This window comes from Micromonospora sp. WMMD882 (assembly GCF_027497255.1).
Classification (GTDB): domain Bacteria; phylum Actinomycetota; class Actinomycetes; order Mycobacteriales; family Micromonosporaceae; genus Micromonospora.
On sequence record NZ_CP114903.1, the window covers coordinates 4,888,314 to 4,945,984 of the forward strand.

Consider the following 57,671-nt stretch of genomic DNA (forward strand, 5'->3'; position numbering starts at 1 on the left):
GCGGCAGACCCAGGCCGAGCTGAAGGAGCTCGCCGAGCGGCTCGCCGCCCGGGATGCGGCGCTGGCCGTCGAACGGGAGAAGTCCGCCACCCTCGACGCCGAGCTGACGAAGCTGCGTACCGAGATCGCCGCCGCGAAGGCCGCCAACGAGGCGCGCGCCGACGACCACGACTACGACGAGGCGCAGACCCGGAAGCTGCTGATCGATCTGCTGCTCGCCGAGGCCGGTTGGCGGCTCGACGGGCCGGACGACCGCGAGCGCAGGGTGACCGGCATGCCCAACCGCAGCGGCGCCGGGTTCGCCGACTACGTGCTGTGGGGTGACGACGGCAAGCCGCTCGCCGTGGTCGAGGCCAAGGCCGCCCGCAACGACCCGACCGTCGGCCAGCAGCAGGTCAAGCTGTACGCCGACCGGCTGGAGCACGAGTACGGCCAGCGGCCGGTGATCTTCTTCACCAACGGCTACGAGACGTGGCTGTGGGACGACACCACCTACCCGCCGCGCCAGGTGCAGGGCTTCTACACCAGGGGCGAGCTGGCGCTGCTGGTGCAGCGGCGCACCATCCGCCGGCCGCTCGCGGACGTACCGATCAGGCAGGAGATCGTCGAGCGGCCGTACCAGCACCGGGCCATCCGCAAGATCAGCGAGGCGTTCGAGCGGGACCGGCAGCGGCAGGCGCTCGTGGTGATGGCCACCGGGGCCGGCAAGACCCGGACCGTGATCGCCCTGGTCGACGTGCTGATGCGGGCCAACTGGGTCAAGAACGTGCTCTTCCTCGCCGACCGGAACGCGCTGGTCAACCAGGCCGTCAACGCGTTCAAGGAGCACCTGCCGCACGTCGCCACGGTCAACCTGGTCGAGGAGCGCGCCGCCGAGGGGCGGGTGTACGTCTCGACGTACCCGACCATGATGGGCCTGATCAACCAGACCGCAAGTGGCGGACGGCGCTTCGGGCCCGGCTTCTTCGACCTGGTCGTCATCGACGAGGCGCACCGGTCGGTGTACCAGAAGTACCGGGCGATCTTCTCCTGGTTCGACAGCCTGCTGGTCGGGCTCACCGCGACCCCGCGCAACGACATCGACCGCAACACCTACAGCCTGTTCCAGCTTGAGGACGGCGTCCCCACCGACAACTACGACCTCGCCGACGCCGTCCGGGAGGGCTACCTCGTGCCGCACCGGGCGGTCGCCGTGCAGACCGTGTTCCAGCGGGACGGCGTCCGCTACGACGACCTCACCGAGGAGGAGAAGGACGAGTGGGACAGCATCGACTGGGGTGACGACGGGCCGCCCGACGGCGTCGACGCGCACACCTTCAACCGGCTGTTCTTCAACAAGGACACCGTGGACAAGGTCCTGGAGACGCTGATGACCCAGGGCCGCCGGGTGGCCGGCGGCGACCGGATCGGCAAGACGATCATCTTCGCCAGGAACTACGAGCACGCCAGGTTCATCTGGGAACGGTTCGACCAGTCCTACCAGATGTACGGCGGGCACCACGCGCAGATCATCACCCACCGGACAAAGTACGCGCAGAGCCTCATCGACGACTTCTCCCAGCCGGAGAAGGACCCGCACATCGCCATCTCGGTGGACATGCTCGACACCGGCGTCGACGTTCCCGAGGTCGTCAACCTGGTCTTCTTCAAGGTCGTACGGTCGAAGTCGAAGTTCCTCCAGATGATCGGCCGGGGCACCCGGCTCCGCAGGGACCTCTACGGCCCGGGTCGGGACAAGCAGGACTTCCTGATCTTCGACTGGTGCCAGAATTTCGAGTTCTTCAACGAGAACCCGGAACGGGCCAGCGGAAAGGTCGGCGAGTCGCTGACCGAGCGGCTGTTCAAGGCCAAGCTCGACCTGATCCTCCGCCTCGACCAGCGCCTCCCCGCCGACGCCGGCCCGGAGACCACCGTCGACGGCACCCGGAGCGAAGCCGGCCTGCGCTGGGACCTCGCCCGCGAGCTGCACGGCCGCGTCGAGGGCATCCAGCTCGACAACTTCGTCGTACGCCCCCGGCGGAGACTGGTCGAGGACTACCGCGACTTCACCCGCTGGCACCGGCTCACCCCGGACGCCGTCGACCAGATCGGCGGCAGCCTCGCCAATTTGCCCACCGCCGTACGCGACGACGACGAGGCCGCCAAACGGTTCGACCTGATGGTGCTCCGCCTCCAGCTCGGCCAGCTCCAGGTGGTGCCCGACTACCAGCGCCTGCGCGGGAACGTCCAGCAGATCGCCGCGACCCTGCTCGGCCAGACCAGCATCCCCGCCGTACGCGCGCAGCAGCAGCTCCTCGACCAGGTGGCCGGGGACGAATGGTGGCAGGACGTCACCCTGCCGATGCTGGAGTCGATGCGTCGCCGGCTGCGCGGGCTGGTCCGGCTGATCGAACGGGCCAGACAGGCCATCGTCTACACCGACTTCAGCGACGAGCTGGGCGAGGTCTCCGTCGTCTCGCTCAGGGACCTCAGCATCGGTACGGACACCGAACGCTTCGCGGCCAAGGCCCGCCGGTACCTGGACGAGCACCGGGACCACCTGGCGTTGCAGAAGCTCCGCCGCAACAAGCAGCTCACCGCCGCCGACCTCGCCGACCTGGAACGGATGCTGGTCGCCAGCGGCGGCGGCCCCGAGGACATCGCGCGGGCCAGCGAGTCGGCCGACGGGCTCGGGCTGTTCGTCCGGTCACTGGTCGGGCTGGACCGGGACGCGGTCAACGAGGCGTTCAGCGAGTTCCTCGACGGTCGTACCCTCACCGCCGACCAGATCAGCTTCCTCGGCCTGATCATCGAGCACCTGACCCGCAACGGCGTGATGGCGCCCGAACGGATCTACGAGTCCCCGTTCAACGACATCGCCCCCGCCCCGGAGGAGATCTTCCCGGACGCCGACGTGGCCCGCCTGATCGCCATCATCAACTCCGTCCGCGACACCGCCGACCCCACCCAGGCGGCGGCCTAGCGGTGTGGTTGGTTGGCGACCACCGGCGGTCTGCGCCGCGTCTGCTAGGCCAAGCCCGCTTGGCCTAGCGTGACAGGCCTAACGTCGTGCCCGAGACCCTTGCCGCGCTGAAGGGCCCGACCACGGGAGTCGTCAAGCTGCCGCACCATCTCGACTGGTCCGGTCACGCCGAGTACGACCTGAGCCGACCGGCACGCCTCGCGAGCATGTACAGGACGGTACTCAACGAGGCGAGCAGCACCGCCGACCTGAACACCTGGCTCGACGCCGGCCTCCTCCGGAAGCTCTGGCCCACCCTCTGGCTGCCACCTCAGCTACGACGGCGCTGGGAGGAAGCCTTCCCCGCGCTCGTCGAGACCAGCAGGGACGCGGCGTAACGGTGCATCCCTTTCACGAACGGCTCGCCCGAGTCGGGCTCGGGGCCTCCCATGGGTACGGTTCGTGGAGTGGCGTCGTGAGCTGGCCCAGCCGTAGCTACGAATGCCCGTGGGCCAGTTGATCAGCACGGCCCAAGGGCCCGGCCGGCATCGATGGATCGGTGCCGGTGAGGGTGGGGTAGTCAGCGCCTTTGGAGCTGCCCCAAATCTGGGGCATGCGGGTGGCGGGTGCCGCTCAGGACTTCCGCTCGGTGACGTACGTCCCGCGCCCCGCGAACGTCGCCACCAGTCCTCGATCCCGGAGCATCCTGATCGCCTCCCGGACGGTCCCACCAGTTCGTGTTCGACCACCCTGCTTCAGTGACGTGGGGGCGGGGTGGCGCAGCAGCCGGCGCTCGGTCCGCTGGTCGGGGTGTCGAGGCTGACCAGGGGCAGTGGGGCGGGCGGCATGCTGGTGGCGGGGCTGTCGACGGGCGGCCCGGTCGGGGTCGGTCCGCAGCAGCTCCCGGCTCCGGTGGAGTCGGCCGGGTCGCTCGTGCAGACGCCCGTCTCGGGCAGGTCGAGCTGGACGTCGCGGGCGGCGGCCCAGTCGCCGGCGAGAGCGGCGACGACGGAGCGGACCTGCTCGTAGCCGGTGGCCATGAGGAACGTGGGCGCGCGGCCGTAGCTTTTCATGCCGACGGCGTAGTAACCGACCTCCGGGTGGGCGAGCTCGTCGACGCCGTGCGGCGGGACGGTGCCGCAGGAGTGCTCGTTCGGGTCGATCAGCGGGGCGAGGGCGCGGGTGGCGCCCATGATCGGGTCGAGGTCCAGGCGCAGCTCGGCGGCGATGGAGTGGTCGGGGCGGAAGCCGGTGGCGGCGACGATCCGGTCCACCGTGACGGATTCCGTACCGCCGTCGGAACGCCGGAAGGAGACGGCGACCCGGCCGCCGCCCGGCGCGGACCCGGTGGAGGTCGGCGTGGGCGTGGGTCCGGCGGAGGTCGGGGCGGGCGCGGACCCGGCGGAGGTCGGGGTGGGCGTGGGTCCGGGGGAGGTCGGGGTGAGGGCGTGCACGGAGCAGCCGGTGAGCAGGCGGATCCGGCCGGCGTCGACGTGTTCGCGTAGCCGGGAGCCGAGCGCGCCCCGGGCGGGCAGCTCGTCGGCGTCGCCGCCGCCGTAGGCGCGGGCCGGGCTGGTGGAGCGGATCGCCCAGGTCACCTCGGTGCCGGGCGCGGCGGCGGCCAGCTCGGCCAGGGAGAGCAGCGTGTTGGCGGCGGAGTGGCCGGCGCCGACGACGAGGGTGTGCCGGCCGGCGAAGCGGCCCCGGTCGGCGCCGAGCACGTCGGGCAGGGCGTGCTCCAGGTACGCGGCCACGTCCGTCTCGCCGTGGGCCGGCAGGCCGGACGCGCCGAGCACGTTGGGCGTGCCCCAGGTGCCGGACGCGTCGATGACGGCACGGGCCAGCAACTCCTCGCCGTCGGCGAGGCGGATCAGGAACGGCGTCCGGTCGCGGCCGGGGGTGCGCAGCCGGTCCAGGCCGAGGCGGCTGATCGCGGTCACCCGCGCGCCGTAGCGCAGGCGCGGCTTGAGCTGCGGCAGCTCCGCGAGGGGCTGGAGGTGGTCGGCGACCAGCTCCGCGCCGGTGGGCAGGGCGTCCTCGGCGGGGGCGACCCAGCCGGCGTCGTCGAGCAGCCGGCGGGCGGCCGGGTCGACGTCGTACCGCCAGGGGGAGAACAGCCGCACGTGGCCCCACCGCCGCACCGCCGCGCCGGCGGTGTCGCCGGCCTCCAGGACGAGGAAGGGCAGCTCGCGTTCGTGCAGGTGGGCGGCGGCGGCCAGCCCCACCGGGCCCGCGCCGACCACGACGACGGGCAGCTCCTCCAGGACGCTCATCACAGGCTCTCCTCGGGTGTGGTGAAGGGGCGGACGCGCGGGACGGCGGACCGGCCCGGCGGCGTCTGTCTCGACGTCTGTCTAAGCAGACACTTGCACGCTGATTAGAGGGATGTCAACCTAGACGAATGTCGAAACAAGCCGCGCCGCCGACCGTGGTCGACCTGGCCGCCGACGCGCCCTGCTGCCCCCCGTTGACGCAGGTCCGGGTGCCGGTCGAGACGGCCACGCTGCTCGCGCCCGCGTTCAAGGCGCTCGGTGATCCGGTGCGGCTGCAACTGATGTCGATGATCGCCTCCGCCGAGGGCGGCGAGGTGTGCGTGTGCGACCTGACCCCGGCGTTCGACCTGACCGGACCGACGATCTCGCACCACCTCCGGACGCTGCGCGAGGCGGGCCTGGTGGACGCGGAGCGGCGCGGCACCTGGGTCTACTACCGGGCCCGGCCGGGCGTCCTGCGCCAGTTGGCGGCCCTGCTCACCGTCGAGCCCCCCGCCGGCTTGACTCGACGAGATTAGTCAGCAACCATTGAGTCAATGGACGCTGACTCTTCTTCCTTGTTGGGCCGGGCCCGGATCCACGCCGCCCTCGGCGACCCGGCGCGCCTGGCGATCGTGGACGCGCTGACCCTGGGCGACGCGTCCCCCGGGGAGATCGCCCACACCCTCGACCTGCCCACCAACCTCGTCGCCCACCACGTCAAGGTCCTCACCGAAGCCGGTCTGGTCGTCAAGGGCCGCTCCGAGGGCGACAAGCGCCGCACCTACCTGCGGCTGCGGCCGGAGGCCCTGGCCGCGCTGACCCCGCCGCCCCTGACCGGCGTCGGCCGGGTGGTGTTCGTCTGCACCCGCAACTCCGCGCGCTCCCAGCTCGCCGCCGCGCTCTGGCACGACCGCGCCCACACCCCGGCCGCGTCCGCCGGCACGCGCCCGGCCCCCCGGGTGCACCCCCGCGCCGTCGCCGTCGCCGACCGGCACGGGCTGCGTCTGGACCCCACCGCCACCGCCCACGTCACCGACGTGGTCCGCGACGACGACCTGCTCATCGCCGTGTGCGACAACGCCCACGAAGACCTCACCGGGCCGACCCGTCCCCGCCTGCACTGGTCGGTGCCCGACCCGGTCCGGGTCGACACCGACGAGGCGTTCGAGGCCGCGTTCGCCGACCTCGCCGCCCGCGTCGACCGGGTCGCCCCCGCCGTCACCACTGCTCCCGGAGACCGTCATGACTGACCTCACCCCCCGCCTCCGCCAGGCGTTGTCCATCGACCAGCAGATCGCCCTGGGCACGGCGGCGACCCGGCTCGCCGAGGAGTTCACCGGCGTCTACGGCCCGGAGACCATCGAGCGGTTCCTGCGCTCCGGCTACGACCAGTTCGCCACCGCCAGCACCGTCCCCCACTATCTGCCGCTGCTCGCCGAACGCTTCGCCCGCCAGCGCCTTCAGGCCCTCGCCCGCGTCGAGGGCCACCACCGCGACGGCCGCCCCGTGGTGCTGTTCCTGTGCACCCACAACGCCGGCCGCTCCCAGATGGCGCTCGGCTTCTTCACCCACCTCGCCGGCGACCGGGCCGTCGCCTGGTCCGGCGGCAGCGAACCCGGCACGGAGCTCAACCCCGCCGCCGTCACCGCCATGGCCGAACGCGGCATCGACATCTCGCAGGAGTTCCCCAAGCCGTGGACCGACGAGGTCGTCCGCGCCGCCGACGTCGTGGTCACCATGGGCTGCGGCGACGCCTGCCCGGTCTTCCCCGGCACCCGCTACGAGAACTGGGACCTCGACGACCCCGCCGGCCTCGACACGGCCCACGTGCGACCCATCCGCGACGACGTCGAACGCCGGGTCCGGCGCCTGTTGGACCAGATCGGCGTCCCGGTTTCGTGACCCGACCCACCCGATCCCACCAGTCCGACGTCTCCGACCACCTGCCCGACCTCGCTCGACGCGGGCGCGCCAGCGCCGACTACTTACGGGAGTGTCCATGAGTACCGCCACCAGAGCCGACCACGCCGCGCCGGTGGTGGCACGCCTGTCACGCCTCGACCGGCTCCTGCCGGTGTGGATCGGCCTGGCCATGGTCGCCGGCCTGCTGCTCGGCCGGGTCGTTCCCGGGCTGGACGCCGCCCTCGACGCCGTCAAGATCGGCGGCATCTCCCTGCCCATCGCCCTCGGCCTGCTGGTCATGATGTATCCGGTGCTGGCCAAGGTCCGCTACGACCGCCTCGACACCGTCACCGGCGACCGACGGCTGCTGGTCTCGTCGCTGGTCCTCAACTGGATCATCGGCCCCGCCCTGATGTTCGCCCTGGCCTGGGTGTTCCTGGCCGACCAGCCGGAGTACCGTACCGGCCTGATCATCGTCGGCCTGGCCCGCTGCATCGCCATGGTGATCATCTGGAACGATCTCGCCTGCGGTGACCGGGAGGCCGCCGCCGTCCTCGTCGCGCTCAACTCCGTGTTCCAGGTCCTCGCGTTCGGCGTGCTCGGCTGGTTCTACCTGTCGGTGCTGCCCGGCTGGCTGGGCCTGGACGGCGCCGCGCTGGCCGTCTCCGGCTGGGACATCGCCGGCAACGTGCTCGTCTTCCTCGGCGTCCCGTTGCTCGCCGGGTACCTCTCCCGCCGCCTCGGCGAGCGGACCAGGGGCCGCGACTGGTACGAGCAGCGGTTCCTGCCCAGGATCGGACCCGTCGCCCTGTACGGGCTGCTGTTCACCATCGTCGTCCTCTTCGCCCTACAGGGTGAGGCCATCACCGACCGACCGGTCGACGTGGTCCGCATCGCCCTGCCGCTGCTGGCCTACTTCGCCCTCATGTGGGCCGGGTCCTACCTGCTCGGACGGGCCATCGGCCTGAACTACGAACGCACCACCACCCTGGCGTTCACCGCGGCGGGCAACAACTTCGAGCTGGCCATCGCGGTCGCGATCGGCACGTTCGGCATCGCCTCCGGCCAGGCCCTCGCCGGTGTCGTCGGCCCCCTGATCGAGGTGCCCGTCCTCGTCGGCCTGGTCTACGTGTCGCTGTGGGCCCGCCACCGCCTGTTCCCCACCCCGACCCCCCGGCCGTGAGGCGCGTCGACCCCGGTCCGGGGCACTCGTCCGCGCGCCGCCCGGCAACCAACCGACCATGGAGAACGTCATGAGCGACAAGCCCAGCGTCCTGTTCGTCTGCGTGCACAACGCCGGCCGCTCCCAGATGGCCGCCGGCTGGCTGCGTCACCTCGCCGGGGACGCCGTCGAGGTCCGCTCCGCCGGCTCGGCCCCCGCCGACACCGTCAACCCGGCCGCCGTCGAGGTCATGCGGGAGGTCGGCATCGACATCACCGACCAGACCCCCACCCTCCTGGCGTACGAGACCGCCGAGTCCTCCGACGTCATCGTCACCATGGGCTGCGGCGATGCCTGCCCCGTCTTCCCCGGCAAACGGTACGAGGACTGGCAGCTCCCGGACCCCGCCGGCCGGGGCGTCGACGCCGTCCGGCCGATCCGCGACGAGATCCGCGCCCGGGTGGAGAAGCTGCTCACCGAGCTGCGTGGGTAGCCCCACGGGCCGGCGAAAATTCGGACGAAACCCCGGTGATCCACCCCTCGTTTCACCGCCGACCGGCGATGTTGCTGCGACTATGAGGAACGTGGCAACTCTGGATATGAACACACCGGTCGTCTCGCCCCTCACCGGGGAGCCGATCAAACGCGCCGACGCCGAACGCCTGGCCGGGGTGCTGAAGGCGTTCGCCGACCCGGCGCGGCTGCGGCTGCTCAGCCTGATCCAGGCGTCCCCCGACGGGGAGGCGTCGGTGACGGACCTGACCGCGCCGCTCGGGCTCTCCCAGCCGACCGTGAGCCACCACCTGCGGATCCTCACCGAGGCCGGGCTGCTCGAACGCGACAAGCGCGGCGTCTGGGCGTACTACCGCCTGGTGCCGTCCACGATCGCCGCGATCGCCGACGTGCTGACCCCACCCCGCAAGCGGGCGACGAAGAAGACCCGCTGACCGTCGCCCGCTCGCGGTGGCCGGGCCGTCAGGCGCGTCCGCGCTGCTGCCGGTACCGGCGGATCAGGGCGGCCGTGGACGAGTCGATGCCGGACAGGTCCGGCTCGTCGCCGCTGAGCAGCGGCGCGAGCTGGTTGGCCAGCACCTTGCCCAGCTCGACGCCCCACTGGTCGAACGGGTTGATCCCCCAGATCGCGCCCTGCACCAGCACGACGTGCTCGTAGAGGGCCACCAGCTGCCCGAACGTGGCGGGCGTCAGCCGGGGGGCGACGATCGAGGTGGTGGGATGGTTGCCGACCATCACCCGGTGCGGCACCAGCTCCGCCGGGGTGCCCTCGGCCGCCACCTGCTCGGCGGTGCGCCCGAAGGCCAGCGCGGCCGTCTGGGCGAAGAAGTTCGACATGAACAGGTCGTGCATGTCGCCGAAGTCGTGCGCCGGCTCGCTGAACGCGACGAAGTCCGCCGGCACCAGCCGGGTGCCCTGGTGGATCAACTGGTAGAACGCGTGCTGGCCGTTGGTGCCGGGCTCACCCCAGAAGATCTCCCCGGTGTCGTACGACACCGGACGGCCGTCGACGGTCACCGACTTGCCGTTGCTCTCCATCGTCAGTTGTTGCAGGTACGCCGGCAGCCGGTGCAGGTGCTGCGCGTACGGCAGCACGGCGTGGGTCTGCGCGCCGAGGAAGTTCGTGTACCAGACGTTGAGCAGCCCCAACAGCACCGGCACGTTATCGGCCAGCGGCGCGGTGCGGAAGTGCTCGTCGACGGCGTGGTAGCCGGCCAGCATCTCCCGGAAACGTTCCGGCCCGATCGACAGCATCACCGACAGGCCCACCGCCGACGGCAGCGAGTACCGCCCGCCCACCCAGTCCCAGAAGCCGAACATGTTCGCCGGGTCGATGCCGAAGTCCCGTACCCGCTGCTCGTTGGTGCTGACCGCGACGAAGTGCCGGGCCACCGCCGTGTCGTCGTCGCCGAACGCGGCCAGCAGCCAGCGGCGCGCCTGGTGCGCGTTGGCCAGCGTCTCCTGCGTGGAGAACGTCTTGGAGGCCACCACGAACAGGGTCGTCGCCGGATCCAGGTCGGCGGTCGTGTCGTGGATGTCGCTGGGGTCGATGTTCGACACGAACCGGCAGGTCAGACCCGCGTCACGGTACGCCCGCAACGCCTCGTACGCCATCACCGGCCCGAGGTCGGAGCCGCCGATGCCGATGTTGACCACGGTGCGGATCCGTTCCCCGGTGTGCCCGCGCCACCGGCCGGAGCGCACCTCGTCGGCGAACGCCGCCATCCGGTCCAGCACGGCGTGCACGTCGGCGACCACGTCCCGGCCGTCCACGGTCAGCGTGGCGTCGCGCGGCAGGCGCAGCGCGGTGTGCAGCACGGCCCGGCCCTCGGTGGCGTTGATCCGCTCCCCGGCGAACATCGCGGCGATCCGGTCGGCCAGCCCGACCTGCTCGGCCAGCGCGACCAGCAGCTCAAGGGTGGTGTCGGTGACCAGGTTCTTGCTGTAGTCCACGTGGTAGTCGGCCAGGCCGAGGGCCAGCCGCTCGCCGCGGCCCGGGTCGGCGGCGAAGAGGTCGCGCAGGTGCGTGCCGCGGATCTCCTCGGCGTGCCCGCGCAGGGCCTGCCAGGCGGCGGTGCTGGTGACGTCCACGGCCATCGGGTCGATCGTCTCCCTCGGTAGCGTCGGCGACCCGTCGGCGTCCGTCGACGGGCACGGCGTCCCCAGCCTGCCATCGGGAAGATCGTCGTGCGAGCCGGACACGGCCACTCCCGGATGCTGATCCGCCCCGCCCCGCCCCGTCCCGCTGTTGTCGCGCCGACCGCCCGGCCCCAGCCTGGCCGCCCGGCCCCAGCCTGGCCGCCCGGCCCCAGCCTGGCCGCCCGGCCCCAGCCTGGCCGCTACCTGGCCGCGCCCGGCTGGTGGCTGCTGTTGTCGCGTCGGCCGCCCGGGGCGTTGTCGGCCTGTCGCCGTGGGACCGTGGTCGGTAGGGTCGTCCGGGTGGATGTGGAGGTCGTCGCGGCCCGGCTCGGGGTGCCCGTCGAGGAGGTCGACCGGGTTCGTCGGCTCGCCGGTGACCTGCCGTCGGCTCCGCTGCCCGACCGGGCCGACGCGCCCGCGATCCTCGACCGGTTGGCGGTATGCCCGGACGACGCCGCCGAGATCATGGCGGGCTGGCCCGACCCGGGGTCACCGCTGTGGACGCCGGAGCTGAGCTGGCTGCTGGACCGGTCCATCGCCCTGGTGCGCGCCGATCTCGGCGGCTACGACTGGCTGCCGCCCGGTCCGGCGCTGCCCCGTGACCGTGGCCCCGCCTGGCGGCACCTCTACGTGTACGCGTACCTGGCGCTCGTCGACGTGGTCCGGGGGTACCACCGCGACCACGGCGTCCCCGACGCGGTGTCCTGGGCGACCCTCGCCGACCTGGGCCGCAACCTCGCGATCGACCGGCGGATGAGCCGCGAGGGCTGGCCGGTCATGCAGAGCTGGCTGACCCTGCACGCCCGGGGCGGCCTCTACGAGCTGGGCCGGCTGCAGCACCAGCGCAGCGGCGACGACGCGATCGGGCTGCACATCACCGAGGCGGGGCCGCTGAGCCCGGCGGCGGTGACCGCGTCGCTCGACGAGGCCCGCGCGTTCTTCCCACGGCACTTCCCGGACGAGCGGTACACCGCGTTCTCCTGCGGCTCGTGGCTGCTCGATCCGCAACTGCGGGAGTACCTTCCCGAGGGCTCCAACATCGTCCGGTTCCAGCGGATGTTCGAGCTGGAGCCGTACGAGGCGCCGGAGGGGCTGGACGCCGACGTCGAGGTGCTGCGGTTCGTGTTCCGGAGCCTGAGCACGCCGCTGGAGCGACTGCCCCGCCGCACCGCGCTCCAGCGCGCGGTCGTCGACCACCTGACCGCCGGTCGCCACTGGCAGTGGCGGCGGGGCCGGTTCCCGATCTGACCGGGGCGAGTTGGTCGGACCCACCGGCGGCGTGGTCGGTGGCGGGCTTGATCGACTCCAGATCACTGATCCGGGGGTGTCCCCCCGACTCGACGCCCCCGTATCCCCGATATGGCGACCGTCCCGGGGCGGCGACCGTCCCGGGGCGGCGACCGTCCCGGGGCGGCGACCGTCCCGGGGCCGACCCCCTCCGGGGCGGTCGCCGGCGTGGGGTGACGGATTGGCGTGGGGGTCGATGTTAACGCCATCATTGTGCTCTGCCCCCCGGGTGGGGCTGTCGGGCGGAGGCCCGGGGGGCCGACGTGCCCGCAGGGGTGCCGGCACGGGCGACCAGAGGAGCGGCGCTGCCCAGCGCCAACCCGGTGACCCGGGAAATTACGTCTTGACGAACGGCATGTTATCGCCCAGAGTCGATGGTCAAGGGCGACGACTCCTGTGGCTTACCGGGCAAGCCTGATTCGTCGGGTCTTGGATCAGGCGTGCGCCAGGGCATGCGGACGTCTTTGTTAACGCTAACAACAGCGACGCGTGCGCCCGGCCCGCGTCGCGGTGCGCCCACTCTCGGGCGGACCGTTCCGGTCTTGGTCATTGGAGGAGGATCATGTCTGCCTTTGGTAGGTCACCGTCGATCGCGCCGCCGGCGCGACGGCGCAGGTGGTTGCCGCGAGCCGTCGCGGTCGGCATGGCCACGGTGGTGGCCGGCAGCGTCGCCGCCGCGGTGGTGCAGACGCCCGCCGCCGCCGCGACCGTCGACACGAACGCCTGGTACGTGCTGGTCAACCGCAACAGCGGCAAGGCGTTGGACGTGTACAACCTGGCCACCAACGACGGCGCGCGGATCACCCAGTGGGCCCGCAACAACGGCAACCAGCAGCAGTGGCAGTTCGTCGACTCCGGCGGCGGCTACTACCGGGTCAAGTCGCGGCTGTCCGGCAAGGTCCTCGACGTCTACAACTGGTCGACCGCCAACGGCGCGGCCGTCAACCAGTGGTCCGACCACAACGGGGCCAACCAGCAGTGGCGGTTGGCCGACTCCGACGGCGGCCACGTCCGCCTGATCAACCGCAACAGCAACAAGGCCCTGGAGGTGCAGGGCGCGTCGACCGCCGACGGGGCGAACGTCGTCCAGTACGACGACTGGGGCGGCGCGAACCAGCAGTGGCAGTTCGTCCGGGTCGACGGGGGCGGCACCCCGCCGCCGACCACCCCGCCGCCCTCGGGGGTCTGTGACCTGCCGTCGTCGTACCGGTGGTCCTCCTCGGGCGTGCTGGCGCAGCCGAAGTCGGGTTGGGTGTCGCTGAAGGACTTCACGCACGCGCCGTACAACGGCCGGCAGTTGGTCTACGCGACGACGCACGACACCGGCACGTCGTGGGGTTCGATGAACTTCGGGACGTTCGGTAACTGGAACGAGATGGGTTCGGCCAGTCAGAACACCATGCCGTTCTCGGCGGTCGCGCCGTCGTTGTTCTACTTCGCGCCGAAGAACATCTGGGTGCTGGCCTACCAGTGGGGTGGCCCGGCGTTCTCCTACCGGACCTCGACCGACCCGACGAACGTGAACAGTTGGTCGGCGCACCAGACGCTGTTCACCGGCAGCATCTCCAACTCCGGCACCGGCCCGATCGACCAGGCGCTGATCGGTGACAGCCAGAACATGTACCTGTTCTTCGCCGGGGACAACGGTCGGATCTACCGGGCGAGCATGCCGATCGGGAACTTCCCGGGCAGCTTCGGCTCGAACTACACGACGATCATGACCGACACCACGAACAACCTGTTCGAGGCGGTGCAGGTCTACAAGCTCCAGGGGCTGAACAAGTACCTGATGATCGTCGAGGCGATCGGCTCGCAGGGCCGCTACTTCCGGTCGTTCACCGCGACCAGCCTGGGCGGCAGCTGGACCCCGCAGGCCACCAGCGAGAGCAACCCGTTCGCCGGCAAGGCCAACAGCGGCGCCACCTGGACCAACGACATCAGCCACGGCGAGCTGATCCGCACCAACGCCGACCAGACCATGACCGTCAACGCCTGCAACCTGCAACTGCTGTACCAGGGCCGTGACCCGAACTCGGGCGGCGACTACGGTCGTCTGCCGTACCGGCCGGGCCTGCTCACCCTGCGCCGCTGACCCCGTACCACCACCGTCCGACGCGGCGGGCCCGGCCTCCGGCCGAGCCCGCCGCGTCGCGCATTCCCCGCCCGCCCGGAGCGCGGTCCGACCCCCTGAGGGCGGACCGGCCGGCTGAGTACCCGTACGGATTGGTCGGACGCGGTCGCGGCGGCGAGAATCCCGTCATGCGTACCCGAATCATGATCGCCCTCGCCTCGGTCGGCCTGGCGGCGTTGATGACGACCACCGGCTGTTCCTTCGAGGAGGCCATCTGTGGCGACGGCGAGTACCCGGCCATCGCGGTCGGCGGGCAGGGTGGCAGCGCCTGCTTCCCGGAGGGGCAGGAGCCGACCCCGCCGTACGTCCGCTACCCGGAGGGCAAGGTGCCCGAGCACGTCGACGACGAGTGGGACGTCTACTGGCGCAGCCACGGCATCGACGCGAACGGGAAGATCATTGACCGCTGACGATGCCTCTGATCAGGGCGTAAGTCGCCGGCGGTGGTTGAAGCACCCCTTGCGAACCCACTTGGCCGCACCGGTACCCAAATACGATCATTGAACTATTTATAGACGATCATTGAACTTTTGTGCCCCGGGTGTAATGCTGATGGAAGCGCTCCCACCAAGGTTTTGAGTGCCGGAGAAGGAGGATCTGCAGTGCGTCCCCACCAGCTTGATCAGTCCAACCGGCGATCCCGGTCAACCCTCCGCAAGCCCGTCGGAGCACTCCTCATGGTGCTCACCACGCTGCTCGCCACGTTGACCTGGACCGGCCCCGCGCAAGCCCACGGCACCATCGTGAACCCCGCGAGCCGCGCCTACCAGTGCTGGCAGACCTGGGGCAGCAGGCACATGGACCCGACCATGCAGCAGCAGGACCCCATGTGCTACCAGGCCTGGCAGGCCAACCCGGACACCATGTGGAACTGGATGAGCGCCCTGCGGGACGGTCTCGGCGGGCAGTTCCAGGCCCGTACCCCCGACGGCCAGCTCTGCAGCAACGGCCTCAGCCGGAACGACAGCCTGAACCGGCCCGGGGCGTGGAAGCGGACCAACGTCAGCCGTAACTTCACCGTCCAGCTCTACGACCAGGCGAGCCACGGCGCGGACTACTTCCGGGTCTACGTCAGCAAGCAGGGGTTCAACCCGGCCAGCCAGAGCCTCGGCTGGGGGAACCTCGACTTCATCACGCAGACCGGGCGCTACGCTCCGGCGCAGAACATCTCGTTCAACATCTCCACCAACGGCTACACCGGGCACCACCTGCTGTTCGTCATCTGGCAGGCGTCGCACACCGACCAGGCCTACATGTGGTGCAGTGACGTGAACTTCGTCTGACCCGTACCACCGCGACACCGCACGTCAGCCGCGGCCCAGGACACCCGTCCCGGGCCGCGGTCGCGTGACCGGGCCGGGATCAGCGCGCCGGCGCCCACAGGTCGGGATCAGCGCGCCGGCGCGCCCGGGCCGGGATCAGCGGGCGAGCGCGGCGCGGCGGGCGGCGAGGAAATCCCGTTCGGCCGGGTTGTCGGCCAACGCCATCGCGGACCCGTACGCCTCGGCCGCCTCGACCGGGCGGCCCAGCCGCCGCAGCAGGTCGGCGCGGGTCGCGTGCCACGCGTGATAGGGGACCAGGTCGAGCGAGTCGACCACCGCAAGCGCCACGGCCGGGCCCTCGACCTCGGCGAGCGCCACCGCCCGGTTGAGCGCCACGACCGGCGACGGCGCGACCACCAGCAACTGGTCGTACAGGGCGAGCACCTGCCGCCAGTCGGTGGCCGACCCGTCGGTGTGCACGGCGTTGACCGCCGCGAGGATCTGGTAGAAGCCCGGCCGCTGCCGTCGCAGACACTCGCGGACCAGCCCGTGCCCCTCCGCGATCAGCGGCCGGACCCACCGGTCGCGGTCCTGCTCGGGCAGCGGCACCAGCCGCCCGTCGGCGAACCGGGCCGGGCGGCGCGCGTCGGTCAGCAGCAACAGCGCGAGCAGACCGGTGACCTCGGGCTCGTCCGGAAGCTGCCGGCGGAGTTGCCGGACGAGCCGGATCGCCTCGGCGCACAGCTCCTCGCGGACCGGCGCGTCGCCGGTGGTGGCCAGGTAGCCCTGGTTGAACACCAGGTAGATCACGGCCGCCACCGAGCCGACCCGGGCCGGAAGGTCGTGGGCGAACGGCACCCCGAACGGGATGCGGGCCGCCTTGATCTTCCGCTTGGCCCGGGTCAGCCGCTGGGCCATCGTCGTCTCCGGCACCAGGAACGCCTGCCCGATCTCGGCCATCGACAGGCCGACGACCAGCCGTAACGTGAGCGCCACCCGGGCCTCGACGGCCAGCGCGGGATGACAGCACATGAAGATCAGTCGCAGCCGGTCGTCGTCGACGGCCCCGATCGGCGCCGGTGGCTCCTGCGGTGCCAGCACCAGGGCCTCCTTCTGGCGGGCGGCACGGACGGACTCCCGCCGGAGCCGGTCGATCGCGCGGTTGCCGGCGGTGGTGACGAGCCAACCGCCGGGATTCGGCGGCAACCCGTCCCGCCGCCAGGCGCGTACCGCGACGAGCAGCGCCTCGCCGGTCGCCTCCTCGGCGAGGTCGACGTCACCGAACCGCCGGACGAGGGTGGCGACGACCCGGGCGTACTCGTCCCGCACGATCCGCTCGACGTCGGCGTCGACGCCGACGTCGGCGTCCCGGACGGCCGGCCGGTCGGTCACTCTTCCGGCTGGAAGGGACGCACCTCGATCAGCTCCGCGCACGCCCTCGACGCCCTAGTCGCCCAGGCCAACGCCTCGTCGAGGTTGTCCGCCGTGATCACCCAGAAGCCGCCCAGGAACTCCTTCGTCTCGGCGAACGGCCCGTCGGTCAGCGCCGCCCCGGCGCCCCGCCCGTCGACCAGGGTCGCGGTGTCCGGCGGCATCAGACCACCCCCGAACACCCAGTTGCCGGCCTCGGTCAATTCGTGGTTGAACGCGTCGACGGCCGCGAACCGGGCCTGCATCTCCTCCGGCGGGACCGCCGGGTAGCCACCCCGGTGGTGCACCGAGAGCATGTACTGCTGGGTCATGACAGCGCGCCTTCCTTGACGTGGATCTCTTCCCGGCCGTCCACCACGGCCACCCCGCCGGCGGTGAACGGTACCGGCTCGAACACCAGGGACGTGACCCCCGTGGACGTGGTCTCCGCGCTCACCGTACGGAAACCGGTCGCCGGGGCCTGGGCGTCGAAGAGCCGCTTGCCGTCACCGACGGTGACCGGGAAGACCAGCAGCCGGTAGACGTCGACCAGGCCGGCGGCGTGCAGGGTCCGGGCGAGCCGGGCGCTGCCGTGCACCTGGAGCTCGTCGCCGGGCAGCCGCTTCAGCTCGCGTACGGCCGCCAGCAGGTCACCACGGAGCACGGTGCTGCCCGCCCAGCCCGCGTCGGCGTCGGCGAGGGTGCCGGAGACCACGTACTTGGGGCGGGTGTTCAGCCGCGCCGCGACCTGGTCGTCCGGGTCGGTGACGTGCGGCCAGAAAGCCGCCATGAGCTGGTAGGTGAACCGGCCGAAGAGCAGCGCGTCGGTCCGGTCGAACCAGCCGCCGACGACGCGTCCCCAGTCGTCGCCGATGTGCGGGATCGCCCAGCCGCCACGGGTGAAACCGCCGGACGGGTCCTCCTCGGCCCCGCCGGGGCCCTGCACGACACCGTCGAGGGTCATGAACATGTTGACGCTGAGCTTCACGTCGGCTCCGTCGGGTCGGGGTGCGGCGGCCCGTCCGGCCGCCTCTCACCCCTCCAACGAAACCCCCGACCGCCCTACGACAGCCGCCGCCGGGATTTTTTCCGCCGCCCGCGCCCGCCGGGGCCCGGGTCCCGCGCCCGCCCGGGAGCGGCGGCCGTCAGGGCAGGTAGGGGCTGGCTCGGCCCGGCAGGTCGACCCCGGTGAGCGCGACGGACCGGGCCCACAGCCGGGCCGCCAGCCCCGGGTCGGTGGCCGCTCCGGTGAGCGTCTCGAAGGTGGGCCGGGCGGCACGCGGTGGCCGGCCCGGGCCGATGTGCCGGCCGGTGGGGGCGGCCGGCTCGGTGGCGGCGTAGAGGATCGGAGTCACGGCCTCGTCGACCGGTCGACGCAGCACGAGCCCCAGCGTCGAGGCGACCAGGCGGGCCAGGGGCGGCGCGTTCCGGTCCAGGTCGGTCTTTGTCATGCCGGGGTGGGCGACCAGGCTGCGCACCGGTGATCCGGCGGCGCGCAGCCGGCGGTCGAGCTCCAGGGCGAAGAGCACGTTGGCGAGCTTGGAGGTGGCGTACGCGCGGCCGGGGGAGTAGCCGCGTTCGGCGGCGAGGTCGGCCGGGTCGAGGCGGCCCAGCCGGTAGAGGCCGGACGCGACGGTGACCACGGCGGGGTCGTGCCCGGCGGCGAGCCGGTCGAGGAGCCGGCCGGTGAGCGCGAAGTGGCCGAGGTGGTTGGTGGCGAGTTGGCTCTCCACGCCCTGCGGGCTGAGCCGGTGCGGGACGGCGCCGATGCCTCCGTTGTTGACCAGCACGTCGACGCCGGTCCCGTCGGCGCGCAGCCCGTCGGCGAGCCGACGGGTGGTGTCGAGGTCGAGCAGGTCGAGGTGGCGGACGTCGAGGTCGGCCTTGGGGTGGTCGGCGCGGATCCGGGCGCGGACGAGGTCGCCCTTGGCGGTGTCCCGGACCGCCATGACCACCCGGCCGCCGCGGGCGGCGAGGTGGCGGGTGATCGAGACGCCGAGGCCGCTGCTGGCGCCGGTGACGACGAAGGTACGGCCGGTCTGGTCGCCGAGGTCGGCGACGCTCCACGGTACGGACTCGGGCACGGGCTCCTCCAAAAGTGGATTACCTATCCGATTGAAGCGCGTGGCCAACCGGATTGTCAATCCGCTTCGCTAGACTGTCGGGGTGCCCACGCCACCGCCCACCCCACTGCGCGCCGACGCCGTCCGCAACCGTGACCGGGTGCTGGCGACCGCCCGCGCCGTGCTGGCCGCCGGTGACCCGTCGTTGCCGCTCAACGACATCGCCCGCCGCGCCGGCGTCGGCGTCGGCACGGTCTACCGGCACTTCCCCAACCGCCGGGCGCTGCTCGAAGCCCTCGCCGACGACGCCTTCACCGCGCTGCTCGACGACGCCCGGGCCGCCGGCCGGCACGACGACGCCTGGGCCGGGGTCGAGCTGCTGCTGCGGGCATTGCTCGGCCGGCAACTGGGCGACCCGGCGTTCGCCGAGGTGATCTCCACCGGGCCGGAGCTGGACGAGTCCCCGCGCACCACCGAGCTGCGCGGCGAGCTGGTCGACCGGGCCCGGGCGGTGCTCGGGCACGCCCGGCGGGCCGGCGTGCTGCGCGCCGACCTCACCGAGGACGACCTGCGCCACCTGGTCTGCGGCATCGTGTTCGCGCTACGCCTCGGCGACGTGTCGGACGGCCGGGTCGACCGCTACCTGCGCGTCCTCCTCGACGGCATCCGCGCCTGACGGCGTGCCCGCGTTACGGCCACAGTGGACGGCCGGGCGATGGTGGGCGGCCGTGCCGGGCGGTAGGCATGGGTCGTGGAAAAAGATCGAGCAGCGGACGCGGCGATGCCGCGATGACCGGGTACGGGCGCAGTGACGACGAGTGGGACCTGCTGACCGAGGCGGGCCTGGAGCTCCTGATCGAGCAGGCCCGACTGGGAGCGCCCACGACGTACACGGACTTCGACGCCGCGTTGCGTCGACGGACCGGCCTGCGCGGCTTCGACTTCGACCAGGAGAGCGAGCGGGCCGCCATCGGGCGTCTGCTCGGGTTGATCGTGGAGCGCGACTACGAGACGACCGGGCTGCTGATCTCGGCGCTGGTGCGGTATCTGAACGCCAACGACGCCGGGCCGGGCTTCTACGCGCTGGCGGTACAGCGCGGCCTGCTGCCGCCGAAGCCGTCAGCACTGGCGAAGGAGAAGTTCTGGATCGACCAGGTCAACGCCCTGCATGCCTACTACGGGTCCAGCCGCGGCAACGGTTGAGGCGCTGAGGCGGCGTCCCGCCCGACCCGGGTGGGTCGGGCGGGACGCCGGTCCGGCGGGGACGGTCGCCGGGGAGGAGAGCCGGGTGGCGTCAGTTGCGCAGGAGCCGCCAGCGGTTGTCGGGGGTGCCGTTGTCGGAGTCCTGGACGGCCTGGGCGCCCCACTCGGTGGAGGCGTTCTGGATGCCCAGCAGCTTCCCGCTGTGCACGTTACGGATCTTGTAGGTGCCGTCGCCCTGGTCCAGCAGCGTCCAGAGGTGGTCGGCGGTGCCGTTGTCCGCCCACTGGAGGACGCGGGCCCCGTCGGCGGTGGACATGTTCTCCACGCCGAGCACCTTGTTGCTGTTGACGTTACGGAACAGCACCGAGCTGCCCGAGGTCACGATGACCCAGTCGTGGTCGGCGGTGCCGGTGTCACCCCACTGCAGGGCCAGCCCGCCGTCGGCGGTCGACATGTTCTGGATGCCGAGCACCAGGCCGCTGCCGACGTTCTGGAGGCGGTGGCTGGTGGTGGGGGTGCTGCCGCCGCTGGTGCTCCAGTACACCGTGTAGTTGTGGCCGTGGGCGTCGTAGAACGGGCCGAGGTTGACCGTGCTGCCGTTGGCCGTGGCGGTGAACGCCAGCGAGGTGGTGCTGGTCCGGGTGATCGTCGAGGTGGCGAGCGACGGCAGGGCGCTCAGCGCGGTGTTGCCGTAGTTGCCGGAGAGCACGGCGGGGCCGTAGCTGACCGCGGCGACGTTGGCGTTGTCGTTGGCGGGCAGCAGGACGACCCGCATCGGCAGCCGTACCGTGATGGTGTCCCCGGCGGCCCAGGTGCGGGTGACCGTGGCGTAGCTGCCCGGGGTGACGCTGACGTTCTGGGCCACGCCGTTGACGCTGATCGTCGCGCCGTTGGTCCACGAGGGGATCCGGATCCGGATCGACCACGAGCCGCTCATCGAGCCGGACAGGGTCAACGTGCTGGTGTCGCCGACCGGGATGTTGGTGGCCTGGGTGACGGTGATCCCGCGCTGGGTCCAGTTCAGCACCGACGGCATGAACAGGTTCACCGTCAGCGTGGTGCCGCTGTGGAAGTAGATCGCCTCCATCAGCCGGGTGTTCACCTCGATGCCGGTGCCCTGGCAGCACCAGAACGAGTTGTAGTCGGTGCTCCAGGTGCCACCGCCCCACGCCGGCCCCACGCCACGCCGCCCACCCGGCCGCAACGGGGTGAAGTAGGTGATGTGGCCGTTGCTGCTGGCCGGGTCCTGCGCGCCGATGATGTGGTTGATCAGCGCGCGCTCGTAGTAGTCGAAGTACGCCGCCCGGTTCGGGTCGAGCAGCCACAGCTCGCGGGTCAACTTCAGCATGTTGACCGTGTTGCAGTGCTCGCAGGTGTCGTTGGCCAGGTAGCCGGCGATCGCGTTGGGCGGACGGAAGTGCTCGGCCTGGCTGTTGCCGCCGATGGCGTAGGTGTGCGCGTTGACCGTCATGTTCCACGCGTTGGTGGCGATGTCCCGGTAGCGGGTGGTGCCGGTCGCCTTGAACTCCCGGGCCGCGCCGATCCACTTGGGCACCTGGGTGTTCGCGTGCTTGCCGTTGAGCTGGTCCTGGTTGGCCGCGAGCGGGTCGAAGATGGCGGCGTGGTCGAACCGCCGCGCCGCGTTGAGCCAGCGCACGTCGTTGGTGTACTGGTAGATGTCGGTCAGCACCTCGTTCATGCCGCCGAACTCGGTGCCCAGCATGTTCTGCATCTGGCTGTAGCTCAGCCGGGCCGTACGGGTGTCGACCCAGCCGGCCAGCGCCAGCAGCACCGTACGGGCCTGGGTGTTGCCGATGTAGCGCCAGACGTCGAGCAGCCCGACCAGGGTCTTGTGGATGACGTAGTAGGGCACGTTGCCGTTGGACAGCGTCCGGGCCTCGAGGGCGTTGAAGTCCGACTCCGGGAAGCCGCACAGGTAACCGGCGGCGAATCCGGCCGCCCCGTTGTTCGCCTGGCACCTGGCCAGCTCGGCCACCATGTAGTTCGCCTTGTCCCGGCAGGTGGTGTCGCCGAGCACGGCGTACGCCTGGGACCAGGCGGTCAGGAAGTGCCCCTGCATGTGGGTACGGAAGGGGAAGTTCGGGGCGTCCCAGCCGCCGTTGGACGCGGCGCCGTTGGTGGACAGCCGGTGGTTGGCCCGGAAGTTGTAGAGCAACCGGTCGACGTTGACGGCCCGCAGGTAGTTCAGCGTGCGGTTCTGGTTGTCCATCCACCGGCTGGTGGTCAGGCGCACCTGGCCGAACTGGAACTGGGCGGCGGAAACGCCGGTGTCCGGCCGGGCCGGGAGCACCGCGTCGGCGGCGGCCGGGGCGGCCCCGGTGAACGTGGCGCCGGTGGCGGAGAGCACGGCGGTGGCACCGGCCGCCTGCAACACGCGACGCCGGCTGATCGGTACGGATGACATGTGGGCCCTCCGGGGAAAGCGGTGGTGCGGGGGACGGGGGACGACCGAGCGCCCGGCTGGCCGCCCTACCGGTCTGTTAGCGTTAACAAACCTGCCCAAGCAGTAGGGTGGCCACAGCGGTCCGCCCGGACCGGCCGGTCGGGCGGCCGAGCTGCGGAGGTCGCTGGATCGGCGTACGTAGCAGGTTGCCAGAGTGTTTCGGCGTATTCAAGAGTTTCAAACAAACTTGTCGCCTGCGAGTTGCCCGACCGGGCTCGGCCAACGGTCGATGTTAGCGATAACAAGCATGGCTGCCGGGCGGGTGCGGTGACCCCGCCCGCCGACGGTCGTCGACGCCCACCGGCTCCGGACGTGGCGGGCGGCGTCGCCGTGCGCGCGCCGCTCGCAGCGGCCCGACTGGCCGGGATCGGTCCGACCCCCCGGGGCTCCGCCGTCGGAGGCGCGCCTGCTCTCTCCAGTCTCTGGAAACGGGCCTCACCTCGACGCGGAACACCCCCTTCTCGGGGAAACGGAGTCGATCATGGGGCGCGCGGAAACGGAGTCGATCATGGGGGCGGCGCGCTGTCGGATCGGCCCACGGATTGCGGTCAGGTGTCCGTCGTGTGAACGGCGGTTTGCTCTCGTCACGAGGCGGAATCGGGACCCGAATCACGCCGGCCTCTGTAGCGCTATAGCCAGAATGCCCGTATTCAGATGACGGCAGGCATGTTTGAACCGGGAAAGTGCCCTCTGCCAGGCACTTCACACCGGCCCGAACATCACCTCCCCAAGATCTGTTGCGACTGTTCCGTCCGCGTGTTGTATTGGGTTCGCCGCTGATCGACAGACCCCGATCGGCTCCCATCGCGGGCATTCCCCAATTGCTTGAGAAAGGCTTCACGAATGGCGTCCGTCTACCTCGACTCGGGTGACCCCGAGGACGTTCGGGTGGCCCTGGAAAGCGGCCTCGTCCACGGGGTCACCACCAATCCCACGCTGCTGCGACGGGTCACCGACGACCCGCTGCGACACTGCTCGGAGCTGCTGTCCAAGATGGACGGGCTGGCGGTCTTCTACCAGCCCACCGGCGCGTACGGCGACCCGGAGGCCGAGGCGTGGGCGGCCTGGCGGCTGGACCCGGCCCGGGTCACGCTGAAGCTGATGTCCACCCCCGCCGGCGTCGCCCTGGCCCGCCGGCTCGTCGACGGGGGAGCGCGCGTCGCGCTCACCGCCGCGCAGAGCCCCACCGCGATGATCGTCGCCGAGGCGATCGGCTGCGTGGCCGTCATCCCGTACGTCGACCGGGCCTGGCGCGACCCGCGCACCGAGACCCACCTGGTGCGGTCGCTGGCCGAGCTGCGCCGCGGCGACACCCGGATCATCGCCGCCTCGGTGAAGAACCCCGGCCAGTTCGTCCAGGCCTACCGGGACGGCGCGGACGCGGTCACCGCGCCGCTCGACGTGCTCCGCACCGTGCTCCAGGACCCGGCCGCCCGGGAGGCGGAGGACGCCTTCGGCGCCGAGTACGCCGGCACGGTGCTCCCCTTGCCCTGACCATCTCTTCCACGTACGGGGGTAACGAGAAATGACCCAGGAGACGTACGAGGCGGTGCTGTTCGACATGGACGGCGTCGTCGTCGACACCGAACGCACGGTCGCTGCGTTCTGGCAGGCACTCGCCGCCGACCACGGATTCGTCATCAGCGACGACGACCTGGACGAGCACGTGTTCGGCCGACACGCCGAGCACACCCTGCGCGCCCTCTTTCCCGCGGTCGCCGACACCGGACACCCGCAGATCTACGAGCGGCTGCGCATCAACGACCAGACCCTGCGCTACGCGGAGATCCCCGGCGCGACCCGACTGATCGGCGAGCTGCGCGCCGCCGGGGTGCCGGTCGCCCTGGTCACCGGCGCGCAGGAGTGGAAGGCCGTCGCCGTCCTCGACCAGCTCGGCCTCACCGACTCGTTCGACGTGCAGATCCGCGCCGACGACATCCCGGTCGGCAAGCCGGACCCGGCCTGCTACCGGCTGGCCGCCGAGAAGCTCGGCGTCGACATCGGACGCTGCCTGGTCTTCGAGGACGCGTTCAGCGGCGTCACCGCGGCGGTGTCGGCCGGCGCCACCTGCGTCGCGATCGGCCCACGGCGGCGGGAGGCCCGACTGGTGGCCACCGGCGCGCTGACCGTGGTGTCGAGCTTCCACCAGACCAGGTACGAGCCGGAACACGATCGGCTGCGCGTCGACCAGCACGCCACCCTGCCCTTCACCCCGGTCGGCGCGCGCGCCCGGTGACCCGTCGACCCAACCCGTAACGACAGCTCAGACCCCTGCCCGGCGGGCGACGTCCCGCCGGCGATCCAGCCTGCCCTGGAAGCGGTGACATGTCTGACCTGCTCAATCCCCGCACGGCGCCCGACACGCTCCCACCCGGCGCCGACCCCGACGACACCCATCCACGAGACCAGGTCCTCCGCCGGTCCCATCTGGTCGGCACGGACCCCACCCTGACCCGCGCCGGCGGCGGGAACTTCTCCGCCAAGGGCCTGATCGGCGACCGGCCGGTGCTGTGGATGAGCTCCTGGGGCTGCGACGGCGCGGCCACCACCGAGGACGACTTCCCGGCGCTGTACCTGGACCGGCTGCTGGAGCTGCGCCACCTGCCGCCGCTGGACGACCGGACGATGCTGGACCGGATCGCCGCGGCGGCCGTCACCGGCGACCAGTTGCCACCCGGCATCGAGACGCTCACCCACGCCTTCATCCCGGCGGCGCACGTCGACCACTGCCACCCCGACGCGGTCATCGCCCTGACCTGCGTCCCCGACGGCCGGGAACGGGCCGCCGCCGAGTTCGGCGACGAGGCGGTCTGGTTCGACTACCGGCAGTTCGACATGGGCGTGGCGCAGGAGCTGGCCGACCGGATCGCGGCGCGACCCCGCTGCCGTTTCGTCCTGCTGGCCAACCACGGCATCTTCACCTGGGCCGACACCAGCGAGCAGTGCCACCGCAACTCGCTGGAGGCGGTGGCCCGGGCCAACCGGGCGCTGGCCGCCGCCCGCCACGACCGCCGCGCCGACCTCGGCGGCCCGGCCGTCACCCCGGCCACCCCGGAACAGGCCGACGAGCTGCTCGCCGAGCTGCTGCCCACCCTCCGGGGCACGCTGCGCGACGACGGGCAGGGCCTCGTCCTGCACACCGACACCGGCCCCGACGCCGTCCGGTTCGTCTCCTCGCGGCGCGGGCCGCAGCTCAGCCAGGCCGGCCCCGGCTGCCCGGACTCGCTGGTGACGGTCGGGTACCGTCCGCTCGCGCTGACCCCGGACGAGCTGACCCCCGACGGGGCGCGCGCGGCGGTGGAACGGTTCCGCCACCGGTACGCGGAGACGTTCGACAGGTACGCCGACGCCGAAGCCCGCCGGCACGGCCCCCGCCGGGACCTGCCCCGGGTGGTCCTGCTGCCCGGCGTCGGGGTGGTGGCCAGCGGCGCCGACGCCGTACAGGCGGCGATCTGCGCCGAGCACTTCGGCCAGACCCGGTCGGTGATCGAGGCCGCCGACCCGGCCGGCGGCTACGCCACCCTCACCGAACAACAGGGCATCGCCGACGAGTACTGGCCGATGATGCGGCTCAAGCCGCTGCTGCGTACCGTGCCGGGCCGGCTCGCCGACGCGGTGGTCCTGGTGGCCGGCGGGGCCGGACCGACCACCGCCCGCATCGTGGCCGACCTGGCCGCGGCCGGCGCGCACGTCCTGGTCGCCCGGTCCGGCGCCGACGAGCCCACGCCCGTCCCGGACGACCTGCCGGAGCCGCCGGGCGGCTCACCGGCCACCGGCGGGCCACCGGTGGTCGCCGACGAGCTGCCGGCGATCGCCCACGAGTCACCGGTGGACGGCACCGGGGGCCGGGTCGTGGCGCTGGACGCGCCCGCGTCCGAGCCCCGGCGGGTGGTCACCGAGGCCGTCCGCCGGCTCGGCGGCTTCGACGTCGTCGTCGACCGCACCCGGGACGCCGAGCTCCTCGCCGCCGCCACCCCGGTCTTCGCCCGACAGCGGCGGCGCGGCCTGGTCTGCCTGGTGGGCGAGGCCCCCACCGACGTCTTCCCGGTGGGGGAGGCCCCCACCGACGTGTTCCCGGTCGGGACGCCCACCGACCCGTACGACGACGCGCACACCGACGTGCTCGTCGAGGACGACCCCACCCTGGTCGCCGAGCGGATCATCGCGACTCGGCAGCCGCTCCCCGCCGACCCGGCAGCTAAGGAGACCGCATCATGACCGGACACCCGTACGAGTCGTGGTCCGGAGCGCGCGAGACGCTACCGACCGGGCACGTCCTGCTGGCCTCGTGTTTCGACGCCCACCACACCATCGGCGGCGGCCTGTTCGCGGTCGGCGACGGGGTGGAGGCGGTCGACCACGTCTCCAGCACGGGCATGTGCACAGACGGCTCGCTGCTGTACCGCTGCCTGTGGAGCGCCGACGGCAGCCCCGCCGAGCTGATCGCCTACGACACCGCGGGCGTGCGCCGCTACCAGCGGCTCGACGACGTCTCCACCCCGCACGACATCCTCTGCGTCAACGGGCAGGTGCTGGTCGTCGCCACCACCCAGAACGAGGTGCAGTCCATCGGGCGCGACGGCGAGGTCGTGTGGCGCTGGCGGGCGCCCGGCGAACCGGACAGTTGGCACCTGAACAGCCTGGCGAAGTACGGCGACCGGATCGTGGTGTCCGGCTTCGGGCCGTTCCTGCGCCGGCGCGGCTGGGACGAGAACGGCAAGCCGCCCACCGGCCGGGTGGTCGCCCTGGACACCGGCGAGCCGCTGCTGACCGGCTTCCGCGCGCCGCACCACCCGTACTTCGACGACGGCGTCTGGCTGGTCTGCGACTCGGCCGCCGGGGAGCTCGTCGAGCTGCCCGACGCGACCCGCCGGCCCTCCCGCCGGTTGCCGCTGCCGGGCTGGCCGCGCGGCTTCGCCCGCACCGACGACCACATCTTCGTCGGCCTCAGCCCGCACCGGTACGCGGCGTCGTCGGTGGAGAGCGCCGCGGTCGCCGTCGTGGACCGGGCCCAGTGGCGGGTGCTCGGCGTGATCGAGCTGCCGGCCCGGGAGATCTACTCGCTGGCGATCGTCCCGCAGGAGCTGGCCGACGGCGCCCGGCACGGCTTCCAGGCCAACCACACCCGCACCCACGAGCAGGGCCAGCGGCAGCTCTTCGACCAGCTCGGCAAGCAGCCCCGGCAGCTCTGGGCGGTCGGCGACCGGCTCTCCGAGGAGGAGTGCCGGGTCACCATCACCCCGGAGGAGCCGATCTACGAGGAGATCGAGGCGAACAGCCTGCTCACCGTCGCCTGCCGGGTGCAGAACGTCGGCACCGGCCTGCTCACCCCGGCCCCGCCGATGCCGGTCCGCCCCGTCTACCGGTGGTACGACGCCGACGGTGAGCCGGTCTCCACCCAGGCCATCAGGTCCGCGCTGCCGCGTTCGCTGCCGCCGGAGTCGGCCGCCCGGGTGCTCGTCCGGGCCCGGGTGCCGGAGCGGCCGGGCCGCTACCGGCTGCGGATCACCCTCGCCCAGGACGACGGCCCGGTCTTCGACGACCTGCACGCCGACAGCGCCACCGACATCGACTTCGACGTGGTCGCCCAGGGCGCGCGGGACGAAGCCCTCGTCGAGTTCGGCCTGTACCCGTCGGAGGTGCGCGCGGCCCGGTCCGCCACCACCGTCGAGGACTTCCTCCGTCACCTGCTGCGCCACCAGGACGGCACGCCGCGCGGCCTGACCGTGGGCCTGATCTCCGACCGGGGGGTCGACGCGTTCGGGGCGGCGGTCGCCGACGTCCTCGGCTGCTCGCCGGACTCCATCCGGTACGCCGTCGACCAGGCGCTCGCCGACGTGCGGGACGTGCTGCTCACCGGCGCGGAGGCGATCGCGCTGGTCATGCACCGGCTCGGTGTCGCCCTCGCGTTCACCTACGCCGGCACGTCCGAGCTGGCGCTGTGCGACGCGACGGCCCGGCTCGGCATGCTCCGCAACGGTCGCGGCGACCGGGAGAGCGTCTTCGAGGCGGCCGGCGCGAGCCTGATGCGTCCCGGGCACGGGTCCGCGATCGTGCACGCCGCGCGGGGCCTGACCAACGCGCTCGGCGCGGTCGGCGCGGCCCGCCGCAACGAGGTCGGCACGCTGGTCGTGGTGGGCATGCCGTCCACCGGCTCGGCCCCGTTCCTGCCCCCGCACGGCGAGCCCCGCCTGATCGACGCGTGCGGCGAGTTCGCCAAGGCGTCGTTCGAGCTGGGGGCGGTGCCGCCGGAGGACCGGCCGGCCGAGCGGGCCGCCAGCGTCGCCGTGCTCGTCGACGCGCTGCGCCAGGCCGACCTGGCGGTACGGCAGGCCCCGTTCGGCCCGGTGCTGCTCGGGGTGCCGCAGGACGTGGCGGAGAGCTACTGGGTGCCGCTGGAGCAGTTGCGCAACCTGCCGGCCGACCCGTACCGGCCGGTGGACCAGCGCGGGGTGCGCGCCGCGACCGCCCTGCTGTCCTCGGCCGCCCGGCCGGTGGCGCTGGTCGACGACTACGCGCTCCGGCACCCGGGCGTACGGGAGGCGCTGGCCGCGTTCAGCCGGGCGACCGGCAGCGCGGTGCTCCAGGTCAAGTACCGGCGCGGCCCGATGCTCTTCGAGCGGATCAACGAGACCGAGGTGCCCGGCTTCGTCGGCTGGTACGACCCGAACGACCCGGCGCACCGGGCCGTCATGCAGTCCACCGACCTGATCGTCACGGTCGAGGACCGCAACATGTACCCCCGGGTCATCGGCGAGCTGCCCGCCGGTCCGAAGATCGCCCTGACGTCCAAGCCGGCGGCGGTCCGCAAGAACGGCTACCTCGGTGACGACGGCGTCCTCGTCGACGGGGACGTGGTGGGCGCGCTGCACGCGCTCGCCGCCGCCCTCGGTGACCGCGACGGCGCGCCGCGCTGGTACGCCGACCTGGTCCGGGAGCCCTCCCCGCCGCGTCACCGGGTGCCGGAGGCCGCCCTGGCCGTCCGGCAGGGGCTGGCCCGGGCGCTGCGCGAGGTCGCCGACGGGCGGGACAAGCCGGTGACCCTGGTGGACGACAGCCAGATGTTCGGTGGCCTGCTGGCGGAGGTCTACGACCTGCTCCCGGCCGGTGTGCGGATCTTCGCCGACCACGGCGGCTTCGTCGGCGGCGGCACCGCCACCGCGAACGGCCTGGCCGTCGGCGAGCCCGGCACGCACGTCGTCTGCACCGTCGGCGACCAGGGCCTGACCAACGGCATCCAGGGTCTGGTGGCGGCCGTGCAGGAGAACGCGCCGGTCACCTTCGTGGTCTGCAACAACGGCGGCAGCGTGTCGCTGCGCAAGCAGTCGCGCGGCCAGACGCTGCTGGACGGCGGTTTCCACCACTACCTCGACAACGCGGCCGGGATGCGCTACGCCGAGACCGCCCAGGTGCTCGGCCTGCACAGCCGCCGGGTCGACCTGTCGAACTGGCTGGACCGCGACCACGCGGCCGGCCGGGTCGTCGACTTCCAGCAGGCGCTGGCCGCCGCGCTGGAGCACGCCGGGCCGTCGCTGATCGAGCTGGTGCTCCCCGCCGACCCGGAGTTCTGGACCGGCGTGTGGATCACCGAGGGCTTCGAGCCGCTGACCAGGGTCGAGTCGAAGGTGGGGGACGCCGCCGATGCGTGAGGTGACCGTTGGCACCGCCGACCTCGCGGCGTACCAGCAGGTTCTCGGCCCCGAGCGCAGCGCCACGCTGCGCTCGGGCGCCGGGCGCCTCGCCGCGCTGCTGGCCGGACGGACCGTGTGGAACGTGAACTCGACGGCCGCCGGGGGCGGCGTCGCGGAGCTGCTGCACTCGCTGGTGCCGCTGGCCCGGGCCCTCGGGGTGCCGGTGCGCTGGCTGGTGATCGACGGCGACGCCGAGTTCTTCGCGATCACCAAGCGGCTGTGCACGCTGGTGTACGGCTCACCGGGCGACGGCGGGCCGACCGGCGAGGCGGAACGCGAGCACTACCGCAAGGTGACCGAGGCCAACGCCGCGGACCTGGCCGGCTTCGTACGGCCCGGCGACGTGGTGATCGTGCACGAGGCGCAGCCGGCCGGGCTGGTGCCGGCCGCCGCGCGGCTCGGCGCGAAGGTCGTCTACCGGTCGCACACCGGCTGCGACACGCCCAACGAGCACACCGCGCGCGGCTGGGCGTTCATCCGCCCGTACGTGGAGCAGGCCGACGCGACGGTGTTCCTGATCCCGCCGCACGTGCAGCCGTGGGCGCCGGCCCCGCAGGTGGTCGCCCCGTCGATCGACCCGTGCCTGCCGAAGAACGTGGCGCTCAGCCAGGACGAGGCGGTCGAGGTGCTGCGGGCGGTGGGCGCGCTGGCCGGCGGGGCCGCCGACGGCGGGCCGGTCACCGTGTCGCCCGGCGGCGGCCCGTCGATCGAGCTGCGCCGCCCGGTCATCGCGGTCCGCGAGGGCGACCCGCCGCCGGCCGACGCCCCGATGGTGGTGCAGGTGTCCCGCTGGGACCGGCTGAAGGACATGGCGGGGGTGCTCCGCTCGTTCGTCGCGGCCGACGTGCCCGGCAGCTACCTCACCCTGGCCGGCTCGGACGTCACCGGCGTCTCCGACGACCCGGAGGCGGAGGAGATGTTCGTCGAGTGCCGCCGCGAGTGGGAGCGGTTGCCGACGGAGCTGCGGGCCCGCATCCAACTGCTCTGCCTGCCGATGGCCGACCCCCGGGAGAACGCCCTGGTGGTCAACGCGCTGCAACAGCACGCCACGGTGGTCGTGCAGAAGAGCGTCGCCGAGGGGTTCGGGCTGACCGCCACCGAGGCGATGTGGAAGTCCCGTCCGCTGCTGGCCAACGCCGTCGGCGGGCTGCGCACCCAGGTGGTGCCGGACGAGTCGGGCCTGCTGCTCGACCCGACCCGGCCGGACGGGGCGGCCGGCGGCATCGCCCGGGTGCTCGCCGATCCCGCGCTGGCCGACCGGCTGGGCGCGGGCGCGCGCCGCCGGGTGCACGAGAACTACCTGCCCGACCGGCACCTGCTCCAGTGGGGTGACCTGATCGAGACGCTGGTGAAGGAGGACGATCCCGATGCGTCAGCTCGGTAAGAACGGCCCGACCACCTCCGACGTCGGACTCGGCTGCATGGGCATGTCGCAGTTCTACGGCCCGGGGGACGACGCCGAGTCGATCCGCACCATCCACCGGGCCCTCGACCTGGGCGTCAACCTGCTGGACACCGCGGACATGTACGGCCCGTACACCAACGAGGAGCTGATCGGGCGGGCCCTGCGCGGTCGCCGCGACGAGGCGGTCGTGGCCACCAAGTTCGGCAACGTCAAGGACGAGACGGGCCGGGTGGTGCGGGTCGACGGCACCCCCGGGTACGTGCGGCGGGCCTGCGAGGGGTCGCTGCGCCGTCTCGGCGTGGACGTCATCGACATCTACTGCCAGCACCGGGTGGACCGGAACACCCCCGTCGAGGAGACCTGGGGCGCGCTGGCCGAGCTGGTCCAGGAGGGCAAGGTGCGCTACCTGGCCGTGTCGGAGGCGTCCGAGGAGACCGTACGGCGGGCCCACGCGGTGCACCCGGTGACCGCCGTCCAGACGGAGTTCTCCCTGGTCAGCCGGGACCCGCAGCGGGGCCTGCTGAACACGCTGCGGGAGCTGGGCATCGGTTTCGTCGCGTACGCGCCGCTGGGGCGGGGGCTGCTGTCCGGCACCATCGGCGCGGACACCCGCTTCCCGGACGACGACTTCCGCAGCACCCTGCCCCGGTTCGGCGGCGACAACCTGCGGCTGAACGTCGACCTGGTGGACCAGGTCCGCGACCTCGCCGAGCGGCGGGGCGTCACGGTGCCGCAGCTCGCCCTGGCCTGGGTGCTGGCGCAGGGCCCGGACATCGTGCCGATCCCGGGCACCAAGACCGTCGCCCGGCTGGAGCAGAACGTGGCCGCCGTGGACCTGCGGCTCACCGCCGACGAGCTGGCGCTGCTGGACCGGATCGCGCCGGTCGGCGCGGCGGCCGGCGACAGGTACCCGGACATGTCGGGCGTGGACATCTGACGGCGAGCACGGGAGGACGGGTCATGGACAACGAGCACTGGTGGCGCAGCGCCGTCATCTACCAGATCTACCCGCGCAGCTTCGCCGACTCCGACGGCGACGGCCTCGGCGACCTGCGCGGCATCGTCGAGCACCTGGACCACCTCAACGGCGCGCCCGGCTCGCTGGGCGTCGACGCCGTCTGGCTGTCGCCGTTCTACCCGTCCCCACAGGCCGACTTCGGGTACGACATCAGCGACTACCAGGCGGTCGACCCCGCGTACGGCACCCTCGCCGACTTCGCGAAGCTGGCCGACGAGGTGCACCAGCGGGGCATGCGTCTCCTCGTCGACCTGGTCATGAACCACACCTCCGACCGGCACCCGTGGTTCCTGGCGTCCCGGTCCAGCCGGGACGACCCGAAACGGGACTGGTACATCTGGGCCGACGGCCGTGACGGCGGGCCGCCCAACAACTGGCTCAGCTCGTTCGAGCGGTGCGGCCCGGCCTGGACCCTCGACCCGGCCACCGGCCAGTACTACCTGCACAGCTTCACCCCGCAGCAACCCGACCTGAACCTGCGCAACCCGCAGGTGCGGGCCGCCATCCGGGACGTCTGGGAGTTCTGGCTGGGACAGGGGGCCGACGGGTTCCGCATCGACGTCGCGCACCGGCTGATCAAGGACAGCGGGCTGCGGGACAATCCGGCGCCGCTGGCCACGTACCGGCGGTACTTCAGCCACCCGGAGCTGCGCCAGCTCAACATGGACCAGCCGGAGACCCACGAGGTGCTGCGGGAGCTGCGGACCGTCCTGGACGAGCACGGCGGCGGGCTGCTGCTGGGCGAGGTGCCGATCAGCGACGACAGCCGCCTCGCGGAGTACTTCGGCGCGGACGGCATGCACACCGCGTTCCACATCGCGTTCTGGGAGCAGCCGTGGGACGCCGAGGCGTTCCGCCGTACCGTCGACGGGTTGTCCGCGGTGGCCCGCGCGGACGCGCTGCCCACCTACGCGCTGGCCACCCACGACATCCCCCGGACGGTCAGCCGGTACGGGCCGGAACAGGCCCGGGTGGCGGCGCTGATGCAGTTCACCCTGCGCGGCCTGCCGTGCGTCTACTACGGCGAGGAGATCGGCATGGCCGACTCGCCGCCACCGCAGGCGCTGGACGTGGACGGCCGGGACGGCCAACGCGTGCCGATGCAGTGGGAGCCGACCGGGGCCGGTTTCACCACCGGCACGCCGTGGCTGCCGTTCGGGCGGGACATCGCCACCGCCAACGTGCGGGCGCAGGACGCCGACCCGGGCTCGTCGCTGAACCTCTACCGCCGGCTGATCCGGTACCGGCACGAGTCCGACGCGTTGCGTTTCGGCGGATACGAGTCTTTACGCTCCCCAAAGGACACCTTCGTGTACCGTCGCTGGACGGGTACCGAGGAGCTGCTCGTCGCGTTGAACTTCGCCGACCGGCCGATCGTGGTGGGGCTCGGCGACGGCGAGGCGGTGCTGGAGCTGTCCACCGACGCCGGGCGGGTCGCCGGCCCGGTGCGGCTGGCCACGGTGCCGCTCGGCGCGCTGGAGGGAGTGCTGCTCCGTGTCGTCTGAGCTGGTCAACTGGGCCGGCAACCTGACCTTCCGGGCCCGCCGGGTGCACCGGCCGACCACCCTGGACGAGCTGCGCGCGGTGGTCGCCGGCGCCCCGCGCGTCCGGGCCCTGGGCACCCGGCACTCGTTCAGCGACGTCGCCGACACCACCGCGGACCTGGTCTCCCTGGCGGCCATGCCGCCGGTGGTCGACGTCGACGCCGCCGCCCGGACGGTCACCGTGGCCGCCGGGGCGCGCTACGCCGAGCTGGCCCGGGAGCTCGACGCCGCCGGGTTCGCGCTGCCCAACCTGGCCTCGCTGCCGCACATCTCGGTCGGCGGGGCCTGCGCGACCGGCACCCACGGCTCGGGGGTACGCAACACCGTCCTGCCCGGGTCCGTCCGGCGGCTGGAGCTGGTCACCGCCGACGGCGACCTGCGTACGGTCGAACGCGGCGACCCGGACTTCCCCGGCCTGCCGGTGAGCCTCGGCGCGGTCGGCGTCTTCACCACGCTGACCCTGGACGTGGAGCCCACGTACGACGTCCACCAGACCGTCTACCTGGGCCTGCCGATGCGCGCCGCGCTGGACCACTTCCCGGAGCTGGTCGCCACCGCCTACAGCGTGTGCCTGTTCACCGACTGGTCCACCCCGACGTTCGACCAGGTGTGGGTGATCGCCCGCACCGACGAGCCGGCCCCGAAGGCCCCGGGCGAGGCGTGGTTCACCGCCCAACCGGCCACCCGGGACGTACACCCGGTGATCACGAACTCGGCGGCGGCCTGCACCACCCAGCGGGGCGTGCCGGGGCGCTGGCACACCCGGCTGTCCCACTTCCGCCCGGAGCACACGCCGAGCTCCGGGGCGGAGTTGCAGTCCGAGTACGCCCTGCCGGCCCGGCACGCGGTGGCCGCCCTGGACGCGCTCACCGGGATCGCCGCCGAGATCCGTTCGGTGCTCCAGATCTGCGAGGTCCGCACGGTCGCCGCCGACGACCTGTGGCTCAGCCCCGCGTACGGCCACGACACGGTCACCATCCACTTCACCTGGATCCCCGACGAGGCCCCGGTGCGCGCGGTGATCCGGCTGGTCGAGCGGCTTCTGGCCCCGTTCGGCGCGCGCCCGCACTGGGCGAAACTCACCGAGGCGGCGCCGGCGGAGATCACCTCGCGGTATCCCCGCTTCGCCGACTTCCGCGCGCTCGTTCACCGGTACGACCCCGCCGGCAAGTTCGGCAACCCGTTCACCGAGCGATACCTGGGAGAGGGCAGCGCATGAGCAAGGCGTTCGCCACGGGCCCGCACGAGGGCGCCGCCGACGACGCGGACCGACGGGCCCAACTGGCCCGGATCCGGCTGGCGACGACACTGTTCTTCGGCATCGGCGGGTTCCTGTTCGCCGGCTGGTCGGTGCGGATCCCGGCGATCAAGGAGCAGGTCCAGGCGTCCCCCGGCTCGTTGGGGCTGGCCCTGCTCGGCATCTCCGGCGCGGCGGTGCTGACCATGCTGGTGACCGGCGCGATGTGCCGGCGCTGGGGCAGCCGACAGGTCACCGTCGCCTCGGCGGTGCTGCTGTCGCTGGCCGTCGTGCCGCCCACGCTGACCCACTCGCCGCTGACCCTCGGCCTGACCCTGCTGATCTTCGGGGTCGGGTACGGCGCGATCGACGTGGCGGTGAACAGCGTCGCGGTGGACCTCATCGAGGCGATCGACCGGCCGATCATGTCGGGGCTGCACGCGGCGAACAGCGTCGGCAGTCTGGTCGGCGCGGGCCTGGGCGCGGTCCTGGCGATCCGGCTCGCGCCGCTGCCGCACATGCTGGTGGCGATGCCGCTGGGCCTGCTGGCCACCGCGTGGGCCGCCCGGCTGCTGATGTCCGCCCCGCTGGCCCGGGCGTCCCGCCCGAAGCCGGCCGGGCCGACCCACGGCGGCGGAGGCGGCCGGCACCTCGGGATGGTCGTGGCGCTCGCCTCGGTGGTGGCCCTGTGCGCCGCGTACAGCCAGGGCGCGATGGACAACTGGGTTCCCCTGCACATCGAGACCGACCTGGACGGCAACTCGGCCGCCGCCGCGGCCGGCTACGCCACCGTCGCCGGGACGCTCACCCTCGGCCGGATCGTCGGGGTGCGCCTGCTGGAGCGGTTCGGGCACGTCCTCGTGGTGGTCGGCGGCGGGATCGTCGCGGCCGGCGGGGCGCTGCTGATGGCCCTGTCACCGACGCTGTGGCTGGTCTTCGTCGGCCTGGTGATCACCGGGTTGGGGCTGGCGAACATCTTCCCCACCGCGCTGGCCCTGGCCGGTCAGCGTGGCGGACCGAACGGCATCGCCGTCGCCTCGACCCTCGGGTACGGCGGCATCCTGCTCGCCCCGCCGACGATCGGCTTCCTGGCCGAGAGCTTCGGCCTGGCCCGGGCGCTGACCATCATCGCCGCGATGCTGGTCGTCGCCGCCGCACTCAGTGTCCTGGTCCGGCACGAGTTCCGCCGCGACAGCGAGCCGGCGGCGCAGCCGGCCACCCCGGTAGCCGAGACCGCCAGCAGCACGTGACGACGGGAGGACGACCATGGACGCCGTACCGGTGACCGACCTGCTGACCGAAGGGCTGATCGCCAACCTCGACGCGGTCGTGGAGATCCGCGAGTCGACCGGCGACCCGCACTCCGGCCCGGGTGGCCGCGCCTACCGGGTCGCCCTGGCCGGCGGCCTGACGTTCGAGGTGCTGCCGGAACGCGGGCTCGACCTGGGCTCGCTGTGGTACCGGGGGTACCCGGTGGCCTGGCGTTCCCCGCTGCCCGCCGCCGGCCCGGCCGCCACCCCCGACGGGCCCGGCTGGAACGGCCACTTCACCGGGGGCATGCTGGCCACCTGCGGCCTGGACAACATCGGCCGGGCCCGGGACGGCCACAGCCAGCACGGCGCCCACCACAACACCCGGGCCGTGGACGTCGCCGTGCGTCGCCTCGCGCCGGCCGGGGTGCTGGTCAGCGGCACCGTCGCGTCGGCGGCCGTGTTCGGCCGGCAGGTCCACCTGCGCCGGGAGATCGAGTCCCACGCGGACCGGCCCAGCCTGACCGTCCGGGACACCATCCGCAACGAGGGCCTCACCACCGAGCCGGTCAGCCTGCTCTACCACCTGAACTTCGGCGCGCCGTTCCTCGCGCCGGGCGCCCGGGTGACGACGACCGGCGCCCGGCACACCCCCCGCGACGACGACGGGACGGACTGGCGGACCTTCCCCAAGCCGGTGGACACCGTCGGCGAGACGGTGTGGGAGCACACCGGGTACGCCACCGGGCCGGCCAGCGCCACGGTGTGGTCACCGGCCCTGCGGGCGTACGCCGAGGTGAGCTGGGACGGCGACGTCCTGCCCCGGTGCTTCCAGTGGATCTACCCGTCCCGGCGCGGCTGGGCGTTGGCCGTCGAGCCGGCCAACGCCCCGATGTTCGGCCCGGACCGCGCCGGGCCGCACGCGGGCGCGCCGCTGCTGGCCCCCGGCGACACCGTCGAGACCGGCTTCACCCTCACCGTCCGGGAAGGTACGCCCTAGCGCCCGCCTCCGGTGGCGCGTCCGCCCCGCGTCCCGCACGCTGTGCCGTACCGGTCCCGGTCGGGCTTATTCGATGGCCGGGCCGCGGGCCGCCACCTACCGTCTGGTGATGCGCCACCCCTGCTGACGGTGACCTTCGACGCGTCCGATCCGGCCCGGCTAGCGGAGTTCTGGGCCGGCATGCTCGGTCGGGAGGTCGTCGACGAGGCCGGCGGCGTGTTCCTGCCGGGCGACGACACCCAGCTCAGCCTCCGGTTCGTCCCGGTCGACGCGGCGGAGCGACGGTCGAGCCGCAGCCTGCACCTGCACCTGCACCTGCACCTGCACCTGCACCTGACCAGCGTCGACGCCGCCGACCAGCAGCGCCTGACGGCGACGGCGCGCAGACTCGGCGGTGACCACCTCGACGTCGGGCAGCTCCCCGAGGAGGGGCACGTCGTCCTCGCCGACCCCGAGGGCAACGAGTTCTGCGTGATCGAGCCGGGCAACAACTTCCTCGCCGGGTGCGGCCTGCTTGGCGAGATCGCCTGCGACGGCAGCCGCGAGGTGGGCCTGTTCTGGAGCGCGGCGCTGGGCTGGCCGCTGGTCTGGGACCAGGACGAGGAGACCGCCGTCCAGTCGCCGTACGGCGGCACCAAGGTCGCCTGGGGCGGCCCACCGGTGGCCCCGAAAGCGGGCCGGAACCCGCAGCGCTTCGACCTCGCCCCGGCCGGCGTTGACCTGTCGACCGAGGTCAGCCGCCTGGTCACCCTCGGGGCCACCCGGCTCGGCGAGGCGGACGGCGTCGTCACGCTCGCCGACCCCGACGGCAACGAGTTCCGGGTACGAGGAAGCTGAGCGCTGCTCGCGGTTTTTTGGCCATACATCCTGACCATCCGGTTTCGGGGCGCTTGTCATCGTGGCGTCCTGGTGGCGGTGGACGTGGTGGTCGTGGGGATGGTCGCGGTGGGGATGGTCGCGGTGGGGCGGGTCGCGGTGGGGCGGGGCTTGTGTGGGGGTGACAGTGCGCCTCGTAGCCTTTGGAGTTGCCCCAGATCTGGGGCAGACCACGGGCGCTGGTCAGACAGGTCTCCATCACGCGGTCTCCCGTGTCGCCCAACGAACACACTGTGTCCGCTCCTGACCTGCGTTCCTCATTCGGCGCAGGCCGTGGCGCAGGGCTGCGGACCGGACCGCTGGGCCGTGGGCAGGACCGAGACTAGATGCCTTGTTTGCGCGATTCATCCCGGTCGTTGTGGCGTCCGATCCCGCCCCGAGCCCGCTGCCCCACATCCGGGGCAGCTCTAAAGGGCCGTCTCTACTTACTGCTCCCCCGGTTGGCCCGAGCCGGGTCGGTCACTGGCCACCTGAGCCGGGTTGGCCCGAGCCGGGTTGGCCACCTGAGCCGGGTTGGCCCGAGCCGGGTTGGCAACCTGAGCCGGGTTGGCCCGAGCAGGGGCGGGTGGCCACGCGGGGCCGGCGTGCCGGAGGGGGAGCCGCGCCGGAGGGAGCGTCGGCAGGGGGGCGCGGCTGCGGCACCGACGTGTCCGGCGTACGACCTGTGTCCGGGCGGGCGACGTCGTGTCCAGGCTCGGGGGCTGCGGCCAGGCGGGTGATCAGGCCAGGTCGGCGGCCAGCTCGGTGACCAGGGTCGCGGCGGCCTGGGCGGGCGGAGCGAGGGCGGCGACGTCGTCGGCGAGCCGCCGGGCCGCGACCCGGTACGCGGGGTCGTCGTGGACGGCCGCGACGGCATCGGCCAGGTCGCCCTCGCCAAGGCGGTGCCAGTCGACCCGGCGACCGCAGCCGATCCGCTCGACCCGGTCGGCGTTGAAGTCCTGGTCCACGTTGTAGGGCAGCACGACGATGGGCAGCGCGTGGGTGAAGGCGGTGGTCAGCGAGCCGAACCCGCCGTGGCAGATCATCATGGTGCACTCGGCGGCGAGCGCGGCCAGGTCGGTGAAGCCGACCACCTCGACGTGGTCGGGGGCGGTCGCGGCGACCTCCTCGTGCCGGTCACCGGCCGCCAGCACGCAGGGCACGGGCAGCCGGGCCAGATCGTCCATGATCCGGGCGAGCAGGTTCTCGGAGGTCAGCAGCGTGCCCATGGTGACCAGGGCGCGGGGGCGTACGGCCGGCGCGTCGGCCGGGCGGCGGACCCGGTCGACCAGCCGCAGCGTGGTGAGCGCGTCGGGCACCGGCTCGAACACCTCCGGGGCGGTCTGCACGTACCGCCGCCGGCTCAGCGCGTCCAGGTCCGCGACGCGGTCGGGCAGGCCCAGCGCGGCCCGGATCGGCAGCAGGCGCGCGCCGCCGTCGGCGAGCAGTCGATCCCCGGTACGGAGGAACCCGACGCCCACGGTGCTGGTGGGCACCCCGGCCCGTTCCGCCGCGAAGGTGACCCCGAACTCGGCCGGCTCACGGACCAGCAGGTCCGGCCGGAGGTCGGCCAGCACGTCGCCGGCCGCCCAGGCGTTCGCCCGGGTGGTGTCCAGCGCGAAGGTGTAGTCGCCGTCGCGGACGGTCGGGCTCTCCCCGACGGCGAACGGCCGGGGCGTCACGTCGGCCGCCAGCCATGGCTCACCCACCGGACGGAACCGGAAGCCGGCCCGCCGGACGAACGGCCCGAACGCCGGGCTGGACACCACGGTCACCTCGTGGCCGGCGGCCAGCAGCGCGCGCAGCAGCGGCGCGGTGGGCAGGAAATGGCCGGGGGCCGGCTGGCTGGCACAGACGATCCGCACGAAACACCTTCCATCGGAACAGGACGGTCGCGGTGGATGATAGTCACTCGGGTAAATGTCCGGCCGAGCAATTCAGGAGATGCCGCCCGACGGTTCGGCCACAAGGATCCACTGTGACCGGCCTCCCGACCTTGGACGCACCGCCGGTCGACCCACGTCGTGAGCGAAGGGCCGTCGCCATGTCCCATTCCGCCGTACGCCAGTACTCCGTACCTCCCTCGACCGGCGGCAGCAAACTGCCGTCCCTGACCGGGCTCCGGTTCGTCGCCGCGCTCCTGGTGTTCCTCTACCACACCTCGCAGTTCATGTCCCCGGTGCCGCCGCACCTGCCGGTGACACCGTTCGCCGACCCCGGGTGGAGTCAGGCCTGGGCGAAGGTCCTCGGCGCCGGCGGATTCGTCGGCGTCTCGTTCTTCTTCGTGCTGAGCGGATTCGTGCTCACCTGGTCCACCCGGCCCGGTGACGGCGCCTGGTCCTTCCTCCGGCGGCGGCTCCTCAAGATCTACCCGATGCACGTGGTGACCTGGGCCGTGGCGATGGTGCTGTTCGCGGCGGCATTCACCCCGGTCTCCTCCTGGCTGCCGAATCTGCTGCTGCTGCACTCGTTCTCATCGAATCCGGCAGTCTCCATCAGCGTCAATCCGCCGAGCTGGTCGCTCTCCTGCGAGCTGCTGTTCTACGTGCTGTTCCCGCTGCTCATCGTTCCGCTGCGGCGGATCTCCGACAGTCGGCTGTGGGCGGCGGCGACCGCCGTGGTGCTCGGCGCGGTGGGCGTCGTCCTGATCACGCTGTACGTGGTGCCGGACCTGCCGAAGGGCCCGTTCATCCCCGACCTGTCGATGCAGCAGTTCTGGTTCGGGTACTTCTTCCCGCCGGCCCGGCTGTTCGAGTTCGCCCTCGGCATGGTGCTCGCCCGGATCGTCATGGCCGGCCGGTGGCCCCGGTTCGGCATGCTGCCCGCCGCCGTGCTCGCCGTGGCCAGCTACGCGCTCGCCCTGTACGTGCCCACCGCGTTCGCGTTCAGCCTGGTCACGCTGGTGCCGCTGGGGCTGCTGATCGCCGCCACCGCGCAGGCCGACCTGACCGGCCGGCGCACCCCGTTCGGTGGTCGCACGATGCGGTGGCTCGGGGACATCTCGTTCGGGTTCTACATGGCGCAGGGCATCGTGCTCTACCACGGCCGGCTCCTGTTCGGCGACAGCGCCCAGTACGACACCCCGGTGGCGATCGCCGTGCTGCTCGCGTTCACCGCGGCGAACCTGCTGGCCGGCTGGCTGCTGTTCGTCGCCGTGGAACGCCCGGTGATGCGGAAGTGGGGTCGACGCCGCAGCCGTACCACCGACGGCGGTGACCGTCCGGCCACGGTCGCCCCGGCCCCCGTACCCGGAAATCCCGCCCCTCAGCTCTGAGCCCGACCCCGGTGGGGGCGGTCGCCGACGCGACCGCCCCCACCGGCGTCCCTGCCGGGGCCGGACAGGGCGGCGCCCGGCCCGCCGAGGGGTGGCGGGCCGGGCGCCGGGGAACGGCGACGGGGCACGGGGGAAACCGCCGTCGCCGGATGGTCAGCGGCGGGCTTGGTGGGCGGCGGTGAGCCGTTCCAGGGTGGGCACCAGCTCGTTGGCGGTGGGGACGGCCTGCCGTTCGGCCCGCAGCCGGACGGCGTTCTCCTTGAACGACGGGTCCTTGAGCACCCGGGTCAGCGCCTCACGCAGCATCTCCGGGGCGAACCAGTCGGAGTCCGCCACGTAGATGCCGGCGCCGCGCCGCTCCAGGCCGTTGCCCTCGGCGACCGGCCCCCACCACTTCTCCGTCCAGTACGCGCTGGGCACCAGCAACTGCGGGACCGCGTTCTCCAGCGCGGCGGCGAACGTCTGCGTGCCGCCGTGGTGCACGATCGCCGCGCAGCTCGGCAGCAGCGCGTTCATCGGGACGAAGTCGACCACCCGCACGTTGTCCGGCACGTGGTCGAGGGTGGCGGTCTGCCGGCTGTCCAACGTCGCGACGATCTCGGCGTCGAGGTCGGCGACGGCCTCCATCAGGTCCGCCGGGGACGCCTCGACGCCGTGCGACTCGCGGTGCGAGACGCCCAGGGTCAGGCAGACCCGGGGCCGCGACGGCGGCTCCCGCATCCAGTCCGGGATCCGGGCCGGTCCGTTGTACGGCACGTGCCGCAGCGGCACGTAGTGCGCGTTGGTGCGGGGATGGAACACCCAGGACGGCATCGGGTCGATCGTCCACTGGCCGAGCGCGACCTCCTCGTCGAAGTCGTGCCCGTGCCGGCGCAGGATCGGCCCGAGCCAGCCGGCGAGCGGATCCTCGGGCAGCTCGTCGACGGGCAGCCCGGCCCGGCGGGCGTGGAACGCGGAGCGGATCTGCCCCAGCCCGTCCGCGCCGAACAGCAGCCGGGCGTGCGCGGCCCCGCTGATCCGGGCGGCCACCCCGCCGGCCAGCGCCAACGTGTTCCAGATGATCAGATCGGGTTTCCAGTCCTGGGCGTACGCGATGAGGTCGTCGAACATCGGCTCCGGGCAGACCATCGGGAAGAAGCCCGACACGATCGACTCCAGGTGACCGTGCGGATCCTCCGGGAAGCTGCCGTCGACCGGCTTGACCCAGCCGCCGCTGCGGTCGGCGGCCGAGGTCGGGGCGGCCGGGCCCAACTTCTCCGCCATCCGCAGCTCCCGGCCGACGGGGGCCGGGGTGAAGCCGGTGCGGGCCACGTCGTCGGCGAGGTCGGGTTGGCTGGCCACCCGCACCTGGTGCCCGGCGATCTGCAGGGCCCAGGCGAGCGGGGTCATCGCGTACAGGTGCGACTTGTTGATTCCGGCGAGGAACAGGACGCGCATGGCTCGACCTCCGCGGGCTCAGGTGTGCAGGACCAGCGGCAGCGACGCCAGGCCGCGCATGATGTTCGGGCCGCCGATCTGCCAGGCCAGCTCCTCGGGCCGGCAGGCGAGCTCGATCTTGGGGAAGCGGGCCAGCATGGTGCTGAACGCGACGTCGCCCTCGACCCGCGCCAGCGGCGCGCCGATGCAGAAGTGCACCCCGTGCCCGAACGCCAGGTGCGGGTTCTGGGCGCGGGTGATGTCCAGCCGGTCCGGGTCGTCGAACCGGCTCGGGTCGTGGTCGGCGGCGGCCAGGACGATGTTGACGGCGCTGCCGGCCGGGATGGTCGTCCCGGCGATCTCGACGTCCTCGGTGGTGAACCGCATCGGCACCCGCTCGATCGGCCCGTTGTAGCGGAGGAACTCGTCGATGGCGTTCGGCATCAGCTCCGGGCGCTCGCGCAGCAGTCGGAACTGGTCCGGGTGCAGCAGCAGCGCGACGGTGCCGTTGCTGATCAGGTTGACCGTGGTCTCGTGCCCGGCGACCAGCAGCAGCTTGAGCATGCCGAGCAGCTCCCGCTCGTTGAGCTGGTCACCCTTGCCGGGCACCACCAGGGCGCTGATCAGGTTCGGCTGGGCGTCGTAGTCCAGGTCCGGGTTGACCTCGGCGCGCAGCGTGGCGACCAGGTCGGTGAGGTACCGGTCCATGTGCTGGTTGCCCTCGCGCCGGCTCTGCACGCCCTCCGGGGTCATCGGGGACGCCAGCAGCATCCGCGTCCACCGGCCGAACTCGTCGCGGTCCTCGCCGGGGATGCCGAGCAGCTCGCAGATGACGGTGATCGGCAGCGGGTAGGACAGGGCGGCGACCAGGTCGACCTCCTTCTGCTCGGCCATCGCCGCGACGAGCCCGTCGGTGATCTCCTGGATCCGGGGCCGCAGCCGCTCGATCCGCCGCCGGGTGAACGCCATGCTGATCAGGCGGCGCTGCCGGGTGTGGTCCGGCGGGTCGCTGTTGAGCATGTTCGCGCCGAGCGGGCCCTCGTCGCCGACGCCCGCCGCCATCATCTTGGCCCACTCCGGGGCCCGCTTCGGGTCCTTCGAGAAGCGGGGGTCGGCCAGCGCGGCGCGGGCGTCGTCGTAGCGGGTGATCAGCCAGATGTCCGAACCCATCGGGCCCTGGACGTGGTGCACCGGGGACTCCTCCCGCAGCGTCGCGTAGGCGGGATAGGGGTCGGCCTGGAAACTCTTGCTGAACAGGTCGACTGCTGTCATGACGTGCCCCTTCCAGTGACGGAGACGTCGGCGCGGTCTCCGTCGGCTCGGTCAGCGGTGGGGGCCAGGCGGGGCGGGCCGCGCGGCATGGAAACCCGCGTCCCATGGTCATCGTGGGGCCGTCCCACCCGCATCTCCTGCCGTGCGCTCGTCCCGGCCGGCGCCCCCGCGCCGTCCCGGGAGGCGATAACGTCGCAGGCACGCGCCCGACCGCCGATGAGTTTTCCGCCGCCGCGCCGTCGTAACGGTGGGAGACCGGTGGGTCACCGTGGCCGAGGGGCGGAGGTACGTCGTGAGCAGGGTGGGCACAGGGCAGAGCGAGGAACCGGCGGTGGTGGACGCCGTCCGCGCCGGTGACGAGGCGGCGTTCGCCGAGCTGACCGAGCGGCACCGCCGTGAGCTGCACGTGCACTGCTACCGGATGCTCGGCTCCTTCGACGACGCCGAGGACCTGGTGCAGGAGACCTTCCTGCGGGCCTGGCGCAGACGCGAGACGTTCCAGGGCCGGTCCACCTTCCGGGCCTGGCTGTACCGCATCGCCACCAACGCCTGCCTGGATTTCGTCGAGCGTCACCCGCGGCGGCCCCGGGGCGCGCTGACCACCACCCCGGCCCCGGCCGGCCCGGCGTCGGCGGCGGCCTTCCCGCAGGTGGAGATCCCCTGGTTGCAGCCGTACCCGGATCGGCTCCTGGAGCCGGTGGCCTCCCCCGACGCGGAGCCGGACACGGCGGTCATCGCCAAGGAGACCATCGAGCTGGCGTTCCTGGCGGCCATCCAGCACCTGCCGCCCAAGCAGCGCGCGGTGCTCATCCTGCGGGACGTGCTCGGCTGGCCGGCCAACGACACGGCGGCGCTGCTGAACGGCACCGTGCCGGCGGTCAACAGCGCCCTGCAACGGGCCAGGCTGACGCTCAAGCAGCACCTGCCGCAGCGGCGCAGCGAGTGGGCCGCGGTGACCGACCCGAGCGAGGAGGAACGCGCCGTCCTCCAGCGGTACGTGCGGGCGACCGAGAACGCCGACCTGGCGGGCCTGGCCGAGCTGCTGCGGGAGGACGCCCGCTTCACCATGCCGCCCAAGCCCACCTGGTACGTCGGGCGTGCCACGATCATCGAGACGTGGACCCCGGTGCTGGTGGGCCCGAACGCCTGGCGGGACTGGCGGCACGTGCTGACCCGGGCCAACCGGCAGCCGGCGGTGGCCTGTTACGTCCGGCCCGAGGGCGCGGACCGCTACCACGCGCTCGGGCTCGACGTGCTGCGCATCGAGGACGGCGCGGTCGCGGAGATCACCGCCTTCCAGCCGGAGGTCTTTCCCGCGTTCGGCCTGCCGCTCACCGTGTGATGGGCGAGGAGCCGACGCACGACCCGTTCTCCTTCCTCGGCCACCCGCTGCCACCCACCTTCGACCTGCTCCGGGTCGAGCTGGCCCCCGGCTGCCTGACCACCGTCGACGAGGCCGCGTGGCGGGCGGCGATCGTGATCGTGGAGCAGGGCGAGATCGAGGCCGAGTACCCCGACGGCGGGCGGCTGGGGTTCCGCAGCGGGGACCTGCTGTGGTTCGACGGGAACCCGCCGCTGGTCCTGCGGAACAACGGCGTCGAGCCGGTACGGCTCGCCGCGATCTCCCGCCGCAAGGCCGCCTGAGCCCGCCCGGCCGGGCCCGCACGGGTCGGCCCGGCCGCACGGCCGGCGGATTCGGCCCGCCGTCGCGGATTCGGCCCGCCGTCGCGATGAGTTTCCGCGCGGTTACCCGTCATACCGGGTGGACGCCGTGACGGGGCGCCCGTCAGGAGGAAAGAAGACATGACACCAAGGGTCGTCAGCCGCGACGAGTGGCTTGTGGAACGCGAGAAACTACTGGTACGTGAGAAGCAGTTGACGCGCGAGCGGGACGCGGTGAGCGCGCTGCGGCGCGAGCTGCCGATGGTCCGGATCGACAAGACCTACACGTTCGAGGGGCCGGAGGGCTCCGTGGACCTGCTCGGTCTCTTCGACGGCTCGCGGCAGTTGATCGTCCGGCACTACATGTTCCACCCCAACTGGGACGAGGGCTGTGCCGGCTGCTCGTTGCAGGTCGACAATCTCGGCCACCCGGCGCACCTGCGGGCCCGGGACACCAACCTGGTGCTGATCTCGCGGGCCCCGCTGGCGAAGCTCACCAGCTTCAAGGAGCGGATGGGCTGGACGGTCCCCTGGTACTCCTCCTTCGCCACCGACTTCAACCAGGACTTCGGCGTCACCCGGGACAACTCCGAGTCGTCCGGGCTGAGCGTCTTCCTCCGCGACGGCGACGACATCTTCCACACCTACTCGTCGTTCTCCCGGGGCGGTGACGCCCTGATCAACACCTACAACTACCTCGACCTGACGCCGCTCGGCCGGCAGGAGGCCGAGTTGGACTACCCCCAGCAGTGGTGGCGGCTGCACGACCAGTACGAGAACTGAGCGCCACCCACCCACCCTCCCTCCGACCCCCCGACCCCCCGACCCCCGACCCCCGACCAAGAAGGGTTCCCATGGAGATCAACAACGCAGCGGCCGAGCCGGTACGCGCCACCCGCCGCGAATGGCTGGGGCTCGCCGTCCTCGCCCTGCCCACCCTGCTGCTGTCGCTCGACCTCAGCGCCCTGCACCTGGCGCTGTCCAAGCTCAGCAGCGACCTCGGCGCGAGCAGCATCGAACAGCTCTGGATCATCGACATCTACGGCTTCATGATCGCCGGCTTCCTGATCACAATGGGCAGCCTCGGCGACCGGATCGGCCGCCGTAAGCTCCTGCTCATCGGCGCGACGTTCTTCGCGATCGCGTCGGTGCTCGCGGCGTTCTCCACCACGCCGGAGATGCTCATCGTCACCCGGGCGCTGCTCGGCATCGCCGGCGCGACACTGATGCCGTCCACCCTCGCCCTGATCACCAACATGTTCCAGGACCCGGCCCAGCGCGGCGCGGCCATCGGCGTCTGGATCAGCTGCTTCATGGGCGGCATGGTGATCGGCCCACTGGTCGGCGGCGCGCTGCTCCAGTTCTTCTGGTGGGGCTCGGTCTTCCTGCTCGCCGTGCCGGTGATGGTGCTGCTGCTGGCCGCCGGCCCGGCGCTGCTGCCGGAGTTCAAGGACCCGAACGCCACCGGGCGACTTGACCTGATCAGCGTCGTGCTGTCCCTGGCCACGATCCTGCCGGCCGTGTGGGGCGTCAAGGAGCTGGCCGACTCGGGCGTCGCCGCCGGGCCGCTGGCGGCCATCGCGGTCGGCCTGGTGGCCGGCGTGCTCTTCGTGATCCGGCAGCAGCGCCTCGAGCAGCCGCTGATGGACCTGCGGCTGTTCGGCATCCGCTCGTTCAGCGGCGCGCTGGTGATCGCCCTGCTCGGCGCGGCCGTCGGTGGCGGCACGATCCTCGTCGTCAACATCTACCTGCAGATGGTCGAGGGGCTCACCCCGCTCCGCGCCGGCCTGCTCATGCTGCCGTCCGGCATCGCCATGGTCATCGCCGCGATGACCGCGCCGGCCATCGCCCGTACGGTGCGGCCGGCGTACGTGATCGCGGGCGGCATGGTCGTCGCCGCGATCGGCTACGTGCTGCTCACCCAGGTCGACCGCAGCGGCGGGTTCGCGCTCATCGTCGTCGCGGTGATCCTCACCAGCGCCGGCAGCGGCCCGCAGGCGGCGCTGAGCACCGAGCTGGTGCTGCGGGCCGCCCCGCCGGAGAAGGCCGGCTCGGCCGCGTCGATGTCGGAGACCAGCGGTGAGCTGGGCATGGCGCTCGGCGTGGCGATCCTCGGCAGCACCGCCACCGCGGTCTACGGCGCCAGCCTGGACGGCAACATCCCGGCCGGCACGCCCGACGCCGTCGCCGAGCCGGCCCGGGCCAGCGTCATCGGCGCGGTGACCGCCGGCCAGGGGCTCGACGAGCCGCTGAGCGGGCAGCTCATCGACGCGGCGCGGACCGCTTTCACCAGCGGCCTGCACTCCGTCGCCTGGATCAGCGCGGCGCTGCTGATCTTCCTGGCGATCGTGGCGGTGGCCACCCTGAGCGGCGCGCCGCCGACCGGGGCGGCCGGGCACCCGGGCGCGCCGGGCGCGCCGGAGGAGCCGACCGAAGGCCCCGAGCTGGAGGCCGCCGCCGAACGGCCCTGACCAGCCACGGCCCGTCGGGCCCTGACCAGCCACGGTCCGTCGGGCCGTGACCCGGCGCGGTCTGTCGGGTCGTGACCAGCCACGGCCCGTCGGGCCCTGACCAGCCACGGTCCGTCGGGTCGTGCCCCGGCGCGGCCCGCCGGGCCCGGACCAAGCGCGGTCTGTCGGGTCGTGACGCGGCGCGGTCTGTCGGGTCGTGCCCCGGCGCGGCCCGCCGGGCCCGGACCAAGCGCGGTCTGTCGGGCCGTGACCAGCACGGTCACGGCCCGACCGGCCGCGCCCGGCCGGTTCTCCCCGCGCCCGGCACCATGATCCACTCCACTTTCAGGATGTCGGGGTGTCCGCGGCGATGGAAGCCCCTACATCCGGGAAATGCCAACCGCAGCCCGGCCGACGGGCGCCGGGCGCCGGGCGCCGACCGCAGCCCGGCCGACGGGCGCCGGGCGGCGGGCGGCGAAGTCCCGGCCGACGGAGCCCGGCCGGCGGGCTCCGGACGGGTCGACGGGGCTGTGGGGCTGTGGGGCACGAGCGAGCGGGCGTGGGGATGATCCCCACGCCCGCTGTCGGGTCCGCGCCGTCCGGTCGCCGGTGGTCCCGGCGGGCCGGCGGGCTCAGATGTAGAGCGAGTTCGGCTCCAGGCCGCACAGGACGCGCCCGTACAGCTCGTAGTTGGTGCTGGGCAGCATGAGCGCGTGCAGGTTGACGGTGGTGACGTCCCGGGCGATCCGCTGGATCGGGGCCGACGTGTAGATCGACGAGCCGCCGCTGGCCATGGCGAAGATGTCCACCGCCGCCTTGCCCAGCTCGCACACCGCGCCGATGTCCGCCCGGGAGCGGGCCCGCTCCTCCAGCGTCCACGGCTCGCCGGTGAGGCTCTTGTCGTCCACCAGCGTCGTCAGCCGGTGGGCGTGGAACTCCGCCTGGTCCATCTTCAGCGTCGCCTCGGCGACCTGGAGGTGGGTGAGCGGCGCGTCGGCCTGCTTCTCGTAGCTGGTGTAGGTGATCTTCCGGTTGGGCAGGCGCTCGAAGAACGTGTCCCGGGCCGCCCGCGCCAGACCGAGGATCGTCCCCACCGAGCTGGCGTTGGCCACCCCGAGCAGCGGCGCCCGGTACATCGGCGAGTCGGCGTTGAGCGCCGACGCGTACTGGCCCTGGAGGATCAGCGGCAGGGGCAGCACCCGGTGCTGGGGCACGAACACGTCCCGGGCCACCGTCGACACGCTGCCCGAGCCGCGCATGCCGGCGGTGTGCCAGTCGTCGACGATCTGGAGGTCGGACATCGGCACCAGCGCCATGATCGGCCACATCGACGCGCCGTCGGGGGTCGGCGCCATGGCGATGATCTCCTGCCAGTGGCTGTGCAGCGCGCCGCTGATGAAGCCCCACTGCCCGTTGACGACGTACCCGCCCTCGGTGGGGGTCGCTTCGGCCGACGGGCTGAGGGTGCCGCAGACCCGCACGTCCCGGGTCGCGAACACCTCGTCCTGCGCCTCGTCGGGGAAGAGCCCGACCATCCAGCCCGGGATCGTCCAGACCGACATGGTCCAGCCGACCGAGCCGTCGCCGCGGGCCAGCTCGGCGGTCACCTCGGCCTGGGTGCGGGTGTCCGACTCGTAGCCGCCGTACCGCTTCGGGATGCGCATCCGGAACATGCCGGCCTCGGCCAGCGCCTCGACGACCTCGTCGTGCATCCGGCGGTTCTCCTCCGCCCAGGAGGCGTGCTTCTGCAGCAACGGCACCAGAGCGGTGGCGCGCTGGACCAGCTCGTTCCTCGATGGTGCCTGGGTGGTCTCCACTGTGGGCTCTCCTTCACGCAGGGACGGGAATCCGGTCGCAGGTCAGGAAACGAGGGCGTCGGCCGCCGCCGGAAGCGGCGTGACCCCCTTGATCAGGTCGGCTGCCTTCTCGGCGATGGCGATGACCGCCGCGTTCGGGTTGCCGCGTACCAGCGTCGGCATGACGGACGCGTCGACCACCCGCAGCCCGTCCACCCCCGACAGCCGCAGGTCCGCGTCGACGACCGAGCCCATGGCGCAGGTGCCGGCCGGGTGGTAGATCGAGTGCGCGTACTGGCGGATGTAGGCCCGCAGGTCCGCGTCGGACTCGGACGCCGGGGGCTCGTGCATGCCCTCCGTGTACGGGGCCAGCGCCTTCTGCCGGGCGATCTCCGTGCCCATCCGGGTGGCGACGATCGCCGCCCGCATGTCCTCCTCCTCGGCGAAGTAGTTGTGCCTGATCTTCGGCTTGGCGGTGGGGTCGTCGGAGGCGAGCATGACCCAGCCCCGGCTGCGCGGGGTGAGCATCGACGGCCCGTACGAGAAGGAGTGGTGGGTGGGGGTGCCGAGGCCGCTGTCGGCGAACATGACCGGCGCGCCCAGGTACTCGACGTCCGGCGCGGGCAGGTCGTCGGAGGTGCGGGCGAACCCGCCCGACTCCGGGCCGTTGGAGGTCAGCATCCCCCGGCCCTCCTCCATGAAGAGCTTGAGGTTGGCCGGGTCGCCGGCGGTGAGCAGGCTGATCGGGTGCGGGTGGGTGTAGACCAGCGGCACCAGCGCGTGGTCCTGGAGGTTCTGGCCGACCATCGGGGCGTCCAGCACGACCGGGATGCCCAGCGCGGACAGCAGGGCCGCCGGGCCGACGCCGGAGAGCATCAGCAGGTGCGGGCTGTGGTACGCGCCGGCGGAGAGGACCACCTCGCGTTCGGCCCGCAGCACCACCTCGTCGTCCAGTCGCCGCCCGACCACCCCGACCGCCCGGCCGTCCTCGATGAGGATCCGGAGCACCTGCACGTTCGTCTCGACCGTCAGGTTGGGTCGGTCCAGCACCGGGTGCAGGAAGGCCGTCGCGCAGCTCTCCCGCCGCCCGTTGCGCTGGTTGACCTGGAAGAAGCCGAAGCCGTCCTGGCTGCCGGCGTTGAAGTCGTCGTTGACCTGGTGGCCGGCCTCGGCGGCGGCCTCGACGAACGCCGCCGACATGGGGTTGCGGGACCGGCCGTCGGCGACCGACAGCGGGCCACCGACGCCGTGGTAGGCCGACGCGCCCCGCTCGTTGTCCTCGGACCGCTTGAAGTACGGCAGCAGCTCGTCGTACGACCAGCCCGGCTGCCCCCAGGAGTCGAAGTCGAGCCGGTTGCCCCGGATGTACACCATCGTGTTGATCGAGCTGGTGCCGCCCAGCACCCGGCCCCGGGGCAGGTACACCCGCCGACGGTCCAGGTGCGGCTCCTCGTGGGTGTCGAGGTCCCAGTCCAGCCGGGTCCGGAAGAGCCTGCCGAACGCGGCCGGCACGTGGATGTTGGGTTCGCTGTCGACCGGCCCGGCCTCGACCAGGCACACCCGTACCGAGGGGTCCTCGGTCAGTCGCGCGGCGAGCACGGAGCCGGCCGACCCGGCGCCGACGATGACGTAGTCGTACATCAATCCTCCTGGGGTTGTTGACGCGGCGGCCGTCCGCCGCGGGGTCCGCCGGTTCCTGCGCATCGCGCCGCTGGGCCCGCCCGACGGCGGACCCAGCAGGTCGTACGGTGGTGCGCCGGCCGGGGGCGGGGGCCGACCGGGGCCGGCCCCCGCCCCCGGTCAGCCGGAGATCGGGCTGCTCTGGTGCGACACCAGCCGCAGCTCACCGGAGGGCTGACGGGCGATGACCCAGGTGGCCCGGATCCGCCGCTCGGCGGGGATCTCGGACTCACCGGAGAACATGATCCCGCCCTCGGTGACCGCCAGCGCGACGTCCTCCTTGAGGAACCGGAGGACGACCGGCCAGCCCTTGACCGAGGCGCCCTTGTAGGCGCCCGCGAAGCCGTTCCGCATGAAGTCGCGGATCTGCTCCCGGCTGGTGAGCTGCGTGTCCTGCATGAGCAGGCTGCCGTTGTCGGCGAAGGTGTCCGCGAACGCGTCGGCGTCGTTTGTCGCCCAGGCCGCCTGGATCCGCATCGCGACGGTCAGGACGGCCTTCTCGTCCGGGGCGGTGAAGCCCCGGTAGTAGGAGGTGTCCTCGGCCACCCCGGCGGCGGCGAGATGCGCGGACGCATCCCCCCAGGACGTGGTCGTACCCATGGTCATCGTCTCCTCGGATGTCACCAGCGGAGGGTGGCGCCGGCGCCGCGGGGGCTGTTCTGGTAGCCGGCGAGTTGCCACTGGCCGTTGGTCTTGACGCAGATCCAGGTGGAGCGGACGGCGAGTTCGTCGGCGATGTCGGTCTCGCCGGCGGCGAGGATGCCGCCGTGGGTGCGCAGGAGGGCGACGTCGTCGCCGACGAAGCGCACGTCGACGGGGCGGCCGGTGACGCCGGTGCCCTTGAAGGGGCCGGCGTAGGCGGCGGCCATGAAGGCGTGGATCTCCTCGCGGCCCTGCTTGAGGACGTCGCCGGGGAGGATGAGGATGCCGTCGTCGGTGAAGACGTCGGCGACGCCCTGGGCGTCGTTGCGGGCCCACGCGGCGACCAGGCGCAGGGGGACGCTGAGGGCTTCCTTCTCCTTGTCGCTGGTGAACTCGCCGTAGTAGGCGTCCAGGTCGGGACGCTGTTCGGTAGCGGTGCCTGTGGACATGGGGGTCTCCTTCTTTCCCGCGCCGGGGGGTGTGTGCCGGCCGGCGGGGTGTGACATCAGGGCCTCGTCGGGCTCTGGACCACTTCATCCTCTGTCGCGACGCGACGCCGTTGCATCTCTGTCGTTGCGGCGTCCCACCGGCGTCACCACCCCGGCGTCCCACCGGCGCCACCACCCCGGCGTCCCACCAGCGCCACCACCGACCGCCCACGGACGGGTCCGCCGGCCGGCGGCGGCGCTCACCACGAGACGACGGCCCGGAACCGCACGTCGCCCCCGGCCACCCGGTCCACCGCGGTGGGCAGGTCGTCGGGCTTGACCACCTCGACCATCGGCGTGCAGCGGCCGGCCGCGACCAGGCGCAGCGCCTCCACCAGGTCGGGGAGTCCGTTGTGGGTGGTGCCGATGATCCGGTGCCGTTGGGCGAAGAACGGTCGGCCCCGTTCGGGGGCCAGGTCGAACCCACCGGGGGCGTCCAGGCCGGCGAGCACGAGCCGCCCGTCCACCCGCAGTCCGCGCAGACTGTCCGAGGCGGCCCGGTACGAGCTGGCGGTGACCAGGACGACGTCCGCGCCGCCGGCGTCCCGCAGCTGCGCGCCGTCGCCGACGACGAGGTCCGCGCCGAGCTGGCGGGCCACCTCCCGTTTGTCGGGGGAGCGGGTGACCGCCACCGTCTCGAAGCCGCAGGCGCTGGCGTACTGCACCGCCAGGTGGCCCAGCGCGCCGATGCCGAGCACCGCGACGCGCTCGTGCGGGCGCGGGTCCGCCTGCCGCAGCGCGCCCCACGCGGTGTAGCCGGCGCACATCACCGGCGCGGCCAGCTCGTACGGCAGGTCGTCGGGGAGCAGGACGGTCGCCGCGGCCTCGGCCACGACGTACTCGGCCTGCCCGCCCGGCACGCTGAACCCGAGGGTGCGCGGCGCGGCGCAGTTGAGCGCGGTCTGCCCGGTCAGCGGGCGTTGCAGCCGGCAGTACGCGCAGCGCCCGCACGCCCCCTGCACCCAGGTCGCGCCGACCCGGTCGCCGACCTGACGGGAGGTGACGCCCGGGCCGACCGCGACGACCTCGCCGACCGGCTCGTGGCCGGGCACGGCCGGGTCGGCGCCGGGGAACGGCAGCGCCCCCCGGGACGCCAGGACGTCGTTGACGCAGATGCTGCTGGCGCGTACCCGGATCAGCACGGCCCCCGGGCCGGGCCGGGGCACGGGCAGCTCCCGTACCTCCCACCCGGCCCCGACCCCGGGCAGCACCGCGGCCCGCATGACGCCGTCGGGCGGGCCGGCGCTCACCGGACGACCAGACCGGTCCGCTTCCGCTCCAGGCCGGTACGGCCGCGGCGGGCGCTCCACTCCAGGTACCACTGGGCGATCAGCAGGTTGAGCACGATGCCGATCCAGCTCGCCGTCTCCAGCAGGAGCGGGAACGACGACGGGTCCCAGCCGGGCAGGTGCGGGATGGTCAGCACCATCACCCGGCCCTCGATGATCTGGAGGCAGAGCGCGAAGCTGTAGATCATGAATCGGCGGTGCTCCTCGAACCGGCGCTGCCGGGCCATCCGCCAGCCCCACAGCGAGGTGCCCAGCCACAGCAGACCACCGATGACGTTGCCGGCCGGGCCCATCGCGAACGGCACGATGGCCAGCGCCGCGATGGTCGACGGGATGACGCCGACGACGATGTAGACGCGGCCCATGTACCGGTGCAGCGCCGGGAACCGGCGGCGGAACGCCGGCCACACCTGGAACGGCACCGTGGCCATCGCCACCGTCCCGGAGATCACGTGCGCGACGAGGAAGCCGTAGTGCCACGGGATGTCGTGCCGCAGGTTGGGCAGCCGGGCCTGGGCCGGGTCGAGCGTCAGGTACGGCGGCACGAACATGAAGATGAACAGGTAGGCGAGGATGGCGCCGGGCAGGAACCACGGGCGACGCCACCACGACCGCCGGGGCGGGGTGTCTCCCGACGCCGGGGCGTCCCGGCCAACCGGCTCCGCCGGTTCCTGTTCGGCGGAGGCTTCCGTCAATGGGGAGTGAGTCACGCTTGCCCCCTGAGGCAATCAATACGGGCTGGTCACCGCGGTTTTCCGGCGGCTCATCAAGGATGACGAGGGTGCCGGCCGCACACGCCTTCCAGATTGCTCGACTTGACCTCGCGGCAGGACTGTTCTACGGCGAAAGGTAGTTTTCGCGCATCCTGTTGGTATTGACGTTTCCCCCTGCCCGTGATGCGATTTCGGCCACGGAGAACCGGTGGGCCCGGCGTGCCGATCATTCGGCCGTGCCGTCGGCGGCCCGCCGCCCCGCCCGGCCGCGCCGGGAGACGGGCGTCCGGACAGAAAGGATCTGACCGATGCACGAGACGATTGCCCTTCCCACAGGATGTGCCGGCCGACCGGGCGGTGACCCGGTATGAGGGCGCGACGGGGTCTGGTCGCCGCCGCGACCGCCGTGGCCGCCCTGCTGCTCCTGCCCGGCGCCGCGCCGGTCCTCGCCGAGCCCCAGGGGCACGGCCCGAGCCGGCCGGGCCCGTCGTTCACGCACGGCAGGGTCGCCGTCGACGGCGGCGCGCTGCACTACGTCCGGACGGGCTCCGGGCCGCCCCTGGTGCTGCTGCACGGCTGGCCGGAGACCTGGTGGTCGTGGCGGCACGTGATGCCGGAGCTGGCCCGCGAGCACACCGTCATCGCGTTCGACCTGCCCGGCCTGGGTGACTCCACGGTGCCGTCCGACGGGTACGACAAGGCGACCACCGCCCGCCGGATCCGGCAGGCCGTGCACGCGCTCGGCTTCCGGCAGATCGAGCTGATGGGCCACGACGTCGGCGCGTTGGTGGCGTACCCGTACGCGCGGGACTTCCCGGACGAGGTGACCCGGGTGGCCGTGGTGGAGTCCCCGCTGCTGGGCTTCGGCCTGGAGGACTTCTACGGGCGGAGCTGGCACTTCCTGTTCAACTCCAGCCCCGCGCCGATCCCCGAGAAGATCATGGACAACGAGGACGTCCCGACGTACCTCGGGATGATGTTCGACCGCACCTACAAGCCGGAGGCGTTGGACCGGAAGCGGTACTTCGCCGCGTACGCGAACCCGGCGAAGCGGACCGCCGGGTACGAGTACTACCGGGCGTTCGCCGCCGACGCCGCCGAGAACCAGGCCAAGGCGGCGGCGAACCGGCTCACCATGCCGGTGCTGGCCGTCGGCGGCCAGTACCAGTTCGGTCCGCTGGTCGGCACCTCCTTCGCCCAGGTCGCCGACGACGTGCGGACGGCGATCGTGCCCGAGGCCGGGCACTACCCCGCCGAGGAGAACCCGCAGTTCACCGCGGCCTGCGCGAACCTCTTCTTCGGCGCGACCCCGCCCGGCCAGCCGACCCCGCCGGACCTGGCCGCCTGCGCGCCCTGACGTCCCGTCGGGCCGGCCGCCCGGGCTCCCGGGGCGGTCGGCCCGGTCGGTGGTGGCGCTGGTGGGACGCCGGGGTGGTGGCGCTGGTGGGACGCCGGGGTGGTGGCGCCGGTGGGACGCCGGGGTGGTGACGCCGGTGGGACGCCGCAACGACAGAGATGCAACGGCGTCGCGTCGCGACAGAGGATGAAGTGGTCCAGAGCCCGACGAGGCCCTGATGTCACACCCCGCCGGCCGGCACACACCCCCCGGCGCGGGAAAGAAGGAGACCCCCATGTCCACAGGCACCGCTACCGAACAGCGTCCCGACCTGGACGCCTACTACGGCGAGTTCACCAGCGACAAGGAGAAGGAAGCCCTCAGCGTCCCCCTGCGCCTGGTCGCCGCGTGGGCCCGCAACGACGCCCAGGGCGTCGCCGACGTCTTCACCGACGACGGCATCCTCATCCTCCCCGGCGACGTCCTCAAGCAGGGCCGCGAGGAGATCCACGCCTTCATGGCCGCCGCCTACGCCGGCCCCTTCAAGGGCACCGGCGTCACCGGCCGCCCCGTCGACGTGCGCTTCGTCGGCGACGACGTCGCCCTCCTGCGCACCCACGGCGGCATCCTCGCCGCCGGCGAGACCGACATCGCCGACGAACTCGCCGTCCGCTCCACCTGGATCTGCGTCAAGACCAACGGCCAGTGGCAACTCGCCGGCTACCAGAACAGCCCCCGCGGCGCCGGCGCCACCCTCCGCTGGTGACCGGCCGGAGACGGCAACCCTCGACCCGTACCGAAGGGAGACAGGCCAGATGACCAACAAGGCCGCTCAGCTCGTCACCGGCGCCAAGCAGTGGGCGTCCCACTACGGACGGTTCGCCAACGGTACGGAGGGCGCCGTGCTCACCGTGCCGCTGC

49 protein-coding genes (2 of these 49 cut by a window edge) are annotated in these 57,671 nt (G+C 72.6%); 33 read left to right on the forward strand and 16 right to left on the reverse strand.

The genetic code is table 11. The features are described from left to right. Together O7606_RS20925 and O7606_RS20930 are read left to right on the forward strand one after the other, a co-directional pair. Positions 1-2,962, forward strand: the 3' portion of a protein-coding gene (locus tag O7606_RS20925; protein ID WP_281595715.1) for a DEAD/DEAH box helicase family protein. 452 nt of this gene lie to the left of the window's left edge; 2,962 of the gene's 3,414 nt are visible here — the last part of the coding sequence; the start codon falls outside the window, past its left edge; the stop codon is at positions 2,960-2,962. 86 nt (positions 2,963-3,048) lie between these two features. Then, a complete protein-coding gene (locus O7606_RS20930; RefSeq protein ID WP_281595716.1) occupies positions 3,049-3,339 on the forward strand; it encodes a hypothetical protein in 291 nt (96 codons plus the stop codon). 357 nt (positions 3,340-3,696) lie between these two features. On the opposite strand, the gene O7606_RS20935 is transcribed toward O7606_RS20930, so the two are convergent. Continuing rightward, entirely contained in the window at positions 3,697-5,214 is a 1,518-nt protein-coding gene (locus tag O7606_RS20935) for an NAD(P)-binding protein (RefSeq protein WP_281595717.1), read from the reverse strand. Between the two features lie 128 nt (positions 5,215-5,342). On the opposite strand from O7606_RS20935, the gene O7606_RS20940 reads away from it, so the two are divergent. From O7606_RS20940 to O7606_RS20965, 6 genes are all read left to right on the forward strand, one after another. After that, positions 5,343-5,732, forward strand: a complete 390-nt coding sequence (locus O7606_RS20940; protein WP_281595718.1) for a metalloregulator ArsR/SmtB family transcription factor — start codon at positions 5,343-5,345, stop codon at positions 5,730-5,732. Between the two features lie 18 nt (positions 5,733-5,750). Continuing rightward, entirely contained in the window at positions 5,751-6,446 is a 696-nt protein-coding gene (locus O7606_RS20945; RefSeq protein ID WP_281595719.1) for a helix-turn-helix domain-containing protein, read from the forward strand. Beyond that, positions 6,439-7,098 (forward strand): arsenate reductase ArsC, encoded by a 660-nt coding sequence (locus O7606_RS20950; protein ID WP_281595720.1) that lies wholly within the window; start codon positions 6,439-6,441, stop codon positions 7,096-7,098. Before O7606_RS20945 ends, O7606_RS20950 begins: the two co-directional genes overlap by 8 nt. A 97-nt stretch (positions 7,099-7,195) precedes the next feature. Beyond that, a complete protein-coding gene (gene arsB / locus O7606_RS20955) occupies positions 7,196-8,281 on the forward strand; it encodes an ACR3 family arsenite efflux transporter (RefSeq protein WP_281595721.1) in 1,086 nt (361 codons plus the stop codon). 70 nt (positions 8,282-8,351) lie between these two features. Then, positions 8,352-8,753, forward strand: a complete 402-nt coding sequence (locus O7606_RS20960) for an arsenate reductase ArsC (protein ID WP_281595722.1) — start codon at positions 8,352-8,354, stop codon at positions 8,751-8,753. Positions 8,754-8,835: 82 nt separating this feature from the next. After that, a complete protein-coding gene (locus O7606_RS20965) occupies positions 8,836-9,207 on the forward strand; it encodes a metalloregulator ArsR/SmtB family transcription factor (protein ID WP_281595723.1) in 372 nt (123 codons plus the stop codon). Between the two features lie 28 nt (positions 9,208-9,235). Here O7606_RS20965 and pgi read toward each other — a convergent pair whose 3' ends face one another. Next, entirely contained in the window at positions 9,236-10,870 is a 1,635-nt protein-coding gene (gene pgi / locus O7606_RS20970) for a glucose-6-phosphate isomerase (RefSeq protein WP_281595725.1), read from the reverse strand. 342 nt (positions 10,871-11,212) lie between these two features. Between pgi and O7606_RS20975 the strand changes: the two genes are divergently transcribed. The 4 genes from O7606_RS20975 (at position 11,213) to O7606_RS20990 (ending at position 15,613) form a co-directional block, all read left to right on the forward strand. Next, positions 11,213-12,160: an acyltransferase domain-containing protein gene (locus O7606_RS20975; protein WP_281595727.1), complete on the forward strand. Its 948-nt coding sequence runs from the start codon at positions 11,213-11,215 to the stop codon at positions 12,158-12,160. A gap of 601 nt (positions 12,161-12,761) precedes the next feature. Then, positions 12,762-14,291 (forward strand): non-reducing end alpha-L-arabinofuranosidase family hydrolase, encoded by a 1,530-nt coding sequence (locus O7606_RS20980; protein ID WP_281595728.1) that lies wholly within the window; start codon positions 12,762-12,764, stop codon positions 14,289-14,291. 167 nt (positions 14,292-14,458) lie between these two features. Further along, positions 14,459-14,740, forward strand: a complete 282-nt coding sequence (locus O7606_RS20985) for a hypothetical protein (RefSeq protein WP_281595729.1) — start codon at positions 14,459-14,461, stop codon at positions 14,738-14,740. Positions 14,741-15,007: 267 nt separating this feature from the next. Then, a complete protein-coding gene (locus tag O7606_RS20990) occupies positions 15,008-15,613 on the forward strand; it encodes a lytic polysaccharide monooxygenase (RefSeq protein ID WP_281595730.1) in 606 nt (201 codons plus the stop codon). Between the two features lie 135 nt (positions 15,614-15,748). Here the strand turns inward: O7606_RS20990 and O7606_RS20995 are convergent, their stop codons facing one another. The 4 genes from O7606_RS20995 to O7606_RS21010 all read right to left on the reverse strand — a co-directional run bounded on the left by O7606_RS20995 (position 15,749) and on the right by O7606_RS21010 (position 19,086). Next, a complete protein-coding gene (locus O7606_RS20995) occupies positions 15,749-16,984 on the reverse strand; it encodes a DUF6596 domain-containing protein (RefSeq protein ID WP_281595731.1) in 1,236 nt (411 codons plus the stop codon). Continuing rightward, the gene (locus O7606_RS21000; protein ID WP_281595732.1) at positions 16,981-17,334 is read right to left on the reverse strand and encodes a YciI family protein; all 354 of its coding nucleotides are present in this window, start codon (positions 17,332-17,334) and stop codon (positions 16,981-16,983) included. Before O7606_RS21000 ends, O7606_RS20995 begins: the two co-directional genes overlap by 4 nt. Beyond that, positions 17,331-17,990, reverse strand: a complete 660-nt coding sequence (locus O7606_RS21005) for a dihydrofolate reductase family protein (protein ID WP_281595734.1) — start codon at positions 17,988-17,990, stop codon at positions 17,331-17,333. The genes O7606_RS21000 and O7606_RS21005 overlap by 4 nt, the downstream gene beginning before the upstream one ends. Positions 17,991-18,147: 157 nt before the next feature. Further along, positions 18,148-19,086, reverse strand: a complete 939-nt coding sequence (locus O7606_RS21010) for an SDR family NAD(P)-dependent oxidoreductase (RefSeq protein WP_281595735.1) — start codon at positions 19,084-19,086, stop codon at positions 18,148-18,150. An 82-nt stretch (positions 19,087-19,168) separates the two neighbouring features. Here O7606_RS21010 and O7606_RS21015 point away from each other — a divergent pair, with 82 nt between their 5' ends. Then, on the forward strand, positions 19,169-19,741 hold the full coding sequence (locus tag O7606_RS21015; RefSeq protein WP_281595737.1) for a TetR/AcrR family transcriptional regulator: 573 nt from the start codon (positions 19,169-19,171) through the stop codon (positions 19,739-19,741). Between the two features lie 113 nt (positions 19,742-19,854). Further along, a complete protein-coding gene (locus O7606_RS21020; RefSeq protein ID WP_281595738.1) occupies positions 19,855-20,268 on the forward strand; it encodes a hypothetical protein in 414 nt (137 codons plus the stop codon). 91 nt (positions 20,269-20,359) lie between these two features. Here O7606_RS21020 and O7606_RS21025 read toward each other — a convergent pair whose 3' ends face one another. Further along, positions 20,360-22,693, reverse strand: a complete 2,334-nt coding sequence (locus tag O7606_RS21025; RefSeq protein WP_281595739.1) for a beta-L-arabinofuranosidase domain-containing protein — start codon at positions 22,691-22,693, stop codon at positions 20,360-20,362. 882 nt (positions 22,694-23,575) lie between these two features. Here O7606_RS21025 and O7606_RS21030 point away from each other — a divergent pair. The 11 genes from O7606_RS21030 (at position 23,576) to O7606_RS21080 (ending at position 38,714) form a co-directional block, all read left to right on the forward strand. Further along, entirely contained in the window at positions 23,576-24,226 is a 651-nt protein-coding gene (locus tag O7606_RS21030) for a transaldolase family protein (protein WP_281595740.1), read from the forward strand. Between the two features lie 31 nt (positions 24,227-24,257). Further along, a complete protein-coding gene (locus O7606_RS21035; RefSeq protein ID WP_281595741.1) occupies positions 24,258-24,968 on the forward strand; it encodes an HAD family phosphatase in 711 nt (236 codons plus the stop codon). An 89-nt stretch (positions 24,969-25,057) separates the two neighbouring features. Next, positions 25,058-26,950: a class II aldolase/adducin family protein gene (locus tag O7606_RS21040; RefSeq protein WP_281595742.1), complete on the forward strand. Its 1,893-nt coding sequence runs from the start codon at positions 25,058-25,060 to the stop codon at positions 26,948-26,950. After that, the gene (locus O7606_RS21045) at positions 26,947-30,381 is read left to right on the forward strand and encodes a DUF4915 domain-containing protein (protein WP_281595743.1); all 3,435 of its coding nucleotides are present in this window, start codon (positions 26,947-26,949) and stop codon (positions 30,379-30,381) included. The genes O7606_RS21040 and O7606_RS21045 overlap by 4 nt, the downstream gene beginning before the upstream one ends. Next, positions 30,374-31,807 (forward strand): glycosyltransferase, encoded by a 1,434-nt coding sequence (locus tag O7606_RS21050; protein WP_281595744.1) that lies wholly within the window; start codon positions 30,374-30,376, stop codon positions 31,805-31,807. The genes O7606_RS21045 and O7606_RS21050 overlap by 8 nt, the downstream gene beginning before the upstream one ends. Continuing rightward, positions 31,791-32,765, forward strand: coding sequence for an aldo/keto reductase (locus O7606_RS21055; protein ID WP_281595745.1), 975 nt, complete (start codon positions 31,791-31,793; stop codon positions 32,763-32,765). Before O7606_RS21050 ends, O7606_RS21055 begins: the two co-directional genes overlap by 17 nt. 23 nt (positions 32,766-32,788) lie before the next feature. After that, positions 32,789-34,351, forward strand: a complete 1,563-nt coding sequence (locus tag O7606_RS21060; RefSeq protein WP_281595746.1) for an alpha-amylase family glycosyl hydrolase — start codon at positions 32,789-32,791, stop codon at positions 34,349-34,351. Next, positions 34,341-35,609 carry a D-arabinono-1,4-lactone oxidase gene (locus O7606_RS21065; RefSeq protein WP_281595747.1) on the forward strand — a complete coding sequence of 423 codons (1,269 nt, stop codon included), beginning with the start codon at positions 34,341-34,343 and terminating at the stop codon, positions 35,607-35,609. Before O7606_RS21060 ends, O7606_RS21065 begins: the two co-directional genes overlap by 11 nt. Continuing rightward, a complete protein-coding gene (locus O7606_RS21070) occupies positions 35,606-36,877 on the forward strand; it encodes an MFS transporter (RefSeq protein WP_281595748.1) in 1,272 nt (423 codons plus the stop codon). Before O7606_RS21065 ends, O7606_RS21070 begins: the two co-directional genes overlap by 4 nt. Before the next feature lie 16 nt (positions 36,878-36,893). Continuing rightward, positions 36,894-37,877: a DUF4432 family protein gene (locus O7606_RS21075; RefSeq protein WP_281595749.1), complete on the forward strand. Its 984-nt coding sequence runs from the start codon at positions 36,894-36,896 to the stop codon at positions 37,875-37,877. Positions 37,878-38,006: 129 nt separating this feature from the next. Beyond that, positions 38,007-38,714: a VOC family protein gene (locus O7606_RS21080; protein WP_281595750.1), complete on the forward strand. Its 708-nt coding sequence runs from the start codon at positions 38,007-38,009 to the stop codon at positions 38,712-38,714. Between the two features lie 758 nt (positions 38,715-39,472). On the opposite strand, the gene O7606_RS21085 is transcribed toward O7606_RS21080, so the two are convergent. Continuing rightward, a complete protein-coding gene (locus O7606_RS21085; RefSeq protein WP_281595751.1) occupies positions 39,473-40,597 on the reverse strand; it encodes a glycosyltransferase in 1,125 nt (374 codons plus the stop codon). Positions 40,598-40,776: 179 nt separating this feature from the next. On the opposite strand from O7606_RS21085, the gene O7606_RS21090 reads away from it, so the two are divergent. Beyond that, a complete protein-coding gene (locus tag O7606_RS21090; protein ID WP_281595752.1) occupies positions 40,777-42,006 on the forward strand; it encodes an acyltransferase in 1,230 nt (409 codons plus the stop codon). Positions 42,007-42,159: 153 nt separating this feature from the next. On the opposite strand, the gene O7606_RS21095 is transcribed toward O7606_RS21090, so the two are convergent. Together O7606_RS21095 and O7606_RS21100 are read right to left on the reverse strand one after the other, a co-directional pair. Then, positions 42,160-43,443 (reverse strand): activator-dependent family glycosyltransferase, encoded by a 1,284-nt coding sequence (locus tag O7606_RS21095; protein WP_281595753.1) that lies wholly within the window; start codon positions 43,441-43,443, stop codon positions 42,160-42,162. Between the two features lie 18 nt (positions 43,444-43,461). Further along, positions 43,462-44,694 carry a cytochrome P450 gene (locus tag O7606_RS21100; protein ID WP_281595754.1) on the reverse strand — a complete coding sequence of 411 codons (1,233 nt, stop codon included), beginning with the start codon at positions 44,692-44,694 and terminating at the stop codon, positions 43,462-43,464. Positions 44,695-44,986: 292 nt separating this feature from the next. Between O7606_RS21100 and O7606_RS21105 the strand changes: the two genes are divergently transcribed. From O7606_RS21105 to O7606_RS21120, 4 genes are all read left to right on the forward strand, one after another. After that, entirely contained in the window at positions 44,987-46,036 is a 1,050-nt protein-coding gene (locus O7606_RS21105) for a sigma-70 family RNA polymerase sigma factor (RefSeq protein ID WP_281595755.1), read from the forward strand. Continuing rightward, entirely contained in the window at positions 46,036-46,338 is a 303-nt protein-coding gene (locus tag O7606_RS21110) for a hypothetical protein (protein ID WP_281595756.1), read from the forward strand. Before O7606_RS21105 ends, O7606_RS21110 begins: the two co-directional genes overlap by 1 nt. Positions 46,339-46,497: 159 nt before the next feature. Further along, positions 46,498-47,139: a DUF899 domain-containing protein gene (locus O7606_RS21115; protein ID WP_281595757.1), complete on the forward strand. Its 642-nt coding sequence runs from the start codon at positions 46,498-46,500 to the stop codon at positions 47,137-47,139. A 71-nt stretch (positions 47,140-47,210) separates the two neighbouring features. Further along, entirely contained in the window at positions 47,211-48,827 is a 1,617-nt protein-coding gene (locus tag O7606_RS21120) for an MFS transporter (protein WP_281595758.1), read from the forward strand. Positions 48,828-49,438: 611 nt separating this feature from the next. On the opposite strand, the gene O7606_RS21125 is transcribed toward O7606_RS21120, so the two are convergent. The 6 genes from O7606_RS21125 to O7606_RS21150 form a co-directional block, all read right to left on the reverse strand. After that, positions 49,439-50,623, reverse strand: coding sequence for an acyl-CoA dehydrogenase family protein (locus tag O7606_RS21125; protein WP_281595759.1), 1,185 nt, complete (start codon positions 50,621-50,623; stop codon positions 49,439-49,441). A 42-nt stretch (positions 50,624-50,665) separates the two neighbouring features. Beyond that, on the reverse strand, positions 50,666-52,243 hold the full coding sequence (locus tag O7606_RS21130; RefSeq protein ID WP_281595760.1) for a GMC family oxidoreductase N-terminal domain-containing protein: 1,578 nt from the start codon (positions 52,241-52,243) through the stop codon (positions 50,666-50,668). Between the two features lie 159 nt (positions 52,244-52,402). Next, positions 52,403-52,906, reverse strand: coding sequence for an SgcJ/EcaC family oxidoreductase (locus O7606_RS21135; RefSeq protein ID WP_281595761.1), 504 nt, complete (start codon positions 52,904-52,906; stop codon positions 52,403-52,405). Further along, positions 52,903-53,373, reverse strand: coding sequence for an SgcJ/EcaC family oxidoreductase (locus tag O7606_RS21140; RefSeq protein WP_281595763.1), 471 nt, complete (start codon positions 53,371-53,373; stop codon positions 52,903-52,905). Before O7606_RS21140 ends, O7606_RS21135 begins: the two co-directional genes overlap by 4 nt. A gap of 239 nt (positions 53,374-53,612) precedes the next feature. Further along, a complete protein-coding gene (locus O7606_RS21145) occupies positions 53,613-54,635 on the reverse strand; it encodes an alcohol dehydrogenase catalytic domain-containing protein (RefSeq protein WP_281599789.1) in 1,023 nt (340 codons plus the stop codon). Between the two features lie 23 nt (positions 54,636-54,658). Continuing rightward, positions 54,659-55,411 carry a DUF2306 domain-containing protein gene (locus O7606_RS21150; RefSeq protein WP_281595764.1) on the reverse strand — a complete coding sequence of 251 codons (753 nt, stop codon included), beginning with the start codon at positions 55,409-55,411 and terminating at the stop codon, positions 54,659-54,661. A 370-nt stretch (positions 55,412-55,781) separates the two neighbouring features. Here O7606_RS21150 and O7606_RS21155 point away from each other — a divergent pair, with 370 nt between their 5' ends. The 3 genes from O7606_RS21155 to O7606_RS21165 form a co-directional block, all read left to right on the forward strand. Next, positions 55,782-56,771 (forward strand): alpha/beta hydrolase, encoded by a 990-nt coding sequence (locus O7606_RS21155; protein ID WP_281595765.1) that lies wholly within the window; start codon positions 55,782-55,784, stop codon positions 56,769-56,771. Positions 56,772-57,045: 274 nt separating this feature from the next. Continuing rightward, positions 57,046-57,516, forward strand: a complete 471-nt coding sequence (locus O7606_RS21160) for an SgcJ/EcaC family oxidoreductase (protein WP_281595763.1) — start codon at positions 57,046-57,048, stop codon at positions 57,514-57,516. 49 nt (positions 57,517-57,565) lie between these two features. Continuing rightward, on the forward strand, positions 57,566-57,671 hold the start of the coding sequence (locus O7606_RS21165; protein WP_281595767.1) for an SgcJ/EcaC family oxidoreductase. 350 nt of this gene lie beyond the right edge of the window; the window shows 106 of its 456 coding nt (coding positions 1-106); its start codon is at positions 57,566-57,568; its stop codon lies off the right edge, out of view.

What these genes read in the sequence shown, in the direction of transcription:
- O7606_RS21000 (WP_281595732.1), bottom strand. Translation starts at nt 17,334, where the DNA reads ATGACCCAGCAGTACATGCTCTCGGTGCACCACCGGGGTGGCTACCCG.
- O7606_RS21020 (WP_281595738.1), top strand. Translation starts at nt 19,855, where the DNA reads ATGACCGGGTACGGGCGCAGTGACGACGAGTGGGACCTGCTGACCGAG.
- O7606_RS21140 (WP_281595763.1), bottom strand. Translation starts at nt 53,373, where the DNA reads ATGTCCACAGGCACCGCTACCGAACAGCGTCCCGACCTGGACGCCTAC.
- O7606_RS21095 (WP_281595753.1), bottom strand. Translation starts at nt 43,443, where the DNA reads ATGCGCGTCCTGTTCCTCGCCGGAATCAACAAGTCGCACCTGTACGCG.
- O7606_RS21050 (WP_281595744.1), top strand. Translation starts at nt 30,374, where the DNA reads ATGCGTGAGGTGACCGTTGGCACCGCCGACCTCGCGGCGTACCAGCAG.
- O7606_RS20985 (WP_281595729.1), top strand. Translation starts at nt 14,459, where the DNA reads ATGCGTACCCGAATCATGATCGCCCTCGCCTCGGTCGGCCTGGCGGCG.
- O7606_RS21110 (WP_281595756.1), top strand. Translation starts at nt 46,036, where the DNA reads ATGGGCGAGGAGCCGACGCACGACCCGTTCTCCTTCCTCGGCCACCCG.
- pgi (WP_281595725.1), bottom strand. Translation starts at nt 10,870, where the DNA reads ATGGCCGTGGACGTCACCAGCACCGCCGCCTGGCAGGCCCTGCGCGGG.
- O7606_RS20990 (WP_281595730.1), top strand. Translation starts at nt 15,008, where the DNA reads ATGGTGCTCACCACGCTGCTCGCCACGTTGACCTGGACCGGCCCCGCG.
- O7606_RS21055 (WP_281595745.1), top strand. Translation starts at nt 31,791, where the DNA reads ATGCGTCAGCTCGGTAAGAACGGCCCGACCACCTCCGACGTCGGACTC.
- O7606_RS21100 (WP_281595754.1), bottom strand. Translation starts at nt 44,694, where the DNA reads ATGACAGCAGTCGACCTGTTCAGCAAGAGTTTCCAGGCCGACCCCTAT.
- O7606_RS21155 (WP_281595765.1), top strand. Translation starts at nt 55,782, where the DNA reads ATGAGGGCGCGACGGGGTCTGGTCGCCGCCGCGACCGCCGTGGCCGCC.
- O7606_RS20935 (WP_281595717.1), bottom strand. Translation starts at nt 5,214, where the DNA reads ATGAGCGTCCTGGAGGAGCTGCCCGTCGTCGTGGTCGGCGCGGGCCCG.
- O7606_RS21035 (WP_281595741.1), top strand. Translation starts at nt 24,258, where the DNA reads ATGACCCAGGAGACGTACGAGGCGGTGCTGTTCGACATGGACGGCGTC.
- O7606_RS21160 (WP_281595763.1), top strand. Translation starts at nt 57,046, where the DNA reads ATGTCCACAGGCACCGCTACCGAACAGCGTCCCGACCTGGACGCCTAC.
- O7606_RS21045 (WP_281595743.1), top strand. Translation starts at nt 26,947, where the DNA reads ATGACCGGACACCCGTACGAGTCGTGGTCCGGAGCGCGCGAGACGCTA.
- O7606_RS21090 (WP_281595752.1), top strand. Translation starts at nt 40,777, where the DNA reads ATGTCCCATTCCGCCGTACGCCAGTACTCCGTACCTCCCTCGACCGGC.
- O7606_RS21070 (WP_281595748.1), top strand. Translation starts at nt 35,606, where the DNA reads ATGAGCAAGGCGTTCGCCACGGGCCCGCACGAGGGCGCCGCCGACGAC.
- O7606_RS21025 (WP_281595739.1), bottom strand. Translation starts at nt 22,693, where the DNA reads ATGTCATCCGTACCGATCAGCCGGCGTCGCGTGTTGCAGGCGGCCGGT.
- O7606_RS21115 (WP_281595757.1), top strand. Translation starts at nt 46,498, where the DNA reads ATGACACCAAGGGTCGTCAGCCGCGACGAGTGGCTTGTGGAACGCGAG.
- O7606_RS20980 (WP_281595728.1), top strand. Translation starts at nt 12,762, where the DNA reads ATGTCTGCCTTTGGTAGGTCACCGTCGATCGCGCCGCCGGCGCGACGG.
- O7606_RS21040 (WP_281595742.1), top strand. Translation starts at nt 25,058, where the DNA reads ATGTCTGACCTGCTCAATCCCCGCACGGCGCCCGACACGCTCCCACCC.
- O7606_RS20950 (WP_281595720.1), top strand. Translation starts at nt 6,439, where the DNA reads ATGACTGACCTCACCCCCCGCCTCCGCCAGGCGTTGTCCATCGACCAG.
- O7606_RS21060 (WP_281595746.1), top strand. Translation starts at nt 32,789, where the DNA reads ATGGACAACGAGCACTGGTGGCGCAGCGCCGTCATCTACCAGATCTAC.
- O7606_RS20940 (WP_281595718.1), top strand. Translation starts at nt 5,343, where the DNA reads ATGTCGAAACAAGCCGCGCCGCCGACCGTGGTCGACCTGGCCGCCGAC.
- O7606_RS21120 (WP_281595758.1), top strand. Translation starts at nt 47,211, where the DNA reads ATGGAGATCAACAACGCAGCGGCCGAGCCGGTACGCGCCACCCGCCGC.
- O7606_RS21030 (WP_281595740.1), top strand. Translation starts at nt 23,576, where the DNA reads ATGGCGTCCGTCTACCTCGACTCGGGTGACCCCGAGGACGTTCGGGTG.
- arsB (WP_281595721.1), top strand. Translation starts at nt 7,196, where the DNA reads ATGAGTACCGCCACCAGAGCCGACCACGCCGCGCCGGTGGTGGCACGC.
- O7606_RS21145 (WP_281599789.1), bottom strand. Translation starts at nt 54,635, where the DNA reads ATGCGGGCCGCGGTGCTGCCCGGGGTCGGGGCCGGGTGGGAGGTACGG.
- O7606_RS21130 (WP_281595760.1), bottom strand. Translation starts at nt 52,243, where the DNA reads ATGTACGACTACGTCATCGTCGGCGCCGGGTCGGCCGGCTCCGTGCTC.
- O7606_RS21075 (WP_281595749.1), top strand. Translation starts at nt 36,894, where the DNA reads ATGGACGCCGTACCGGTGACCGACCTGCTGACCGAAGGGCTGATCGCC.
- O7606_RS20965 (WP_281595723.1), top strand. Translation starts at nt 8,836, where the DNA reads ATGAGGAACGTGGCAACTCTGGATATGAACACACCGGTCGTCTCGCCC.
- O7606_RS20945 (WP_281595719.1), top strand. Translation starts at nt 5,751, where the DNA reads ATGGACGCTGACTCTTCTTCCTTGTTGGGCCGGGCCCGGATCCACGCC.
- O7606_RS20960 (WP_281595722.1), top strand. Translation starts at nt 8,352, where the DNA reads ATGAGCGACAAGCCCAGCGTCCTGTTCGTCTGCGTGCACAACGCCGGC.